Here is a 56,507-nt window from a genome sequence, read left to right on the forward strand (position 1 = left end):
CGGGAGGGACATGACGGCTATATTTCCCGCTATCTGAATACCGGCGAACAGCGGGTCATCGGTATCGGCCGCGTGGTGGTGGGCGAGCGCAAGGACGGCACCACCTTTCCCATGGAACTGTCGGTCGGCGAGATGCGCTCGGCCTCCCGGCGCTTCTTCACCGGCTTCATCCGCGACCTGACCGAGCGGCAGCAGACCGAGGCCCGCCTGCAGGAGCTGCAGGCCGAGCTGGTGCACATCTCCCGCCTCACGGCCATGGGTGAGATGGCCTCCACCCTGGCCCACGAGCTGAACCAGCCGCTCTCCGCCATCGCCAATTACATCAAGGGCTCGCGGCGGCTGCTGGACGGCGGCGCGGTGCGCATCGAGATGCTCCAGGGGGCGCTGGAGAAGGCGGGCGAACAAGCCCTGCGCGCCGGCCAGATCATCCGCCGCCTGCGCGATTTCGTCTCCCGCGGGGAGAGCGAGCGGCGGCTGGAAAGCCTCTCCAAGATGGTGGAGGAGGCCAGCGCCCTCGCTTTGGTGGGGGCCAAGGAGCATGGGATCCAGGTCCGCTTCCACTATGATCCCAAATGCGACGTGGTGCTGGCGGACAAGGTGCAGGTTCAGCAGGTGCTTCTGAACTTGATGCGCAACGCCCTCGAAGCAATGATGGACGGACCCCGGCGGCAGCTTCTCGTGCAGTCCGAGCCGGTGGAGGACGACATGGTGATGGTGAGCGTCATAGACACGGGCTCGGGCATCTCTCCAGAGGTCAGCCACCAGCTGTTCACGCCCTTCATCACCACCAAGCGGCACGGCATGGGGGTGGGCCTGTCCATCTCGCGCACCATCATCGAAGCCCATGGCGGGCGCATCTGGGCGGAGCCCAATCCGCAAGGAGGCTCCATCTTCCGTTTCACCCTGCGGGCCGTCAGCGACGAGGCGCCCGCCGATGTCTGAGAGCGCCGTGATCCACGTCATCGACGACGACGAGGCCGTACGCGAGTCGCTGGCCTTCCTGCTCGCCACCGCCGGCCACGAGGTGCATGAGCACCCCTCCGCGCGCGCCTTCGTGGAAGCCGGCCTGCCGACCTCCGACCCCAGCGCGTCCTGCATCATCACCGATGTGCGCATGCCGGACATGACCGGAATCGAGCTGCTCCAGCACCTGAAGGAGAAGGGCTCGAGCGTGCCGGTGATCGTGGTGACCGGGCATGGCGACGTGCCGCTGGCGGTGGAGGCCATGAAGCTCGGCGCCGCCGACTTCCTGGAAAAGCCGTTCGACGACGTCGCCATCCTCGACACCGTGAAGGCGGCCCTCGCGCGGATGCGCAAGGCGCACCAGCACGACGCCATGCGCGAAGAGGTGGGCGAGCGCATCGCCGCCCTCTCCCAGCGCGAGCGGCAGGTGCTGGAATGCCTGGTGGCCGGCCAGGCCAACAAGATGATCGCCTATGACCTCGGCATCAGCCCCCGCACGGTCGAGGTCTACCGCGCCAATGTCATGACCAAGATGAAGGCCCAGAGCCTTTCAGAGCTGGTGCGCATGGCGCTCCTCGCCGGTATCACCCCGAACGCGGCGTAAAGCGGGCTTGATCTAACTCAAGGCTGCACGGGGCGCGGTTCGGCTACTTTTGTCGCACACCGACCACGTGGACCCACGACCGGGTCGTGGGAGGCCGACAATGAATCCAGGATGCAAGGTGAGGTCCGTGTCGGAACGCGAGGCTCAGATTCGTGCCGAGGGTCCGCTGGCGGCCGCCCTGCCGCTGTCGCGCATGATGAGCGCCGCCAGGCTCCCGCAGCCTGCCGCGGCGAGCCGTGCCGTACAGCCCTTCGCCGTGACGGTGCCCGAACCCGCCTCCGACGCCACCCGTGTGACGAGCGCGCCCTGGGTGGTCCATATCGTGGATGACGACGCGGCCGTGTGCGGCTCCCTGAAGTTCACCTTCGAGCTCGACGGCTTCGACGTGCGTACCTATGCCGGCTTCCAGGAGCTGATGGCGGCGGACCTCCCGCGCCACGGTTGCATGATCGTCGACTACAACCTTCCAGAGATCAACGGTCTCGAGCTGCTGCGCGAGCTGGACCGGCGCAATGTCCATCTCCCGTCCTTCCTCATCACCAGCAATCCCAGCCCCAATGTCCGCCAGCGGGCGGACGCGCAGGGCGTCGCCATCATCGAGAAGCCGCTGCTGGGCAACCAGCTCAGCGAAGCGGTGCGCGACAGCTTCGTGCGCGCTTTGCCCTGCTGATCGCAGGCGGAACCGCCCGATGCACCGGCGCCGGCTCATGCCCTCAGCCGGCATGGCGTGGCAGTCGCCCGCCGGAGCGACAGACCCCTGACCTGGGCCGCTGGAGAGCACAAATGTCGCATCCGCGCGAAGGTTTTCCGCGCGCGTAGACTTGAGGCAGCTTGGAACAGGACCCACGGCTGCGTTGTGTAGAGGAGTGGGGGCGTGAATTTTTCAATCAAGACGACGTTGGTCGTCCTTTTTTCGCTTGTCGGGGCCATTCTCGCCGTACTTAGCCTTGCCTCCCTCATCACAGCCTATCGCACCAACCGAAGCGCCGACAAAGCCGTGGCCTATGTCCAGGCGGATCAGGGACTGTTCACGGCTTCGGCTGCTTATCGCCTCGAACGGGCGGAAGCCACCACCGTGCTGCCCCTGGCCGCCGACCGCGCGCCCCCATTCATCGCCAAGATGAACGAGCGCCGCGCGCGCGTCGACCAGGCGACGAGCGATGCCCTCGCCCGTCTTGACGCGCTTGGCGAACCCGCCGCGATCACGGTCGCCGCGCGCCTGCGCTCGGCCCTCGGCGCCATCGCTCGGCAGCGCACCGCCATCGACACCGCGCTCCAGCTTCCCGTCGAATCCCGCGACGCCGGGCTCAGCGGCCGGGTGGTCCAGGAATCGAACGCCATCCTGCAGGATCTCGACCAGATCACAGGCACGGTGGAGCGCGAGATCAGCACCCTTGCTCCAACCCTGCTGCGCTTCATCGTGGTCCGTCGTGGAGCGGGCGTCCTGCGCGCCGCGGCCGGTGAGGCCTCGCTGATCGTCAGTGGCAGCCTGCGCGCCAAGAAGGCCTTCACCCCCGCCAACAGCCTCAAGGTGGCCCAGCTGGAGGGGCAGGTTCAGATTGCCTGGGATGACGTGACCTTCATGGCCGGAGCCGCCGACATGCCGGCCGAGCTGCAGGCGGCGGTGGCCAAGGCATCGGACGTGTTTTTCTCCGGTGAGGTCAGCACTTTGCGGCAACGCCTCGTCACGGAGCTGTCGTCGGGCGTCACGCCGGATTTCGAAACGGAAAGCTGGCGGTCCAAGTCCATTCCCGCCTTGGAAACCCTGACCGGAGTGGGGCAATCCGCCATCGAGAACCTGGCCGCGACCGCCAGCCGCGCCGCGTCATCCGCCTGGTATCAGCTGCTGCTCTATGCCGGCCTGCTGGTGGTGGCGCTGGCGGTCAGCGCGATCGGGCTCGCCGTGGTGGTACGCAGGGTGGCTCAGCCCATCGACCGGCTCACCACCGCCATGACGCAGCTGGCTTCCGGCGATCTTTCCGCCCATGTCCCCAATACGCGCCGTCATGACGAGATCGGCGGCATGGCGAAGGCGCTCCACGTCTTCAAGGAGCAGATGGCCCGCAACACCACGCTGGAGGCCGAGGCCCGCGCGGCTCACCAACAGGCCGAGGTCGCGCATCATGAGGCGGTGCTGAAGCTTGCCGGCGAGTTCGAGGGTGCCGTGGGGGCCATTATCGGCGGCGTGGTGTCCTCCTCCGCGCAGCTTCACACCACGGCCCACGCCATGGAGGAAGTGGCGCGGCGCACGTCGGAGCAGTCCGCCGCTGTGGCCGCCGCCTCCGAGGAGGCCTCGTCCAATGTGGTGATGGTGGCCTCGTCCACCGAGGAACTGGGCGCGTCCGTGGATGAAATCGCCCGCCAGGTCCAGCAATCCGCCCTGATGTCCCAGGCGGCTGTCGACGAGGCGGAGAAGACCGGCCGGGTGATCCAGGAGCTGGCACAGGCGGCCACCCGCATCGGCGACGTGGTAAGTCTCATTTCCAGCATTGCCGCGCAAACCAACCTGCTCGCGCTCAATGCCACCATCGAGGCGGCCCGCGCCGGTGACGCCGGCAAGGGGTTCGCCGTGGTCGCCTCGGAAGTCAAGGATCTGGCCACCCAGACGGCGAAGGCGACGGAGGAAATCGAGAGCCAGATCAGCTCCATCCAGACCAGCACCAAGCATGCGGTGCAGGTCATCGAAAGCGTCGGCGTCCAGATCAGGAAGATGAGCGACACCGCCGCCAGCATCTCCGCCGCCGTGGAGCAGCAGGACGTGGCGACCCGCGAGATCGCGCGCAACGTGGAACAGGCGGCCGCCGGCACCAATTCGGTGAGCGAACATATCACCAAGGTGGCGCAGACCGCCGACGAAACCGGCGAATCGGCCGGCCTCGTTCTCACCGCCGCCGCAGAGCTCTCCGACCAGGCAAACCGCCTTGAAACGGAAATGCAGCGGTTCCTGAAAACGGTGCGGGTGTGACGCGCCACGTCACCCGATGCCGCGCGACGGGCAAAACCGCCGTCGGCCTGGAAACCTGAGTTTTCACAACCTGGGGCACATGCTCCAGGTTGTGCCTGCGCCAGTCTGCCTCCGGGAAATGGATCCAGTTCGGCTGCCTTTCCCACCCGAGGACTCGACAAGGCGTGCGTGCCGGGTTTGATCGCGTGTCACCATGGACGCCGGACCACCTCCGCGCGTCGCGGAAACCGGAAGGCCAAACATGACCACCCGCAATCTCGACGCCCTGTTCCATCCCGCCGCCATCGCCCTGGTGGGCGCCAGCAACAAGCCCGGCACCATCGGCGCCGTGATTGCCCAGAATCTGTTCGAGGCGGGCTTTCCCGGCCCCATCCTGACGGTCAACTCCAAGGAGCGCGTGCTGCGCTCCTCGCTCAACTATGCCCATGTGGGCGACCTGCCCATTCCGGTCGATCTCGCCGTTGTCACGGCAGAGCCGGATCAGGTGCCGCAGATCATCGCCGACCTGGGTGCCAAGGGCTGCCGGGCGGCGGTGGTGACGGCTTCCGCCTTCGGTGAGGGCGCCAAGCTCGAGGGCACGGAGGTGCTCCAGCGCATGCTGGACGCGGCGAAGCCGCATCTGCTGCGCATTCTCGGCCCCAACTGCATCGGCTTCATTTCCACCGGCGCGCGCATCAACGCCAGCGTCGCCCACCTGATGCCGGCGAAGGGCGACGTGGCCTTCGTCACCCAGTCGCGCACCATGGCCAATGCGGTGCTCGACTGGGCCAGCGCGCGGGGCATCGGCTTTTCCCATGTGATCTCGCTGGGCGACAAGGGCGACATCGATTTCGGCGATCTGCTCGACTATCTCGCCTTGGACAACACCACCCGCGCCATCCTGCTCTATGTCGAAAACATCACGGATGCGCGCAAGTTCATGTCCGCCGGGCGTATCGCGGCGCGTGCCAAGCCGGTGGTGGTCATCAAGGCGGGCCGCAGCGCGGCGGGCGCGAAGGCTGCCCTGTCGCACACCGGTTCGCTGGCGGGCGCGGACCTCGTCTACGACGCCGCCTTCCGCCGCGCCGGTATGCTGCGCGTGCCGGAACTGCGCGAGGTGTTCGAAGCCATCACCACCCTGTCGTCCGGCATCCGCCTTCATGGCGACCGCATCGCCATCCTCACCAATGGCGGCGGGGCTGGCGTGCTGGCGGTGGACGCGCTGGAGGACACGGGCGGCGAGCTCGCGGCCCTCGATGTGGAAACCCACGCCAAGCTGGCGCCGATGCTGCCCTCCGGCTGCGCGCCGGCAAACCCGGTCAACATCCTGGCCAATGCGCCGCCCAAGCGTTACGCCGAAACCCTCAAGGCGCTGCTCTCGGACAAGGGCTCGGACGGCGTTCTGGTTCTGAACTGCCCCACCGCCGTGGCCGACGCCAAGGGCTCCGCCGACGCGGTGATGGAGGTTCTGGAAACCCGCCCGCGGGCGCCGGTGCTCACCTGCTGGCTGGGCGAGAGCGCGGCCGGCGAGGTGCGGCGCAAATTCGCCGCCCGCCGCATTCCCACCTATGAGACGCCCGACGAGGCGGTGCGCGCCTTCGGCCATCTGGTGGCCTACCAGCGCAACCAGACCCTCTTGATGGAAACCCCGCCGGCCCGCACCTTCGAGGAACCCGACCGCGCCGAGGCCCAGCGCATCGTGGAAGCGGCCCTGGCCGCCGGACGCAAGGCGCTGGGCGAGTTCGAGGCGAAGGCCGTGCTCGCCGCCTATGACATTCCGGTGGTGGAAACCCGCATCGCGGCCACGCCGGAAGAGGCCGGCCGCATTGCCGCGGAGATGGGCCTGCCCGTGGTGGTGAAGGTGTTCTCCCACGACATCACCCACAAGTCCGACGTGGGCGGCGTGAGACTCGACCTGCACAACGCCACGGCGGTGGAGAATGCCTGCCGCGAGATCATCGCCTCGGTGGCGGAGAAGCTGCCGACCGCCAAGGTGGACGGCTTCACCGTGCAGCAGATGGTGCATCGGCCCCACGCCCAGGAGCTCATTGCCGGCATCGCCAATGATCCCACCTTCGGTCCCGTCGTCCTGTTCGGCCAGGGCGGCACGGCGGTGGAGGTGATCGGCGACTGGGCGGTGGCGCTGCCGCCGCTCAACGGCGTGCTGGCGCGCGAGATGATCTCGCGCACCCGCGTCGCCAAGCTGCTGGCCGGCTATCGCGACCACCCCCCGGCGGACATGGACGCCATCGCCTCCACCCTCATCAAGATCGGCGAGCTGCTGGCGGACCTGCCGCAGATCGCGGAGCTCGACATCAACCCGCTGCTGGCGGACGAAAACGGGGTGATCGCCCTCGACGCCCGCATCGTGGTGAGCGAGGCGACCCAGGACGGCACCAAGCGCTTCGCCATCCGCCCCTATCCGCCCGAGCATGTGAAGCAGATCCCGCTCACCGACGGGCACTTCGTGATCCTGCGCCCCATCCGCCCCGAGGATGAGCCGGGGCTGGTGGACGTGGTGCGCCGGTCCGATCCGCAGGACGTGCGCATGCGCTTCCTGGGCTCGGTGAAGGACTTCCCTCACCTCATGGCCGCCCGCCTGTCGCAGATCGACTATGACCGCGAGATGGCCTTCGTGGCGGTGGAGGACGGCGGCGACATCTGCGGCGTGGTGCGCATCATCGCCGATCCGGACAATGACGAGGCCGAATACGCCATCATGGTGCGCTCGGACATGAAGGGCAAAGGCCTTGGCTATCGGCTCATGACCGAAATCCTGGAGCACGCCCGCAGCCGCGGCCTGAAGCGCGTGTTCGGAGACGTGATGCGCGAGAACGGACCGATGCTCCACATGGCGGAGGATCTCGGCTTCAAGGTCGCCCCCAGCAGCGAGGACCCCTCCGTGATGCGGGTGGTGATCACCCTGTGATGACGCCGATACCTGCACAAGCTTGACGCCACCGCGGGTGGGGCCCATTATTCGGGCTTGCATAGGGAATGGGCGCGACACACCATGTGCTTCAACGGGTGGCGCCGCGCCGTGCGCGCCTGGGCGGAAGCGACTATTCCTGAAACGTGTCTGCCGCTGTTTCTTGAGAAATCTGGGAGCTCGGCGACCCAATCACCGGCGTTCGCGAGATGGCGACTGAGATCTTAGACGAGGCGGCGAGTGGCCCGTGGCGGTCGGAATATCTGGCCCTGCACGATCCGCTCACCGCGCTTCCGAACCGCCTGCTGATGCTCGAATTCCTGACCGGCGCCCTCGGCGCGGCCCAGGACGAATCGCGCATGGTCGCGGTGATCACGCTCGACATCGACAATTTCCGCCAGATCAATGACAGCTTCGGGCGGGGCACCGGCGACAAGGTCCTTGTCGAGATGTCCCAGCGCCTTCGCCGCTGCGTGCGAGACCACGATCTGGTCGCGCGGGTCGGGGCCGACGAATTCGTGCTGGTCGCCACCGGCCTCAGCGATGCCAAGACCGCCGAGCGCATGTGCGGCCGCCTGCAGAACGCCCTTTCAGCTCCGGTGACCGTGGAGAAAAACACGATCTACCCCCAGGCCACGCTGGGCATCGCGCTGGCACCGGCCGACGGCGACGAGGCGGACGCGCTGGTGCATCGCGCCGGGCTTGCCTTGGAGCGGGCCAAGGCCATCGGGCCGGGCGTGTTCTATTTCTTCACCGCCGAGATGAATGACGACGCGAGCGTCCAGCGCTCGCTGGAAGGCGATCTGCGGCGGGCCATCGTCTCCGACCAGTTCGTGCTGCTGTTCCAGCCCCGCTGGAGCGCGGACACCCTGCGCATCATCGGCGTCGAGGCGCTGATCCGCTGGGACCATCCCCAGCTCGGCCGCCTGGTGCCGGACGATTTCGTGCCGCTGGCCGAAAAGAGCGGGCTCGTCGTGCCCATGGGCGAATGGGTGCTGCGCAAGGCGTGCGACACCATCGCGCGGCTGCCGGGGCTCAACATCTCGGTCAACGTCTCCGTGGTGCAGTTCCGGGGCGGGGAGCTGGTGGGGACGGTGGACTCCATCCTCAAGGCCACCGACCTGCCGCCACACCGGCTGGAGCTCGAGATCACCGAGAGCGTACTCATCGAGAACACGGACAAGGCCCTTGAAATGCTGGTGCAGCTCAAGGAACTGGGCGTGCGCCTGTCCATGGACGATTTCGGCACCGGCTATTCGTCGCTGGGCTATCTGCGCAGCTTCCCCTTCGATGCGCTGAAGATCGACCGCAGCTTCGTCGGCGACCTGGACCAGAGCAAGGGCGCGCTCGCCATCGTGCAGGCCATTCTCGGCCTCGGCCGGGCGCTGGGCATGCAGGTGGTGGCGGAAGGGGTGGAGACCGAAAGCCAGCTCGCCTGCCTGAAGGCGGACCGCTGCGACGAGGTGCAGGGCTATTATCTCGGCCGCCCCATGACCGAAGAGGCGCTGGTGGCTTTCGTCGCCCACCATGGCCGCGCCAACGCCTGAGGGCGCCTCACTGTCCGTAAAGGAGACGCCCCCGGCTCAGCCGAGCCAGGGCGCCATGCGGTCCAGCCCGATGAGGGCATCGGCATCCACCCGCGGTCGCACCACCGCGGCGTCGTCACCCTTCACCAGCACTTCGGGCACCAGCGCGCGGGTGTTGTATGTGGAAGCCTGCACGGCGCCATAGGCGCCCGCCGTCATCACCGCCAGCAGATCACCGGCCTTCACATCGGGCATCTCCCGGTCGAGGGCCAGGAAATCACCGGTTTCGCACACCGGGCCGACCACGTCCGCCACGATCAGGGGCGTATCGGCGGCGGGCTCGGCCACCGGCAGGATGTCGTGGTGGGCCTCGTAGAGCGTGGGGCGGATGAGGTCATTCATGGCCGCATCCACGATGACGAAGGTCTTGCCTTCGCCGTGCTTCACATAAATCACGCGGGTGACGAGGATGCCCGCATTGGCCACCACCATGCGGCCCATCTCGAACACCAGCGGCAGATTGAGCCCGCCCAAGGCGCGGCGCACCACCGCGGCATATTCCGTCGGCGGGGGCGGCACCGGGTCACTGGCCGCATAGGGTACGCCGAGACCGCCGCCGAGATCGAGATGATGCAGCCGGTGGCCGGCGGCGATCAGGTCGCGGGCGAGATCGGCCAGCAGGGCCACGGCGTTTTCCACCGGCCCCATGTCCGTGATCTGGCTGCCGATATGCATGTCGACGCCGGTGACGGCCAGACCCGGCAGGCGCGCCACCAGATCATAGACCTCCCGCGCCCGCGAGATCGGGATACCGAACTTGGTGGCCGAGCGACCGGTGGAGATCTTCTTATGGGTCTTGGCGTCCACGTCCGGATTGACGCGGATGGACACCGGTGCCGTGCGCCCGAGCGCGGTCGCGACCTCCGAGAGCACATGCAGCTCGGGTTCGCTCTCCACATTGAAGCAGAGGATGCCGGCGGCGATGGCCTCCGCCATTTCCTCGCGGGTCTTGCCGACGCCGGAAAAGACGATGCGCTCGCCGGGCACCCCGGCCGCCAGCGCCCGCCGGAGTTCGCCCACGGAGACGATATCCGCGCCGGCGCCGAGCCGGGCCAGGGTGGAGATCACCGACTGGTTGGAATTGGCCTTGAGCGCGTAGCACAAGAGCGCCTCGCGGTCGGCGAAGGCGTCCATGAACACCTTGTAGTGCCGCTCCAGCGTGGCGGTGGAATAGCAGTAAAACGGGGTGCGAACCTCGGACGCGAGCGTCACGAGGTCCACGCCCTCAGCGTGGAGTCGCCCGTTGCGGTAGTCGAAATGGCGCATGGAACTGTCTTCGGATTGCGCGGCGCCGATCAAGACGGCGCCGCCGGCGGCTCACAGAAGGCCGTCGAGAATGAAGGGGCGGTCGGGCCGCACGACGCCTTGAAGGCTGTCGGGCTTTGCGCCTGCGTTGTTCTGCTGGCTCTTTTCCCAGGCCGCATGGGGCGTGGCCGTATTGGCCATATCGGAGGCCGACAGCGCGGAGTGGAAACCCGCGACCGAAGAGGAGGGCGGCGGCACAACCACCGCCGGCGTCTGGGCCTGGACGTGAGGCTGCGGGGCGCCGGGCGGCGGCTCCAACGGACCCTTCACGCCACACGCCGCCAGGGCGAAGGCGGCGACGAGCGCCAGGGGCAAGGTGAGGCGAAACATGAAGCTCTGAGCCATCCGGTCTATTCGCGGCCAATATAGCCTGAGCCGCGCCAAAGGCGAGCCCCTTCCAATGCCTGTGCGCGTGGCCGGCCTCACACACCGGACGGCGTGGCGCGCAGGACACGGACCACGCCCCGCCCGCCTTGGTTTTGCCACCGCCCATCCACGGTGCCGCCAGCATTCTCGCCGCGCCTTGAATGTAGTCGGAGAATTCATTGTCGTAACTTTGCGGCACGGCATAAGGTTCGCCCGCGTCCTGAGTTGGCGGCGGCGCGCCGGGCATCCGGCGGCCGCGAGAACCACAGGCGCCTGCCCCGAATTCCGGTGTCATTCCATGGATGTCTCGTCCTCCCCCGCCGCTGGCGCCGGGCCAAGGGCCGTGCGTCTCGCGCTGCTGGCGCTTGCGCTCGCCTCTTTCGGCATCGGCACGACCGAATATGTCATTGTCGGCCTGCTGCCGAATGTTGCCACCGACCTTTCGGTAAGCATCCCGCAAGCCGGCTTACTGGTGACGGGCTATGCGCTGAGCGTGACCTTCGGCTCGCCCTTCCTCGCCATCGCCACCGCGCGGATGAACCGGCGCCATGCGCTGATGCTGCTGATGGGGGTGTTCATCGCCGGCAACCTGCTGTGCGCCCTGGCCCCTGATTTCTGGCTGCTGATGGGCGCGCGCATCGTCACCGCTTTGTGCCATGGCGCCTTCTTCGGGCTGGGCGCGGTGGTGGCGGCCGAGCTTTCGCCGCCGAGCCGCAAGGCGCAGGCCATCGCCATGATGTTCGCCGGCCTCACCATCGCCAATGTGCTGGGCGTGCCGCTCGGCACCGCCATGGGCGAGGTCTTCTCCTGGCGCGACACCTTCCTGGCGGTGGTCGGCATCGGCGTCCTGGCGGCGATCGCCCTCGCCGTCTGGCTGCCGCGCGAGCTGCCGGCGCCGCGCCTGGAGCTGAAGCGCGAGGCGAAGGCCATCGGCAGCGTCCAGGTAATGCTGGCCATGCTCATTTCCATCGTGGCCTCGTCCAGCCTGTTCAGCGTGTTCACCTACATCGCGCCCATCCTCACCGGGCATACCGGCGTCTCCGCCCATGGGGTCACGCTGATGCTGCTGGTGTTCGGCGTCGGCCTCACGGCGGGTAATTTCGGCGGGGGCTGGCTGGCCGATCGCAGCCTGATGCCGACTGTCATTGGCGTGACGGCGGTGGAAGTGGTGCTGCTGGCCCTGTTTCCGCTCACCAGCGCCCATCCGCTGCCGGCGGCCATCACCTTGTTCGTGTGGGGCGCGCTCGCATTCGCGCTGGTGGCGCCGCTGCAGATGCAGGTGGTGAAGGAAGCGGCAGGCGCGCCCAACCTGGCCTCCACCATCAATCAGGGGGCGTTCAACCTGGGCAATGCCATCGGCGCCGGCCTGGGCGGCTTCGGGCTCTCCATCGGCCTCGGCTATATGGAGCTGCCCTGGATGGGGGCGACCCTTGCGGCCATCGCCATGCTGCTCGCCATCATCTCCCACCGGCTGGAGCAGCCGGCCGAGGCGGCGGTGGAGCAGGATTCCGGGCCCCTTACGCCGGCGATCTGACCCCATCGGCCGCTATCGGACCGGGCGTGTTCGCTCCAACGCCGCACGGTTTGGCCAAAGGCCCCTGCCGAAAGCTCAGGGGCCTTTTTGCCATCCGCCGGAGCCCCTGCCCTCACTGGCGGCTGGCGCTCGCGGCCGCGCCGCCGGCTAGCTCCACGATCTCGTTGGTGATCTCCTCCTGCCGCAACTGGCGGGAGCGGGCGACAAGAGTTTCCAACGTCTTGTCCACATTGGCGCGGGCCGCGATCATGGCCCGCATGCGCGCCTCGTTCTCCGCGGCGAAGGAGAGCATGACCGCCTCCGCCACCTCGGTGAACACATATTCTTCCACAAGGCGCGCCAGCAGCAGGTCCGGCGGCAGGTTGGTCAGCGGCGGCACCGCGTGCCGGGCCAAAGGGAAGCGCGCGAAATCGAACGGCACCAAGCGCTTTTCCGCCACCTGGGCGGCGCCGTCCCCGGGCAATGCGTGCAGCAGGCTCACTTCCGGCCCACCCTCCAGCCGGGCATAGAGCGCGTCCACCACGCGGCTGGCCAAAGCGGGCGCCTGGTCGGGATGGGCGATCATGGGCGCGGACCAGTCGTAGGAAAGGCCCTTCTCCTCCGCCACCAACAGGCCCCGATCGCCCACGATGAAGAGGGTGAAGGGCCGGTCCGCCGCCCGCGCACGCACCCGTTCGGCCGCATCCAGCACATGGGCGCTGAAGGCCCCCGCGAACCCCTGTTCCGCGCACAAGGCGATGACGAGCCGCCCGTGGTGCCCGCCTTCCGGATGCGCCGGCGCCCCCTGCCCCGGTGGCAGAAAAGCCAGAGCGTGGCCGATGCCCTCGCCGATGGTGCGCGCATAGGCGCGGATGCCGTCGAGCTGGGCCCGTGCCTCCCGCGCGCGGGCGGCGGCGATGCCGCGCATGGCGCTGATGACGGCGGACAATTGATGCACCGTGCGGATGCGCTGGGTGACATCGATCAGCCGCTCTGTCACGACGGCAGCCCCCCGGCCAGATCCTCCGCCAGACCCCGCACCAAATCGGTCAGCTTCTTCCGCGTCTCGTCCTTGAGCTGGCCCGTCTGCGCGAGCTCCGCCACCTCAGGCCCGCCATTCTGGTCGAGATGGACCGGCAGGCGCGCGCGCAGCAGGGGGATGAGCTCCGGCGGGTGCGCGTCGAACACGCCATCGGCCAGCGCCGCCAGCAAGGCCACCTGATCCACCAGCCGCAGATTGGCGAAGCGCGGCTGGGTGAGCAGAGCGCGGATGCGCTCGCCACGGGTGATTTGCGCCTTCACCCGCGTGTCGGAGATGCCACCGAAACGGGTGAACATCTCCAGCTCCAGGAACTGGGAATAATCGAGCCGCAGCCGCCCCGAAACATCGCGCAGCGCCCGTTTCTGCGCCTTGCCGCCCACGCGGGAGACCGAGAGGCCCACATCCACCGCCGGGCGCTGATTGGCCGCGAACAGGCGCGAATCGAGCACGATCTGGCCATCGGTGATGGAGATGAGATTGGTGGGAATATAAGCGGAGAGATTGCCCGCATCCGTCTCGGCCACCGGCAGCGCGGTGAGCGAGCCGCCGCCCAGCTCAGGCGAAAGCTTGGCCGCCCGCTCCAGCATGCGGGCATGCACATAGAAGATGTCGCCGGGATAGGCCTCGCGCCCCGGCGGCTCGCGGGTGAGGAGGGCAAGCTCGCGATGGGTGGCGGCGTGACGGGTGAGATCGTCCACCACGATCAGCGCATGGCCGCCTTTGTCGCGGAAATATTCGGCCATGGTGAAGCCGGCGAAGGGCGCGATCCATTGCAGCCCCGGTGCGGCCGAGGCTTCCGCCACCACGAAGATGCAGCGCTCGGGCGCGCCATGGGCCTTGATGGCCTCGATCACCCGCTCCACGGCGCTGGCGCGCTGGCCCACCGCCACGTAGACGCTGATGATGTCCGAACTCTTCTGGTTGATGATGGCATCCACCGCCACCGCCGTCTTGCCGGTGGCGCGATCGCCGATGATCAGCTCGCGCTGGCCGCGCCCCAACGCGAACAGGGAATCCACCACCAGAACGCCCGTTTCCACCGGCGCGCTCACGAGGTCGCGCTCGATGATGGCGGGCGCGGGCCGTTCGATGGGGTGGAGCGCCTGCGCGGCAATGGGCGGGCCGCCGTCCAGCGGACGCCCCAGCGGGTCCACCACGCGGCCGAGCAGCCCCTCGCCCACCGGCACCCGCACGACCTCGCCGGAACCCGTGACCTTGGAGCCGGCGGCGATGGCGGCCGCATCGTCCAGCAGCACGGCGCCGATGGCGTCGGCGTCCAGGGTCAAGGCGTAGCCCAGGCGGCCGCCCTCGAATTTCAGGATCTCATCGAGCCGCACGTCGGGCAAACCGGAGACGCGGGCAATGCCGTCCGCCACCTCCTCCACCCGCCCGATGGCCTCGGCTTCCACGGAAAGGTCGGCGCGGGCGACGGCTTGGCGGCCCCGGGCGAGCCAGTCGGCGGGGGCCGCGTCCGAAGTGGGCGCATCATGCTCCATGGCGCGTGAGCTCCTTCAGGATGCGATCGAGATCGGCGCGGAAGGTGTTGCGCACCACCGCATGGGGCGCATCCAGTTCCAGGCCCGCGATCAGCTCCGGCACCACCTCCACCGCCAGCGTCACCGGCCGGCCGAGCACGGCAGTGAGCTTCGTGCGGCAGGCGTCCGCCTCCGCCTCGGTGAGGGCGCGGGGGGCCTTGAGGGCGAGCGGGCCTTCCGCCGCTGCGAGGGTGGTGCGCGAGGCCTCGGGCAGCGCCGCCACGCCGTCCGCCAGATCGCCGATGAAGGGGGAAACCTGCGCCTCCGCCGGCACGCGGGTGAGCAGGCGGGCGGCGATGTCCACCGCCAGATGGCTGGCGCGGTCCGCATCCTCCCGCTCGGCGGTGGCGCGGGCGGCGGAAATCTCGGCTTCCGCGCCCTTGCGCAGCGCCTCAACCTCCGCCCGGGCGGCAGCGAGCAGGGCCTTTTTCTGCGCTTCCGCATCGGTGGCGGCGGCGTCCAGCTTGTCCTTGCGCGCGGCGGCGATGGCGGCGGCCGCCGCCTTGGCCTTGGCCTGTTCGGCCTCGGCGGCGGTGCGGGCGGCGCGGGCGGCGTCGAGGTCGCGGGTGGCCGCCGCCTGCCGCTCCGCCATCATGGCCACAACGGGGCGAAACAGGAAGCGCGAGAGAATGAACAGCAGGACCAGGACGTTGATCGCCTGCAGCGCGAGCGTCCACCAGTCGATGGTCATGGGCCGCTACTTCACGAACGGATTGGCGAACAGCACCAAGAGCGCGATGACCAGGCAGTAGATGGCCATGGTCTCGATCATGGCGAGGCCCACGAACAGCGTGCGCGAGAGGGTGCCGGCGGATTCGGGCTGGCGGGCGATGGCGTCCATGGCGGCCGCCACCGCGCGCCCTTCGCCCAGCGCCGGGCCGATGGCGCCGAACGACACGGCCATGGCGGCCGCAGCGATGGAGACCACTTGGATGAGATTGTCCATGGCGTCTAGCGCTCCTTCTCAAAGAGAGCCCCGGCGGGAAGCCGGCGCCGCAAGGGTTTCGCGAAAATGGCGGGAGGAAAGGCAGGGGAGGGCGGAGGGCTCACGACGCCTCCGTCTTCTGAGGCGGCGAGGGGGCTTGAGGGGCGGGGGCCTCGCCCTCGCTGACCGCCGCGCCGATGAAGACGGTGGCGAGCACCGCGAAGATATAGGCCTGCACCGCCCCGGTGAGCAGGTCGAGCGCCATCAGGGGAATGGGCACCAGCAGCCCCGCCAAAGACAAGATGATGCCGATGACGAACACCCCGCTCATGATATTGCCGAACAGGCGCACCACCAGGGAGAAGGTGCGCGTGATCTGCTCCACCACATTGAGCGGGATCATCACCCAGGTGGGCTCGGCGAAGGTCTTCAGATAACCCGCCAATCCCCGCGCCTTGATGCCGTAGCCGATGGTCGCCACGAACACGATGAGGGCGAGCGCCGCGTCGGTCTCCACATGGGCCGTGGGCGGCTCCAGGCCGGGGATGAGCGACACCCAGTTGGCCGTGAGCACGAACAGGAAGATGCCGCCGATGAGCGCCCGATAGGGCGCGGGGTCCACCTGCATGGTGTCGCGGATCTGACTGTCGATTGTGGACACCACCGCCTCCAGCAGCGCCTGTCCGCGCCCGGGCACCAGCTTGAGATGGCGTGTGGCGAGATAGGCGCCGCCGCCGAGGGCCAGAAGGATGCCCCAGGTGACCACCACCGGCTCGGTCACCGGCACGGGCCCCAGATGGAACAATGGCTCGATGGCGAGGGGCGATTGCATCAGGCCATCCTTCCCAGCCGCCGCACCACCAGGGTGCGGGCGATCAGCAGCCCCACCGCCCCCATCAGCAGCGGCAGCGCGCCGAACAGGGCCAAGGCCGCCAGCGCCACCAGCAGCAGCGCGAAGCGCACCACCTGGAGCAATATGGCGAGCAGTGCCCGTCCACCTTCCAGATAAAGACGCGTGTTCCACCACAGCGAGGCGAAATAGGCCCCGCCGGCGATGAGCCCCACGCCGAGACCGACCGCCGCGCCCGACACCGGGCCGAGCTCAGGCACAGCCGGCAGCAGGTTCGACACGAAGGCGGAAAGCGGCATGCTCATTGGTCCTTCCCCACGGCCCGGTGCATCCACCGCCAGGCCGACCACAGGCCGAACGCCGCCCCGAGCATGAGCAGCGCGGCGGCGAAAGTGATGCCGGAATGGAACACCCCATCGAGCCAGCGCCCCACCACCATGCCGATGAGGGTGGGCACCACGATGGTCCAGCCCAGAATGCCCATCTGCCCCAGGCGCGCACCGAGGGAAGGCTCGGGATTCTCCCGCCCCCGCCGCGCCCGGTCCGCCGCCTGGCGCGCCGCCGCGGCCAGCCGGTCTTCCGCGTGGCCTTGCGCTCCGTCTTGCGCGCCGCGCCCGTCTTCCGGGGCGTCCAGGGGTTCGAGCCCGACCATCACGACACCTCGTCCGTATTGGTGCCGTCGGCTTCCGCGCCCACGGCGCCAAAGGTGCCGGGCCGCTCGGGCCGCAGGAAGCGCATGAGCTGTCGCACCGCATTGGCATGAAGGCGCATCTGCTCCACGCGGGCCTTGCGCTCGGTGTCGGTCTCCGCCGCGCGCAGGCGCTCCACCTCGCTTTCCAGGGTGGCGAGGTCGTCGCCCAGGGTGCCCTGCCGGCAGGCCACCGCCACCTTGGCGCCGCCTTCCACCGTGAGCAGGCCGCCGCCCTGGGCGCAATAATGGGTCACATCGTCCGGCGTGCGCCAGCGCACCACCGAGGCGGGCAGGACGGTGAGGAAATCCGTGTGGCCGGGCAGGATGCCGAAGCTGCCGCTCTCATCCTCCGCCCGCACGGCGGCGACCTCCAGGCCCTGCACAAGGACCTTGGTGGGGGTGGTGACGGTGAGCGTCAACGTGCGGCTCACGCTGCGCCTCCCGCCGCACTGGAGGCGGGCTTGCGGGCGGCTTCCTCCTTGGCGCGGGCCTCCTCCAGGTCGCCCACCATGTAGAGCGAGCTTTCGCGCCAGTCGTCGCAATCGCCCGCCAGGATGGCCTTGCAGCCAGCCACCGTCGCCTTCACCGGGACCGAGCGGCCGGGCACCCCGGTGAAGGCTTCCGTCACCGCGAAAGGCTGGGTGAGGAAGCGCTGCAGCTTGCGCGCGCGCTCCACGATGCGGCGATCCTCCGCCCCCAATTCCTCCATGCCCAGCAGGGAGATGACATCCTGCAGCTCGCGATAGTGCTCGATGGTCCGGCGCACGTCGATGGCGACCTTGGCGTGCTCCTCGCCGACGATCAGCGGATCGAGCAGAATGGAGGACGAGGCGATGGGGTCCACCGCCGGATACATGCCCTCCGCCGCCATGGCGCGGGAGAGCACCACGGTGGAATCCACATGGGCGGCAATGGTGGTCACCGCCGGATCGGTGAAATCGTCCGCCGGCACATAGACCGCCTCGATGGCCGTGACGGCGGCGCCGCCCACGGAGGCGATGCGCTCTTCCAGCGCCGCCACTTCGCTCGCGAGCGTGGGCTGGTAGCCGACGCGCGAGGGCAGGCGGCCCAGCAGACCCGACACCTCCGCACCCGCCTGGACGAAGCGGAATACGTTGTCCATCAGCAGCAGCACGTTCTGGTGCTTCTCATCGCGGAAATATTCGGCGATGGTCAGCGCCGTCATGGGCACCCGCCAGCGGGCGCCGGGCGGCTCGTTCATCTGGCCATAGACCAGGACAGTGCGTTCCAGCACGCCGGAATTGGTCATGTCGAGCAGCATCTCATGCCCCTCGCGGGAACGCTCGCCGATGCCGGCGAACACCGAGATGCCCTGATAGCTCGCCACCATGGCGTGGATCAGCTCCATCACCAGCACGGTCTTGCCGACGCCGGCGCCGCCGAACATGGCCGCCTTGCCACCCTGGGCGAGGGGGGCCAGCAGGTCCAGCACCTTGATGCCGGTGGCGAAGATCTCGGTGGCGCCGCTCTGGTCGGCGAAGGCGGGCGGGGCGGCATGAATGGGCCGGCGCGGCCCATCGGCGGGCAAAGGCGCGCCCTTATCGCCCACATTGCCGGCCACATCCAGGAGACGGCCGAGCACGTGGTCTCCCACCGGCACCGAGAGCGGGCCGCCGACCCGCGCCACCACATCCCCGCGCTTGAGGCCCGAGGTGGGCTGGAGCGCGATGGCGCGCACGGTTTCGAGATCGAGGTGGCTCTGCACCTCTGCAAGCACCCGGCCGCGCTGGGGATCCTCCACCCACAGCGCATCCTCCACGGGTGGCAGCGTGCCGGCGGTGAAGCGGACATCGATCACCGCGCCACGCAGGGCGACGACGCGCCCGCTGCCTTCCGTCTGGCCTTCGGCGCCAGATGCCATTTCAGGTACCATGGTCCGGCCTTTATACATGTCGATTGGCACGGTCGGCGGCGAGAATGCCAGACCCGCCGCCCCCGCGCCACACCCCAGGCGCCGCCCGTCGCCATCCCGCGGCGGAAAGGCCGCGCGGTCTTTGGCTACCAAGGCGCGGCCGCGACCGAATGGCGCGGGGGCGGCGCGCAGCCATCCAAACCGGCGGGGGAGGGCGATCGAGGCGGCGATTGACAGCCCCATTCCACGGCCGCTTGATGGCATCGCGCCACGTTCGCGGCGCCGCTTCCCCACCTGTTCCGGAGCCTTCGCCCATGAGCGGCTCGTCCCCCGTTACCATCTGGCACAACCCGTCCTGCGGCACCTCGCGCAACACGCTGGCCTTGCTGCGCGAGGCAGGCATTGAGCCGACCATCGTGCAATATCTGAAAACGCCGCCCACCCGCGCGGAGCTGGCCGCGGCCATCACCGCGGCGGGCGTTTGCGTGCGCGACGTGGTGCGCCGCAAGGGCGCTCTCTACACCGAGCTGGGCCTCGACGACCCCTCCCTCTCGGACGATGCGCTGCTCGATGCCCTGATCGCCCATCCGGCCCTGATCGAGCGACCGTTCGTATTCACCGAAAAGGGCGTGCGCCTGTGCCGGCCCATGGAGCGCGTGCGGGAAATCCTGCCCTGAGCGCGGGGAAATTCCCCCGTCGCTTCAGCACTTTTTTCCGATTGCCTGTTTCATTGCCGGCCGAGCCCGTCGCAGCATCATGGGGAAGCGCATGTCCGACGCAACGTCCGGCGTAACGTCCGAGGCCACCTCGACCACCGCATCGGCCTCGGCGCCCGCCAGCGCCTCGAACAGCTCCTGGCTGGCGAACCTGCCGCTGCAATGGAAGTTCGGCGGGGTGGTCATCATCCTGCTGGTGTTCTTCCTGGTGGTGCTCGGCGCCAACAGCCTGACGCTGAAGGTGGCCAACGACCTGCAGGCCCAGTCCGACATGCTGGTGCGAGAGGTCACCCTTGCCAATACGGCGACGCGCGCGGTCAACCGGCGCCGGCTGGAAGTGGTGCACGCCGCGTTCAGCGCGCCGGCCACCCTCGCCAAGCGCCTGGAAGGCGCGGACGATGCCGTCTCCGACGCCATCGAGGCGCTCCAGCAGGCCACCGCCGACACCCCAGAAATGCGCGCGGCCGCCGATCGGGCGGGGCAGATCAACGAGCGCTGGTCGGAGAACTCCGCCGCGCCCCTCGTCGCCCTCACCGAGCGCGGCGACACCTCGGCGGATGCCGAGAATTTCGCCCTGCGGCGCTTCCTGGAGGCCGAGCAGGGCGCGAACGGCAGCTTCGTCCTGCTGCGCACCCTGGAGCAGATCGATTCCTTTGCCGCCGCGCGCCTGGAAGGGGCGCGCAACCAGCTCGAGCGTGTCGAGAACATGCTGAAGTTCATCGATGCCATCGCGCTCATCATGACGCTTGCGGCAGGCATCGGTGCCTTGTTCATCACCTCGCGCCTCATCAGCCGGCCGCTGCGGCAGCTCGCCTCCCACATGGAGCAGATCGCCAATCGCGATTTGAGCATCAAGATTCCATTCGCCGACCGGCGCGACGAGGTCGGCACCATCGCCCGCGCCCTGAAGGTGTTCAAGGCCATGGCGGTGGACACTCACGAGAGCGACTGGGTGAAGACCGGCGTCGCCGCGGTGTCCGAGAAGCTGCAGCAGGCGGAAGACCTTTCCACCTTCGCCAACGATCTCCTGGAGGAGCTGGCGCCGCGGCTCAATGCCGGGGTGGGGGTGTTCTACGCCTTCGACGACGCCAGCCGGACGCTGAACCTCACCGGCACCTATGCCTATGAGGCGCGGCGCCACCTGTCCACCAGCTACAAGCTGGGCGAGGGGCTGGTGGGCCAGTGCGCCCGTGAGCGCCGGCCGATCGTGCTCTCCCCGGTGCCCGGCGACTATGTCCGCATCCATTCCGGCACCGGCGAGGCCCCGCCGCTGGCGGTGGCGGCGGTGCCCGTCATCAACAAGGATCGGCTACTGGGCGTCATCGAGTTCGCGAGCTTCGAGCCCATCGCCGGCGCCCGCCAGCGCCTGCTGAAGGACACGGCGCCCGTCATCGCCCTGTCCCTCGACAACCTCTCGCGCGCCATCCGCACCCTGGAGCTGCTGGAGCAGACCCAGCGCCAGACCACCGAGCTGCGGGTGGCGGAGGAGGAGCTGCGCACCCAGCAGGAGGAGCTGCGCGCCACCAACGAGCAGCTTCAGCAGCAGTCGCAGAAGCTGGCCGCCTCCGAGGAAGAACTGCGGGTGCAGGCCGAGGAGCTCCAGCGCACCAATGACGGGCTGCGCCGCAATTCCGAGGAGCTGACCGAGCAGAAGGCGGCGCTGGAGACCCTCAACCAGGAGGCCGAGGCCCGGGCCGACGAGCTGGCCCGCGCCAACCAGTACAAGTCCCAGTTCCTGGCCAACATGTCCCACGAGCTGCGCACGCCGCTCAACAGCCTGCTCATCCTCGCCCACGATTTGTCCGAGAACCACAACAAGCACCTCGACGCCGACGAGGTGGAAGCCGCCGGCATCATCCATTCTTCCGGCACCAACCTGCTGCGCCTCATCAACGACATCCTCGACCTCTCGAAGGTGGAGGCGGGCAAGATGGACGTGGTGCACGAGCCGGTGAGCATCGGCGCCGTCGCCACCCGCATGGAGCGCAACTTCCGCCATGTGGCGCAGGAAAAGGGCCTCGACTTCACCGTCACCGTGCAGCCCGACGCGCCGGCCCATATCCTGACCGACGACGGCAAGCTGGAGCAGATCACCAACAACCTTCTGGCAAATGCCTTCAAGTTCACCAGCGAGGGCGGCGTCAGCGTCACCTTCGCCCCCGGCGCCGGGGACAAGCTGGTGGTGAGCGTGACCGACACCGGCATCGGCATTCCCGAGGACAAGAAGGAAAGCATCTTCCAGGCCTTCGAGCAGGTGGACGCGTCCACCCGCCGGCAGTTCGGCGGCACCGGCCTCGGCCTCGCCATCACCCAGCGGCTGGCCGGCCTGCTGGGCGGCGACGTGACGGTGGAAAGCCAGCTCGGCCAGGGCTCCACCTTCCGCGTCACCCTGCCCGTCGGCGAGGTGGACCACGCCGATGTGGCGGGCCCCGCCCCGGTCCCCGCCCCGGCCCGCCCGCCGGTGATGCCCGCGCCCCGGCCGCGGCCCGCCCTGGTGGTGGAGGATGATCGCGAAGCGCTGAAGGAGGGCGGCACCACCATCCTGGTGGTGGAGGACGACCCCGCCTTCGCCCGCACGCTGGTGAACCTGGTCCGACGCAAGGGCTATCAGGTGCTCGCCGCCATGGACGGCGAGAGCGGGCTGGACCTCGCCCGCCGCTACCGGCCCACCGGCATCCTGCTGGACGTGATGCTGCCCGGCATGGACGGCTGGACCGTCATCGAGCGGCTGAAGGCGGACGCTTCCACCCGCCACATTCCGGTGCACTTCGTCTCCGCCCTCGACGAGGCCAAGCGCGGGCGCGACCTCGGCGCGGTGGGCTTCCTTACCAAGCCGGTGAGCGCGGAAGACCTCAGCGGCGCCCTCGCCACCCTCACTCATTTCTCCCTCGACCAGCCGCGCTCGGTGCTGGTGGTGGACGACGATGCGGGCGCGCGCCTGGCCGTGCGCAAGCTCATCGGCGGCGAGCATGTGCAGATCCTGGAGGCCGGCAGCGGCGAGGAGGCGCTGGAACTCATCGGCCGCGAGAACGTGGATTGCGTGGTGCTGGATCTCGGCCTGCCCGGCATGTCCGGCTTCGAGCTTCTGGAGCGCATCGCCGCCAGCGGCCGGCAGGTGCCGGTGGTGGTCTATTCCGGCCGCGACCTCACCCCCGAGGAAAGCCTGAAGCTGCGCGCCTTCACCGACAGCATCGTCATCAAGGGCGCGCGCTCTCCCGAGCGGCTCATGGACGAGGTGAGCCTGTTCCTGCACTCGGTGCGGCAGGAGGCGAAGGCCCTCGGCGACGACCCGGACGGCGACCTGAAGGGCCGCCGGCTGCTGCTGGTCGACGACGACATGCGCAACATCTACGCCCTCGCCAAGGTGCTGCGCGGCAAGGGCATCGAGGTGACACTGGCCCAGGACGGCGCCAAGGCGGTCAGCCAGCTGGACACTCACCCGGATCTCGAGATCGTGCTCATGGACATCATGATGCCGGTGATGGACGGCTACGAGGCCATGGAGGAGATCCGCAAGCGGCCGCAATTCGCCAAGCTGCCCATCATCGCCCTCACCGCCAAGGCCATGAAGGATGACCGCGAGAAGTGCCTGGCCGCCGGCGCCAGCGACTATCTCTCCAAGCCCATCGACGTGCCGAAGCTGCTTTCCATGATCCGCGCCTGGCTGCCGCCCCGATGACCGACCCCAACGATCTTCTGGCCCTGGAAGAGCTGGAGCTCGACCTGTTCGTGACGGCGCTGGACCGGCGCTACGGCTACGACTTCTCGGGCTATAGCCGCGCCTCGCTCACGCGCCGCGTGCGCAATCTTCAGACGCAGTTCCGCGCGCCCACCATCAGCGCGCTCACGGACCTGCTGCTGCATCACCCCGATCGCGTCGCCGACGCCATCTCCAACCTGTCGGTGCCGGTATCGGAGTTCTTTCGCGATCCGCACGTATTCCGAGCCTTGAAGGAGAAGGTGTTTCCCATCCTCTCCTCATACCCGGCCATCAACATCTGGCAGGCGGGCTGCGCCCACGGGCAGGAGGTGTACTCGCTCGCCATCCTGCTCATGGAAGCCGGGCTGTATGAGCGCGCGCGCATCTACGCCACCGACATTTCGGCCGACGCCCTGGCACGGGCGCGGGAGGGCATCTTTCCCCTCCAGGACGCGCGCGATGCCTCCCGCCGCTACCTGGACAGCGGCGGCGCGCTCAGCTTCTCCGACTATTACCACGCGCGCTACGACTTCCTGAAACTGGACGAGCGGCTGATTTCCCACGTCACCTTCGCCGAGCACAATCTCGTCACCGACGCGGTGTTCTGCGAAGCGCACCTCATCTTGTGCCGCAACGTGCTCATCTATTTCTCCAACCCGCTGCAGGACCGGGTGCTGGGCATGTTCGCCGACAGCCTGGTGCGCGGCGGCTTCCTGTGCATCGGCACCCGCGAGAACCTGCAGTTCAGCGCCGCGCGCGAGAAGTTCCAGGTTCTCGACCTTGATGCCCAGCTCTACCGGCGCAAGAGCGGAGGCTGACGCTATGGGAGGAGCGGTCGTGATCGGCGCTTCCGCCGGGGGGCCCAGCGCCCTCCAGCGCCTGCTGGCGTGTCTCGATGGCGATCTTCCCGCGGCGGTGGTGGTGGTGAATCACGTGGGTCCGCAGGGGCCTGATCTGCTCCATGAGATGCTGGCGCAGCGCTCGCGGCTGCCGGTGCAACTGGCGCAGGAACGCACCCCCGTGAGCGCGGGACACGTGCATGTGGCACCCGCCGGCTATCACCTGCTGATCGAGCCCGATCGGCACTTTTCCCTTTCAGTGGACCCGAAAGTGTGCTTCTCCCGACCTTCGATCGACGTCCTGTTCGAAACGGCAGCGCGGGCGTACCAGAAAAGCCTTATTGGTGTCGTTTTCACCGGAGCTAGCAGCGACGGTGCGGAGGGTCTTGCGCAGATCCGTCAGTTGGGAGGCCTCGCCTTGGTACAAGCTCCGGAAGATGCCGAAGTGGCGACGATGCCGCGGGCGGCCCTGGAGCGCGCTGGCGCGGACCTGTGCGGCCCCATCGAGGAGCTCGCGGGGTTCATCAACAAGGCCTGCCGGTCATGAACGAGACATCCGGCGTCGAAGCCCGTCCCAAGATCCTGGTGGTGGATGATGTCGCCGCCAATCTCGCCGGCATGCGCCGCCTGCTGGCGGCTGTCGATGCGGACATCTACGAGGCGAAATCCGGCAACGAGGCGCTCGCTTTGTGCCTCGACCACCGCTTCGCTCTGATCCTGCTCGACGTGCAGATGCCGGACATGGACGGGTTCGAGGTGGCCTCCCTCCTCAACAACGATCCGGCCACGTGTGACATCCCCATCGTGTTCGTGACCGCCGCCTATCTCGACGACATCAACCGCCTGAAGGGCTACACCTTCGGCGCGGTGGACTACATCGCCAAGCCCATCAATGATGCCGTCCTGCTCTCCAAGGTCACGGTGTTCCTGGAACTGCACACCTCCAAGATGCGCCTGAAGGCCGCCATGGAGGAGCTGGAGAAGCGCAATCGCCAGCTCGAAGTGGAGATAGAGGAACGCCGGCGGGTGGAAAAGCAGGTGCGCCACATGGCCACCCACGATTCCCTCACCGGCCTCGGCAACCGCATCCTGTTCATGGAGCACCTCTCCCGCGCCTTCGCCCAGGCTGAGCAGGCCGGGCGCGCATTCGCGCTGCTGTACATCGACATTGACGGCTTCAAGCAGGTGAATGACCGCCACGGCCACGCCGCGGGGGACGAGCTGCTGTGCACCATTGCCCAGCGCCTGCGCACCAACCTGCGGCACGAGGATTTCGCCGTGCGGCTGTCGGGCGACGAGTTCGCCGTGATCATGGTGGACCTGCCGGACGAGCGCGTGGCTCTCGCCCAGGGCGAGCGGCTGTGCACGGCGCTGCGCGAGCCCTATGAGCTGAGCCAGGCCACTCCGCCCGCCTCCGTCACCGTCGGCGCCAGCATCGGCATCGCCCTCTATCCCCTGCATGCCAACAATGCCGCCGCCCTGATGCGGCGCGCGGATACGGCCATGTATGAGGTGAAGAAGAGCGGCAAGGGCAGCGTACGCCTCGCCGCGCCGGAACCGGCCGAGCCGCAGGGCCTGGCCGCCAATGCCTGAGGCCCGGCCGCCGCGCGCGGGCCAGCCGGCCGCCCCGAAGCGGCCCTCCAAGCCCCGCGCAATGCGATCTCCGTGGAAGCCGCGTCCATGACACAGCCCAGCGAGCGGACCAAGCCCGGCGAGGGCGCTGACCCCGCCGCCGTCCACGCCATCCAGGCGGACCTCATCGCCGTTCTGGTGGCGGTATCGTCGGGCGCGCCGCGGGTGATGACGCTGGATCGCGGGCGGGCCCTGCCTTCCGGCCCGTTCGAGCTCGGCCATCGCTCACTGCAATCGGGCCTGCGCGCGTGGGTGGAACAGCAGACCCACCATCCGCTCGGCTATGTGGAGCAGCTCTACACCTTCGCCGACAAGGATCGGGGCGGGGAGAGCGGGGCGCGCACCATTTCCATCAGCTATCTCGGCCTCACCCGCGAGCTTTCGGACGGGGAGGGCGGCTGGCGCAGCTGGTACGACTACTTCCCCTGGGAGGACCACCGCGCCGGGCTTCCGCCCGTTATCGGCCAGGTCATTGCTCCCGCCCTCGCGGACTGGAGCGGGGAGGCGCCGGGCGCGGCGGCCCGCGACGCCCGCCACCAGCGCGCCGCCACCGCCTTCGGGCTCGACGAGCAGCCCTGGAATGAGGAGCTGACCCTGCAGCGTTACGAGCTGCTGTACGAGGCCGGTCTGGTGCCCGAGGGTCGCAACGGCCGGGGCGTCGACCCCCAAGGGCTGGTCCAAGAGCTGGTACCCGGCAGCGCCATGATCGGTGATCATCGCCGGATCCTCGCCACTGGCATCGCCCGGCTGCGGGCCAAGATCAAATATCGCCCGGTGGTCTTCGAGCTGATGCCCGACACCTTCACTCTGCTGCAATTGCAACGTTGCGTTGAAGCACTTGCCGGACGCACCGTTCACAAGCAGAATTTTCGCCGGCTCATGGAGCAGCAGGAGCTGGTTGAGGAAACCGGCGAAATGACCTCCGAAAGCATTGGCCGGCCTGCGAAACTCTTCCGCTTCCGCCACGCCGTGCTGGCCGAGCGCGCCTTCGCGGGAACAAAACTCCCCCTCGCCCGCACTTGACAGGGCTTATGCTCAGGGTAAGCATATAGCCAATATATGCTCAAACTGAGTATAGCCATATGACCAATGTCACCCGTGTCGACATGCCCTCGGTGGGCACCGCGACCCAGCGCAACTCCCATCTCTACGAGCGGGTGAAGCGCATCATTCATCCCGCCGAATGGGAGCTGCTTTCGGATGATGTGGAGGCGATCCAGCATCTGAAGATCGAGCGCAACGCGGTCATCCTCGCCCACAATTACCAGACCCCCGAAATCTACCACTGCGTGGCGGATATCGTGGGCGACAGCCTCACCCTCGCCCGCGAGGCGGCCACCACGGACGCCGACGTGATCGTGCTGGCGGGCGTGTATTTCATGGCCGAGACGGCCAAGCTCCTCAATCCCGACAAGACGGTGCTGATCCCCGATCCCACCGCCGGCTGCTCGCTCGCCGAATCCATCACCCCGGAAGGCGTGCGGCAGATGCGCCGGGAGCATCCCGGCCTGCCGGTCATCGCCTATGTGAACACCTCGGCGGCGGTGAAGGCGGAAGTGGACATCTGCTGCACTTCGGGCAATGCCAGGAAGGTGGTCAATTCCTTCGGCGTGCCGAAGGTCATCATGCTGCCCGACCAGTATCTGGCGGCGAACGTGGCCAATGAGACCGGCATCGAAATCGTGTCCTGGCCCGGCCAATGTGAGGTGCACGAGCGCTTCACCGCCGCCGACGTGGCGGAGCTGCGGGAGGCCCATCCCGGCGTGACGGTGCTGGTGCATCCCGAATGCCCGCCGGAGGTGGTGAAGGTGGCGGATTTCGCCGGCTCCACCGCCGCCATGGCCGATTATGTGGGCGAGAAGCGGCCGAGCAGCGTCGTTCTGCTGACCGAATGCTCCATGAGCGACAATGTCTCCCTGCAATATCCCGATCTGGAGTTCGTGCGGCCCTGCAATCTGTGCCCGCACATGAAGAAGATCACCATCGCCAACATTCGCACCGCGCTGGAGGAGAACCTGCACGTGGTGGAAATCGACCCCGACGTGGCGGCCCGCGCCCGCCGCTCGGTGGAACGGATGCTGGAGCTGTGACCGCCGTCACCGGCTCCCTCGCCGGCCTCGATGACCGGCCCGTCATCATCGGCGGCGGGGTGGCAGGGCTCTCGGCGGCCCTATTCCTGGCGCCGCGCCCGGTGGTTCTCCTCACCCGCGCCCTGCTGGGCGACGACGGATCGAGCCCCCTGGCCCAGGGTGGCATGGCCGCCAGCATGGGCGAAGATGACGACGCCGAGTTGCATCTCGCCGATACCCTGGCCGCCGGCGACGGCCTGTGCGACGCCGACATGGCGCGCCGCATCCTCTCAGCCGCTCCTGCGGCCATCTCCGATCTGGCCGCCATCGGCACGCGCTTCGACCGCGACCGGGGCGGGCGCCTCGCCCTTGGCCTGGAGGCGGCCCACAGCCGCCGCCGCATCGTCCACGCCCACGGCGACGCCACCGGGCGGGAACTGGTGCGCGCCCTGGCCGCCGCCGTGCGCGCCTGTCCCTCCGTCACGGTGGTGGAGGGGGTGGAGGTCCGCCGGCTGGTGACGGCGGACGGGGCCATTGCCGGCGTGCTGGTGGCGGGCGGCCATGGCGGCGCCCTGCTGCGCACCCGCCAGGTGGTGCTGGCCACCGGGGGCGTGGGTGCCCTGTTCGAGCACACCACCAATCCCGATTCCTCCTTTGGCCTGGGCCTGGCGCTGGCCGCGCGGGCAGGGGCCGAGCTGGCGGACCTGGAATTCGTGCAGTTCCACCCCACCGCTTTGGCTGGCGGGGCGCGGCCGCTCTCCCTGGTCAGCGAAGCCGTGCGCGGGGAGGGGGCCCTTCTCGTCACCGCCGACGGCACCCGCTTCCTCGCCCATGTGCCCGGCGCCGAGCTGGCCCCGCGCGATGTGGTGGCGCGGGCGGTGTGGGCGGAGCTGATGGCGGGGCGCGAGGTGTTCCTGGATGCGCGCGCAGCCCTTGGCGCGGGCTTCGCCGCGCGGTTTCCGGCCATTGCCGGCCTCTGCGCCGCCGCCGGCGTGGATCCCGCGCGCCAGCCCATCCCCATCCGCCCGGCCGCGCACTACCACATGGGCGGTATCGCGGTGGATGCGGACGGGCGCAGCACCGTCGAAGGGCTGTGGGCCTGCGGCGAGGTGGCGTCCACCGGGCTCCACGGCGCCAACCGGCTTGCCAGCAACTCCCTGGTGGAAGGCGCGGTCTGCGGCCGCTGGGTGGCCGAGAGCATCGCCGGCGCCCCGCCGGCCCCGCCGGCCCGGCGCCTTCCCGCGGAAATGCCGCCGGCGCCAGATGCCGCCCCGGCGCGGGCCGTGGTGTCGCGCCATCTCGGCGTGCTGCGCGATGCCGAGGGACTGAAGGCCGCCATCGCCGCCCTGGCGCCCCTCGCCCGCGCGGCCGGGCCCGCCGCCGATCCCGCCCTTGCCGGCCTCATGATGGCGGTGTGCGCCCTCGGCCGCGAGGAAAGCCGGGGGGCGCACAGCCGCACTGATTTTCCCGCCACGACGGCGCGGGCGCTGCGCTCCCGCATCACGCTCGAACAGGCCCATGCGGCGGCTGAGACACTCACCGCGTCTCCCGCCGCCCGCGCCGGCCTTCATTGACGGACATTGCCATGGATATCGCCCCGCTTCCGCCTCTCCTCGTCGAGCCCATCGTCCGCGCCGCCCTGGTGGAGGATCTCGGCCGGGCCGGCGACCTCACCACCGATGCCGTGGTGCCCGCCGGCTACCACACGCGCATGGATCTGGTGGCCCGTCAGGCCGGCGTGGTGGCGGGGCTCGATTGCGCGCGTCTCGCCTTCGCTTTGATGGATGACGCCATTTCCTTCGAGCCGCAGCTGGCCGATGGGGCGCCGGTGGAGCCGGGCATGCTCATCGCCCGCGTGGCGGGCCCCGGGCGTGGCATTCTCACGGCCGAGCGCGTGGCCCTCAACCTCATGTGCCGCCTCTCCGGCATCGCCAGCGCCACCGCCACGCTGGTGGAGGCGGTGCGCGGGCACAAGGCGCACATCGTGTGCACCCGCAAGACCACGCCGGGCCTGCGCACGCTGGAGAAGTACGCGGTGCGGGCGGGCGGCGGCTCCAACCACCGCTTCGGGCTCGATGACGCGGTGCTGGTGAAGGACAATCACATTGCCATCGCCGGCTCGGTCACCGAGGCGGTGCGGCGCGTGAAGGCCCATGCGGGCCACATGGTGAAGATCGAGGTGGAGGTGGACACCCTCGACCAGCTCCACGAGCTGATGTCGCTCGGCGCCGATGCCGTCCTCCTCGACAACATGTCGCCTTTGACCCTGAAGGAAGCGGTGGAGCTGGTGGACGGGCGGATGATCACCGAGGCATCCGGCCGCGTTTCACGTGAAACGGCCCCCGCCATCGCCGCCGCCGGGGTGGACCTGATCTCCGTGGGCTGGCTTACCCACAGCGCCCCCATCCTCGACATCGGTCTCGACGCCGCGCAATAGGGCCCTTTCCAAAGCCCTCGCGGGGCTGGCCCCTCAGCTCTTCGCCAGCTCTCCGAGGGCCGTGCGCAGGGTGATGGGGTCCACCTCGCCCAGACGCGCCTCCACCTCGGCGTTCACCTGCCGCCACACCTCGCTCGCCTCCGCCAGCAGCTCCTGGCCGCTGGAGGTGAGCGCGATGCGGCGCACCCGACGGTCGCTCCCGTCCGCCACCACCGCCGCCAGCCCGCGCCGCACCAGCGGCTTCAGGTTCGACGTGATGGTCGTGCGGTCCATGCCCATGGCCTCCGCAAGACGTGTCACCGTGAAAGGCTCGGACCGGCTGAGCGTCGCGAGCAGCGAGAACTGCCAATTGGTGAGGCCGAGAGGACGGAACGCCTCGTCGAACGAGCGGCCCACGATGCGGCTCGCGCGCTGGACGGCAAGGCAAAGGCAGGTTTCCCCCACCGTATGCGCGAGATCGGCGGGTCGAACATCGGAAGAGGCAGCAGCGGGCATGGGCTCATGAGGCTCGGTGTCGCTTGAACCTGCAAGATTAAAGCGGCCCGCCGAACAAACGAAGCGAAACCGTTGCTGCGCTGCATCCAGACCCGGCCCGCGAAAGACGTTTAGAGCGCCTCCAATGTATTGCCAGGGCCGCTGTTTCGTAACTTTCCGGATTGTCCCGCAGGTGCGAAGCGCGCTTCATGCCTGAAAATGCGTCTGAATGGCCCATAGGGACCACAGGCAGTGCCGTGCGGGCAAAGCTCCGCGCGCACCGGCAAGGAGCAAGACAGTGACTTTTCCGTTCGCCGGCCCCAGCGGCGGCCATGGTCGCGGCGCCCGCGACGAACGCATCCAGCGGCCTCGCCCCCGCCTGTTCCTTGCGGCGGCCGCCGGCCTCGCTCTGTTGGCGACCCCGCCGCAAGGCGCGCACGCCGAGGATGGCCCGGACCTCGCGACACCGCAAAAGCTGGGCGAGGCGCTGTTCTTCGACACCAACCTGTCGAAGAACCGCACGCAGTCCTGCTCTTCCTGCCATTCGCCCGACCATGCCTTCATCGACCCGCGCCAGACCCCGGCGGTCGGCGGCGCCGTCTCCCTGGGCGATGACGGCACCTCCCTCGGCGATCGCAACGCGCCCACGGCCGCGTATGCCAGGTTCAGCCCGTCCTTCGGCAAATCCCCGAAGCCCGGCCTTTATCACGGTGGCCAGTTCCTCGACGGCCGCGCCGCCGATCTCGCCGAGCAGGCCGGCGGCCCGCCCCTCAATCCGCTGGAAATGGGCATGCCCGACAAAGCAAGCGTGGTGGCCCGGCTGAAGGAGAACCCTGCTTATGTGAGCGCGTTCGACACGCTCTACGGCAAGGGCGTGCTCGACAAACCGGAGCGGGGCTATGCGGCCATGACCAAAGCCATCGCGGCCTTCGAGGAAACCCCGCTTTTTGCTCCGTTCGACTCCAAATATGACCGCTATCTGCGCGGCGAGGTGAAGCTGACGGACCAGGAAGAACTGGGGCGGGTGCTGTTCTTCTCCAACCAGTTCACCAATTGCAGCCTGTGCCACCAGCTCAACGCGCAGGGCGGCCAGGCGGGCGAGACTTTCTCAAATTACGAGTTCCACAATATCGGCGTGCCGCGCAACGACGAGGCCCGCGCCGCCGCTGGCCTGAAGCCCGACAGCCGAGACCTGGGCCTGGCCCAGAATCCGCGCCTGAAGGGAAAGGACAAGAAAACACAGGCGGGCCGCTTCAAGGTGCCGACCCTGCGCAACGTGGCGGTGACCGGCCCCTACATGCACAATGGGGTGTTCAAGGACCTGCGCACGGTGATCCTCTTCTACAACACCTACAACACGCAGAATCCGGCCCGCCACATCAACCCGGAAACCGGCAAGCCCTTTGCTCCGCCTGAAGTTGCGCAGAACATCTCCATGAAGGAACTGGAGACGGGCCCGGCCCTGGACGACAAACGAATCGACGCTTTGGTGGCCTTCCTGAAGACCCTCACCGACAAGCGCTACGAAAACCTGCAGAACTGACGGGGGCGGCAAGCGGGGACGCACGGGGCAGGAACTCCGTGGCCACCGACGGCGTGCGTTCAGCGCACAGCCCGCGCGCATAGCCATGCGCACGGCGCAGCGTGGTGGGCATTGTCATCCAATTCATCCTAATCCAAATAAATTGGATGCAAACTAATGACTCGAGCCGCCGCCGTTTCGGCATTCAGCTGGTGGGCCTTGCGCGCCGCTGGCGCCGGGCGCTGGACCTGCGTCTGGCCGCCATCGGCCTCAGCGACGCCACCTGGGCACCTCTCGTGCATCTTTCAGAACGGGGCGATGGCCTCTGCCAGAAAGAACTGGCGCTGGCGGTGGGTATCGATGATTCGACCCTGGTCCGCCTCATCGACCTGCTGGCGGAACACGGCCTGGTGGAACGCCGTGTCAGCGCGCGAGACCGCCGGCTGAAGCTGCTGCACCTCACGCCCGCCGGCAGGGCCGCGGTGGCCGATATCCGCATCAAGCTGGCGCATATCGAAGATTGGCTGCTCGAGGATCTCACCGACGCTGAGATTGACGCGCTGATGTCCGCCTTCGCCCGCATCGAGGGGCGCATCCAGGCCTCCGCTTCCAGCACGGAAATCGAACCGTGATGTCCGCTCCAGGCTTCCTCACCCGGCTCGGGTTCGACGGGCCGCGGCTCGCCTTCACCTTCCGCACCGCAATCGCCTCCGCGCTGGCGCTGGCCGTGGCCGCGCTGCTACACATCGACAATCCCCAGTGGGCGGCCATGACGGTGTGGGTGGTGGCCCAGCCCACGCGTGGCCAGCTGCTGGAGAAGGGCGCCTTCCGCATCATCGGTACCCTCACGGGGGCGCTGGTGGGCGTGGGCCTCATCCTGGGCTGCGCCGACACGCCCACTTTGCTGGTGGTGGGGCTCGCCGCATGGATCGGCCTGTGCGCCGGGGCCGGCAACCTCATCGGCGGCTTCACGGGCTATGGCACCATTCTGGCCGGCTATTCCGCCGCCATGGTGGCGCTGGTGGACTTCAGCCACCCGGACCACATCTATGGCCTCGCGCTCGACCGCGTTCTGACCATCTGCGTGGGTGTGGCGGTGTCGTTCGCCGTGGGCTGGCTCTTCACGCCCGCCAGCGCCGAATCCGATCTGTTCGGCCGCGCCCGCCGGCTCACGGCACGGGTGCTGCGACATCTCGCGCAGGGCCTCGACACCGCCGACATGTCGCCCTTCTTCACCGAAGAACGGGCCATCATCTCGGAAATGGCCGCCATTGACGATGCGCTGGACCCCCACGCCGCCGGGTCTGCGCGCAGCCGCCGCGTCGTGCGCCACATCCGCACCCTGATGGCGGCCCTGCTCGGCGCGCTGGTTCTGGCGCGTGGCCGGGCCGGCACCTCCCCCACGCCCCTGCAGCGCGAGGAAGGGATCGCCGCCCTGCGCGCCGCCGCCGATGCCCTCGATGCCTCCACGCCCGATACGGTGCCCCTCGCGCACCTGCCGCCGCGCCTGGCTCGGGACCGCGACGACACCGGCCTCGCCCAAGTGGCGGAGACCCTGGCACGCGCCTACCAGACCCTTCAGGCCCCGCAGCTCCCCGCGCTGGAGGAAGACGCGGACGACTTGCCGCAGCTTCTGCTCCACCGCGACGTGGTGGGCGCCCGCGCCGCCACCCTGCGCGCGGCCGGCGCCGTGCTGGTGGTGGGCGCCCTGTGGCTGGCCACGGGTTGGACCTATGGCCCGTTCATGCTGATGGGCGCAGCCATCATGACCTCGCTATTCTCCACCTTCGACAATCCGGCTCTCACCATGCGCTTCGTGCTCGGCGGCTCGGTGGCGGGCGGGCTCGCGGCGCTGGCCGCGCGCTGGCTGGTGCTGCCCCACGCCGGCGATCTGGTGCAGGTGATCGCGCTCACCGTGCCCTTCATCCTCATCGGCGCCCTGGTGATGGCCCACCGCAGGACGATGCTCGCCGGCATGGACTACAACATGTCGTTGCTGCTGCTGCTCCAGCCCGCCTTCCCCCTCCACGGAACGGTGGTGGGCATGGCGCAGATGGTGTTCGCCATGCTGCTTGGACCGCTCATCGCAATGCTCGCCTTCCGCCTGGCTTTCCCCATGGATGCACGGCGGCGGCGCGCCATGCTGGTGGGCATGATGGTGAATGAGCTGAAGGCCATGGCCCGCGCGCCGCTGGACGCCGCGGCGGTGGCGCGCTGGCGGGCACGGCTCTACCACCGGCTGCTGCGGCTGGTGCGCTGGACAGAGAAATCCGGAGACCGGGATTTCGCCGCCGTGGATGGGGGCCTCGCCGCCCTCGCTTTGGGCACCGCCATCCGCACCCTGCATGCCGCATCGCGCGAACCGGATGTTCCCGATAGCCTCGCCCGGGCGCTGCACGCAGCGCTCGCCAGCTTCCGCCTGTTGCCGCAAGACCCTGGCCGCGTCGCCGATGCACTGGAGCGAGCCGCGAGCCGCCTCGCCCGCAACGGCCGTGACGGCGCCGATACGCTGCGCCGCGCGGATGCCGCCCTGCGCGCCAATGCCGGCTTCTTTCTCGATCCAAACGCCGCAGCTGCGCGCGCCCTTATGCGCAGGGCGCCAGCGTGAAACGGTTCCGAGAAAAACGGGCACGCGCCGCAGGGGAGCACGCAAAAACGAAAGCACAAACCGCTTCCCCGGCTCCGTGAAACACGGGAGCGGTCTCGCGCCTGCGCCGTGTCACATCTGCGTGCGGGCCCGGATCGCCGCCGAAAGCGTACCCTCGTCGAGATAGTCCAGCTCGCCGCCCACCGGCACGCCTTGCGCGAGGCGTGTCACGCGCACCGGAAGGTCTCGCAGAAGATCGGTGATGTAATGGGCGGTCGTCTGCCCATCCACCGTTGCGCCGAGTGCAAGAATGACCTCGGCGATCTTCTCATCATGGACGCGCGCCACCAGCTTCGCGAGATTGAGATCTTCCGGGCCGATGCCATCGAGCGGCGACAGCACGCCGCCCAGCACGTGATAGCGTGCGCTGAGCACCGCCGCGCGCTCCATCGCCCACAGATCCCCCACATCCGCCACCACCACCAGCACCCGACCGTCTCGCACCGGGTCCGTGCACACGGTGCAGGGGTCGCAAACATCGACATTGCCGCAGACCCGGCATTCCACGACCTTGTCGAGCACATCGCTCAGCGCGCGCTGAAGCGGCACCATCAGGCCTTCGCGCTTCTTGATGAGCTGCAGTACCGCGCGTCGGGCTGAACGGGGGCCAAGGCCGGGCAGCCGCGCCAGGAGCTGGATGAGACGTTCGATTTCCGGTCCGGCGACAGCGCGTGGCATGGCCTTCTTCATCTCCTGAGCAAGAGCTGAGGGCGCGTGTAAACCTTTGCGGCGCCCGCGCCAACCGACCCGCTGCGAAGCCCCCCGCCGCGAAGCCCCCCGGGCATCTATGGCAAGTCATCGGCTCCCGCCGACCCGCGCACCAGCCTGTGGTTATTCTACCCCTTAAGGCGTATCGCCATTTTCGCGCTCGGCACCGAGGGGTCCACCTTTTGGATATTCATCCCCCGGACGCGAACATTTACATCATTCCAGCGGAAAGCACGCGCCGCATCGCTGCGCATCCTGCTTTCACCTTGAATGCCGAATGATCACCAATCTTCGCGGACCTCACTCCGCTGCGATCCTGAGCCGGCAGAGCTCCTTTTCTTCGCTTTTCAGGCAACGGCATGTTGATGCCACGCAGCCGTTGAAGACGGCACCGCGCTGCCTTCGCTGAAGGCGTTATTCCCCGCACTCTACGAAAGTGCGCCACGCGAAATCTTCGCCGCACGGCCGCCCCGCAGCCGGCCAAGGCATCCACCCCGAATTCGCAGTGCAAGAATGAGCGGGTTCATCGCGCGCTACAGCCATCGGTTGTTGTCAGGACTTGTCGAGCCACCGGCATTCCGCATTTTGATAACGAATCATGACCATAACCGGCGCTCCTGAACGCCTTTCATCTCCCAGCGGCATCCCCTGGCTGTTTCATCTTCAAACCCGCATAGATGCTTGGTTTCGAAGTTTTTTGAAACACCCGATTGTAGCGAGATTACGCCCGGGTATAGAATATTTGCAAAGCTTCGACTTTACAGATATTTCTACAACATCAGTGCTGTCCAAACGGACAGCCGTAGCGTGCAAGCAGAAAGGGATGCCCCGTGAGCGACTCCTCCTCCAATCCGCAGTCGCCGAGCCACATCGACTTCACCGCCGACATCGTTGCCGCCTATGTGAGCAACAATAGCGTGGCCGCAGCAGATCTTCCGGCGCTCATCGAGTCCGTTCATCGCGCTCTGGGCCAGCTCGGCGCTCCCGTGGCCCCGCCGGTGGAAGAGCAGAAACCCGCTGTTCCGGTCAAGAAGTCCGTGACTCCGGAATACATCGTCTGCCTCGAGGACGGTAAGAAGTTCAAGTCGTTGAAGCGTCACCTGCGCACCAGCTACGGCATGACTCCCGACGCCTACCGCGAAAAGTGGGGTCTCCCGAAGGATTATCCCATGGTCGCCCCGGCCTATGCTGCCGCGCGCTCAGAGCTCGCAAAGAATATGGGCCTCGGCCAAAGCCGGAAGAAGGCCCCGGTGGCCCCTGCGAAGAAGCCCACCCGCCGGCGCGCCGCTACGGCCTGATCCTTCACTCACGGCGGCTATTTCTACGCTGGCGTGACGAAGATCTTTTTTGCCGACAATCCGGTGCGAGAGTGACAGCCCAACTGGGCACCTTCGCACCGGAGCTGCTGCCTCGTCGTTCACGACCGATGACGACAGACCCCGAAAGATATCCGCGCCATTGAGACGTGCGGCCAGCCGGCCGCAGTGCCGTTGCCAATTCCTCCGCATCCAAGAGGCGCGTTCTCCTGCCGACCTCGCAGGTTCGCTGTACAAGTCAGCGTGGATTTCCCGTCAAGCCAGCGGCATGACGATCCCAGGACTTGTGGCGGCTGTCGCCCCCACGCCAGCCAGGTTTCCGCTTCAAGAGCACGAACACTTCCGGCCGGAAATAGACCCGCGTCACGTGGAGGAACTCAAACGAGCCTCGACTAGGGTCGGTCTGTCTCCACACGGCTTTCACCGATCAATACATACGAGGGCATGCCCTACGCGTCCCCCGGCGCGCCCTTGGGATGCGCATATCTTCTTTCGCTTTCCGGCCTAGCCACGCTCTCGTTCATTGACCCACCGTCACTGGAGAACAGGGCCGCTGGCGCTCACCTGTTCAATCAACGCCAAGCCGGCGGCACAGGTCGTCCAATTGGTCCAGGTTGGAGAACCGAATCCGCAGCTCGCCGCCTTCGCCCCGGCTTTCCAACGAGACATTCAAGCCCAGGCCATCACACAGCCGACGCTCAAGTGCGCGAACATCCGCCGACTTCTCACTCTCCCTCGAGGCCTTGGAGGGACCAGCGGAAACGGGCGGACGGGCCTTCACCAGCGCTTCCACGTCGCGCACGTTCAGCCCTTTTTCGACAACCTGACGCGCGATCTGAGCCGGGTCCTCATGGCCGACCAGCGCGCGCGCATGGCCCGCCGTCAGGCGCCCATCCTCCAGATAGATCTTCACCTCATCAGGCAGCTTCAGAAGCCGGAGCGTATTTGCGATATGGCTGCGGCTCTTACCAATTACCTTTGCAAGATCGCTTTGCGTATAAGCGAATTCAGCCATCAAAGACTCGTAGCCCTGCGCTTCCTCCACCGGGTTCAGATCGGCGCGCTGAACATTCTCGATAATTGCAATTTCGAGAGCTTCCCGATCGGTCAGCTCCAGCACGATCACCGGGACTTCGTGCAATGCCGCCCTTTGCGCCGCGCGCCACCGCCGCTCGCCCGCGACGATCTCGTATGCGCTGAGCCCCGCCAGAGGTCGAACCACGATCGGCTGAATAATCCCCTTTTCACGGATTGATGCCGTCAGGTCTTCCAATCCTTCCTCGAGAAAGGCGCGCCGAGGATTGCGCGGATTGGCCCGCACCTGCTCGATGGGCAGCCGGCGCGGTGGGGCAGCCGGGGCCGGAGCGACCGGCACCGCCTGCGGCTCTGGGTCGTTCATCTCGCCGATCAGCGCGGCAAGGCCTCGGCCAAGCCGAGAGCGCGGTTCATCCGCCATAGCAGCGTTTTCCCCTGTCTTCACGATCACATTCACGCCGCTGCTCGCGCCGCTCGCTCGCGCTGGATCACCTCCGACGCCAACTTCAAATAGGCCTGGGAGCCCGCGCACTTCAGGTCGTAAAGCAGCGCCGGCTTACCGTAGGACGGCGCCTCTGAAATCCGCACATTCCGCGGGATGACGGTATCATATACCTTCTCCCCCATGAACGCCCGGACGTCCTGCACCACCTGATCGGAAAGGTTGTTTCGCCCGTCATACATGGTGAGAACGATCCCGTGGATCACGAGATTCGGATTAAGTCCGGCCCGAACCTGATCCACTGTGGTCATCAGCTGAGACAGCCCTTCCAACGCGAAGAACTCGCACTGCAGGGGAACGACAATGGCATCCGACGCCGCCATGGCATTCACCGTGAGCAGTGACAAGGACGGCGGACAGTCCACGAGAACATAGCTGTAGCGCGGTGCCGAGGGGTCCTCAGCCAGGGCCTGCAGAGCGTTCCGCAGCCGGAACGCCCGATCCCGCGCCGACGCGATCTCAAGCTCAAGACCCGACAGGTCGAGTGTGGACGGGGCCACATGGAGGGCCGGCACTCCGGTTTCCATGATGGTGTCGCGAAAGGACGCTTCCCCTACGAGGACATCATAGGTGGACCTTTGCCGCGCGCGGCGGTCAATGCCAAGGCCCGTGGAAGCATTACCCTGCGGATCCAGATCCACCACCAGAACCTTCTCGCCGATGGCGGCGAGGGCCGTCCCGAGATTGATCGCAGTCGTGGTTTTGCCCACACCCCCCTTTTGATTGGCGAGCGCAAGCACGCGAGCCCGGGGAGGGGAAGAGGACGAAGGGGAAGAAGCGCCAAGATCGCTCATGGGTCGACGATCCTCGATCAAATCGAATCAGATATCAGCAGCGGCAGACCGAATCAGCGGTTCTGCGTGTCCGGCCGAGCGGCGGCGGAAAAGCCTGTTTCGCCCGCTTCAGCCTTAGGTTTCGCACCCTTCACCACCACGATTCTCCCATCGGGATCCGTGTGGCTGGGAGCGAGCTCGACCTCGAGTGTCCAGCCTTTGGCCGCGTCGGTCAATTCGCGCGTTGCATCCTTCCCCTTCAGAAAGACGCCAAGCGCGCCGGCTGCAAGGAAGGGAGCGGCAAGGTCCAGAAGTTTAGGCAGGGGTGCAAGGGCGCGGGCCGAGACAACATCGCAACCCGCGGCGAGCCCAGAGGCCACCTTTTCGATGCGCTGCGCGTGAACCTCGACCGGCAAGCGCGCGAGGCGGCTGGCTTCGCGCAGAAATGCCGCCTTTCTCGTATCGCTCTCAACAAGGTGCACCTGCGCACCCTCACGGTCCGCCAGGACAGCGGCGACAACAAGGCCCGGAAAGCCGCCGCCGGATCCAAGATCCACCCAAATGCGTGCGGTGGGCGGAGCGAGCTCGACCACCTGGAGGGAGTCGGCAATATGCCGGCGCCAGACTTGGGGCAGGGTGGCAGGGGCGACGAGATTGATCGTCCTTTGCCACTTGGTCAGCAGCTCGACGAGAAGCGCGAGTCGCTCGAATGTTTCACGTGAAACAGACTCTCGCACGCGCCGTTGCTGCGCCAAGTCGTCCATGCCGACGTCCTTCTCCCGCGCCAAGCCCTTGCACCTTTCCGTGTGGAACGATTCAGCCGAGATCCTTCACGGCTGCCTTTGCAGAAGACCCCACCCCACGTCTGGCATGTGTCGCCAGCAAGGCGAGCGCCGCCGGAGTCATACCCTCAATACGTCCGGCCTGACCAACTGTGCCGGGGCGCACGCGCGCGAGCTTCTGCTTCAGCTCATTGGATAGGCCTGGCAGCGTGTCATACGCAAGCTCCTCCGGCAGCCGCAGCCCTTCGTCACGTCGCAACACCGCAATATCTGCCGCCTGCCGATCCAGATAGACAGCGTATTTCGCGTCCACCTCAATCTGTTCCGCGATCCCGACATCAAGGCCGCGAAGCTCCGGCCAGATCCCCGCAAGGCGCTTCATGTCCACGTCCGGATACGCCAGAAGGTCGAACGCCGTGCGCCGCAGACCGTCCTTGTTCAGGTTCAGGCCTTGGCGCGCGGCCTCGTTCGGCGTGAGGCTCAGCGATCGTGTGAGATGGAGCCCCTCCGCCAGCCGGGCCTGCCGCGCCGCAAACACGCGCGACCGCTCTTGGCCAACCAGCCCCAGTCGCTCGCCAAAAGCCGTCAGCCTCTGATCCGCGTTGTCGGTCCGCAGCGTCAGCCGATATTCCGCGCGCGAGGTGAACATGCGGTATGGCTCGCTGACACCCCGCGTTACGAGATCATCCACCATCACACCCAGATAGGCCGTCGCCCGGTCCACCTGGATGCCATCCTGGCCGCCCGCGCGCCGCGCGGCATTCAGCCCCGCCAGAAGGCCCTGCGCCGCCGCTTCCTCATATCCGGTCGTACCGTTGATCTGGCCCGCCAGAAAAAGCCCTTTCACCCCCCGCGTCTCGAGGGTGGACGCCAGCTCGCGCGGATCAACATGGTCGTATTCGATCGCGTAGCCAGGGCGCAGCACGCGGACCTGCTCCAGCCCCGGGATCGTCCTCAGAAATGCGTGCTGCACGTCCTCCGGAAGCGAGGTCGAGAGCCCGTTGGGATAAACCGTATCGTCATCCAGTCCCTCCGGCTCCAGGAAGATCTGGTGCCCATCACGGTCGCCGAACCGGACGATCTTGTCCTCAATGGACGGACAGTAACGCGGGCCGGTGCTTTCAATGCGGCCGGAATACATGGCGGATCGAGACAGGTTCGCACGGATCAGCTCATGGGTGTGCGCCGTCGTCCGGGTGATGCCACACTGAACCTGCGGATTTGGAAGCACAGTGGTGAGGGCGGAAAAGGGCTCAGGCGGGTCATCGCCCGCCTGCATTTCGAGGCTTGCCCAATCGACGGTACGCCCGTCGAGCCGTGCCGGCGTGCCGGTCTTCAGACGGCCCAGAGTCAAGCCCAGGCGGGTTAGGGCAGGGGAGAGGCCGAGGGCCGGCTTTTCGCCGATGCGCCCAGCTGGGAAGCTGACATCGCCCATATGGATAAGGCCGTTGAGGAAGGTGCCCGTCGTGAGCACCGCCGCTCCCGTCGTCAGGCGCCGCCCATCCGCGAGCCGCACGGCCACCAGCTGCCCAGCCTGCACCTCAAGATCGTCCGCCTCTCCTTCCAGGATCACCAGACCAGAGGTTTCCCGCAGCGCCTGTTGCATCGCGCGGGCGTACAGCTTCCGGTCCGCCTGCGCCCGGGGGCCCCGCACGGCCGGTCCCTTCCGGCGATTAAGCACCCGGAACTGAATGCCGCCGGCATCCGCCACGCGCCCCATGAGGCCGTCCAGCGCATCGATCTCCCGCACCAGATGGCCCTTGCCGAGCCCACCAATCGCGGGGTTGCACGACATTGCACCGACAGTCCGCGCATCGTGGGTTACAAGCGCAGTCCGCGCGCCGGCCCGTGCTGCGGCGGCCGCTGCTTCGCAGCCGGCGTGGCCGCCGCCGACCACCACCACGTCAAACGTGCTCCCGGCCTCACCAGGCAAGAGAGCGCAGGGCTCGGATTTGTTCATCATGAGTCTTGGAAACGCCGTTGGCAGCTGCGCGTCAAGCGGTCGCTTGATCAAATCCGCATTTGGCGGGGCGTGATGTTTCACGTGAAACAGCCCATGGTCGGCGCCCACGCACTGCTACTTCCCAATACAGAAGGTGGAGAAGATGTGCTCCAGAACGTCCTCAACGTCGATACGCCCGATGGTGCGATCCAGCGCTCGTGCGGCCAATCGCAATTCCTCCGCCTGAAGTTCGTCGCTGACCCAAGGGTTTTCCACCACCGCCCTCAGATAGCCGAGCGCCAAATCCAGGGCACGGCGTTGCCGCTCCCGCGTAATCAATGCCGGCTCGCCTCCAACCAGCGCTTCGAGCAAGCCACAGACGACACCCAACAGAGCTTCGAGGCCGGCTTCCTCATTGGTCGACAGCGCAATCCACCCCGAAGGGCACACGCCCCCAAGATCCATCTTGCTCCGAACCAGAACCGCGTGACCCAGCCCTGGTGGAGGGGGCGCCCCATCATCCGAAAGCCAGAGCACGAGCTGAGCTTCCTCCGCTCGGGCGAGAGCGCGTCGCACGCCTTCGCTCTCCACCTGATCGGCGGTCTCACGCAGGCCCGCCGTATCGAGCAGCAGCACCGATTGGCCGGAAAGCTCCAGATGCACTTCCAGCACATCCCGGGTCGTCCCGGCGATGGGCGAAACGATCGCGACATCCCGTCCCGCCAGCCGATTCAGCAAGCTTGATTTTCCCGCATTCGGCGGCCCGGCGATGGCGATGGTGACCCCATCGCGAACCCGCTCACCCCGCTGCGAATCCCTCAAGGCCGCTTCCATATCCGCGACCACGGGCGCCAGGGCTTGTCGTACATCGTCCTTCAAGCGGTCTTCGACATCGCCCTCATCGGCGAAGTCGAGCCCCGTTTCCGTCATGGCCAGCGCCCAGAGCAGAGCGCCACGCCAGTTTTCCACCCGCCGCGACAAAGCCCCGGAAGCCTGAGCCAGAGCCTGCCGGCGTTGCGCCTCGCTTTCAGCCGCGATGAGGTCGACCAAGCCCTCCACCTCGGATAGGTCCAGCTTGCCGTTTGCATGCGCCCGCCGCGTGAACTCTCCAGCCTCCGCCGGCCGCAAACCTGGCACCGCGGACAACGCCGAAAGAACAGCCGCCACCACCGCACGACCGCCATGCAGATGCAGCTCCGCAATGTCCTCCCCCGTCGCGCTCGCCGGAGCAGGGAAGAAGAGCTGCAAGCCGCGGTCCAACACTTCGCCTCGGCGGGGGTCGCGCAGAGCGCCATAGCGTGCCTGTCGCGCCGCCGGCACTTCGCCACATAGAGCCAGCAGAGCATTCCGCGCAGCAGGACCGGAGATGCGCACCACTGCGACCCCGGAAGGAAGCCGGCCGGACGACAGGGCAAAGATCGAATCGGCCGCCATGGTCCCTCGCTCCAGTTTCAAGAAACACCGAGTAACAGTGCAAAGGGTCGTGCAGCCAGCCGGGATCCGTCGATCGTTCTCGGATCCTGTCCCGCAATGACAACCCTCCGAACCGATCTTCGTCCCGATGACCGCGAACTTGCGTGGCCGCCATGCCGTGACGCTGGGACAACCGCTGAGATCGGCAATGACGGCGGAATGCCCTTCAATTTCCTGATCCGCAGCGGCGATTTTAGGCCATATACCCTCAAATCGAATAAGACCGTCACAGACGGCAATCCTAGTCTCCGCGACGCAGACATCGAATTCGTTGCGACCTTGCCGCCAGAGGCGTTCCTATTCGATCGACTTTTTCGGGTAATGTCAGAAAAACACCCCTATTAGATGCGCCTCCGGTTGTGCTGAGGTGTTTCAGCTCTGCCCGATCTCGCCGTCGCCACCGGGCGCGTATTTGAGCCAGAGTGCCTTCTCCCCCAGCGCCGCGACGAACGCCGCATGCGCTTCGGCTTCGTCCGCGCTCACCCGGGGCGGCAGTGCGGTGGGTCGCGGGCGGGCGGCCTTAGCCTCCACCACCAATCGTGGCGCCTCGCTCTCTTCCTGCACCAGGCCGATAAGACTTGCCTGCCGGCCACCGAGCAACTCGCTATAGACCTCGGCAAGAAGCTCCGCATCGAGCAGCGCCCCGTGCTTCACCCGGCGGGAGCTGTCGATGCCGTAGCGGTTCATCAGGTCGTCGAGCCTGTTGCTCGTACCCGGGTGCTTGCGCCGCGCCAGCGCGAGCGTATCTACAACCCGATCACGCAAAATCGCCGGTCGACCGAGCCGCGCGAGCTCCGCATTCAGAAAGCCGATATCGAACGCGGCATTGTGGATGACCAGCGTGTCGTCGGCGATGAATTCCAGGAACTCGTCCGCCACGGCGGCAAACACCGGCTTGTCCGACAGGAACTCGCTGGAGAGGCCATGCACGTTGAAGGCCTCCTGCGGCATGTCCCGTTCGGGATTGATGTAGACGTGATAGACCGTGCCGGTGAGGATGCGGTTGACCATCTCCACGCAGCCGATTTCCACCAGCCGGTCACCCCCGTTGGCCTCAAGGCCCGTGGTTTCGGTGTCGAGCACGATCTCCCGCATGGTGGTCTTCCTTCGTCAGATCTGCGGCCGACGTCGCCCGGGTCCGCTCAAGGCGCGTATGATGCCCGCCACCTGGTGGCGTGCCGCCTCGAAGCCGCGTCCCGTATCGATGATGAAATGAGCCCGCCGGCGCTTCTCCGCATCGGGCATCTGCTTTGCCAGGATGGCCTCGAACTTTTCCATCGTCATCCCAGGCCGGTCCAGCACACGGCCCCGCTGCACCTCCGGTGGCGCACTCACCACCGCCACCGCATGGGTTCGCCCCACGGCGCCCGTCTCAAACAGAAGAGGAATGTCGAGGACACAAAGCCGCGCGCCACTCTCCCGCGCCCGATCCAGAAACGCCTTCTCCTGCGCCCACACCAAAGGGTGAACGATGGCTTCCAGTCGCGCCATGGCCTGCGGATCGTTCAGAACCCGCCCCGCCAGCGCCGCGCGATCGATGATTCCATCTCGAACCACACCGGGAAACGCGGCCTCGACAGCCTCCACCGCTTCGCCCCGATAGAGACTGTGCACGGCGGCGTCCGCATCATGCACCGGCGCGCCAAGGCTGCGGAACATGGAAGCAGTCGCGGATTTGCCCATGCCGATGGAACCCGTAAGCCCGAGAATCCACATGGCGTCACGCCTCCAACTGGCCCTTCGCCTTCAGGTCCGCCACCAGCACGTCCCGCAAGCCGGACGTGACCTGCGGCCGCACGCCGAACCAGCGCTCAAAGCCGGGAACGCCCTGGTGCAGCAGCATTCCCAGCCCATCCACGGTGCGCAGGCCCCGCGCCTCGGCCGCCTGCAGAAACGGCGTTTTCAAGGGAACGTAGACGATATCCGTCACCACCGCGTCAGCCCGCAGGGGCCGAAGATCAAGATCCAGCGGATCGGAGCCTTTCATGCCGAGGGAGGTGCAATTCACCACCAGATCCGCGTCGGCGAGCGCTCCCCCCACATCGCAAAGCGCCAGCGGCCGCACCCGTCCGCCATAGGGCGCTGCCACCGCCTCCGCCCGCGACAGGGTACGATTGGCGAGCATGATCCGCTCGAAACCGCGACTGACCAACGCGTGGACAACGGCACGGGAGGCGCCGCCGGCCCCAACGACCACCACGCTTCCCCGCCGCCCATCCCATCCCGGCGCACCGGCATCGAGATTGGCCAGAAAGCCATAGCCATCCGTATTGGCGCCATGGAGCCGCCCGCCTTCAAGCCACAGCGTGTTCGCCGCGCCCAGGGCAGCCGCGCTCTCGTCCGCCTCGTCGAGAACAGAGAATGCCGTCTCCTTGTTCGGCAGCGTCACGTTGCAGCCCACATAGCCGCGTTCGCCCAGGCTGCGATAAAAGGCCGCGGCCTCCGCCGGCTGAACCTCTTCGCGGCCGTAGGTGCCATCAATCTTGTAATGGGCCAACCAATAGCCGTGCAGCAAAGGCGAACGGGAATGGGCGATGGGAAACCCGGTAACGCACGCACGAATGGTCACGGCAACATGCCCCGCTCGCGGAAGAAGGGCAGCAGTTGCAGCAGCGGCAGCCCCAGAATGGTGAAGTGGTCGCCCTCCACCTTGGTGAAGAGATGAACCCCCACCGATTCAAGCTGGTAGGCCCCCACCGAGGTCAGCACCCTCTGTCCCGCTGCCGCCAGATAGGTATCCAGCATGTCCTGCGTGAGGGTGCGCATGGTGAGATAAGCGTTCACCACCGTCTCGAACGCCAGCTCTCCATCGATCACCACCGTCACCGCCGAATGCAGCGCATGGGTCTTGCCGGACAGGCTCATGAGCTGGGCCCGGGCGGCCTCCACCGTCTGCGGCTTGTGAAAAATCTCACTGCCAAGAGCCAGGGTCTGGTCGGCGCCCAGCACCACGCGTCCCGGCGCCGCCACCGCGCCAGCCGCGGCCTTCGCCCGCGCCAGCATCAACGCGATGCGGCTGGGATCAAGCTCCCGCGCCTCGGCCTGGAGCGCACGCTCATTGACGTCGATGGACACGGTTTCCACCGGCATTCCGGCATGCACCAGAAGGCTCAGGCGGGTGGCGCTTTTCGAGGCCAGCACCAGCGACTGCTCGCCGCGCCACAGGGTCTTGTTTTCCATTATCTCAGGTCTCGGCGATGGCTCTGCGGCGACGCTCATTGAACAGCGCCAGGATGGTGGCCGCCGTTTCCTCGATGGATCGGCGGGTGACGTCGATGAGGGGCCAGCCGTTGCGCGCGCACAAGCGGCGGCAGAAGGCGATTTCCTCCGAAACTGCCTGCCGGTCCGTATAGGAGGTACCGGTGTCCGCCGCATTCAGCCCCAGAAGGCGGTTCTGGCGGATCTCGACGATGCGCTCCGGGCTCGCCACCAGGCCCACCAGAAGCGGCTTCTTCAACAGCTCCATCCCCGGCGGCAGCGGAACATTCGGCACCAGCGGGATATTGGCGGTCTTGATGCCGCGATTGGCGAGATAGATGGAGGTCGGAGTCTTCGAAGTGCGCGACACGCCCAGAAGGACGACATCCGCATTCTCTAGATCGTCGGTCATCTGCCCGTCATCGTGCATGACGGTGAAATTCAGCGCGTCAATGCGCTTGAAATAGCCCGCATCAAGAGAGTGCTGCCCGCCGATGCGCGGCGTCGGCTCGCCGCCGAGATAGGATTGGAACAGCCGAACGATGGGCGCCATGACCGACAGATAGGGCACGCCCAGGTCCTGGCAGCTCTGCTTGAGCTTGGAGCGGATCTCATTGTCGACCAGCGTGTAGAGCACGATGCCCGGATTGGCCTCGATCTCGCTCAGCACCCGGTCCAGCTGCTTCATGGAGCGGATCAGCGGATAAACATGCTCGATGGCGAGCACGTTCGCATACTGGGCGCAGGCCGCGCGGCCCACGGTGATGAGGGTCTCGCCCGTCGCGTCGGACACCAGATGCAGGTGAAAATAGCTTTCGCTCGGAGCTCTCGTGGGCGTCACTTTATCCACCACCGCTGTGGAAGGCTGTTGAAGAAGGCACGCTCCCTTCGCCGACGCAAGATCGGCCTGGGGAAAGGGGGCATCGCCATCCACATTTCGACTCGAAAGGAGAGATTCAGAACCCCTCCTGTGGGCCAATGTGAATATCCCATGCCACCTCCCGCGTTAATCCTTTGTTAACCGGCCTCCGCCGGCCCTCGCGGGTGCGGCAAATGCGGTATCTGAATCGGGATGGCGTGTGGATTGGTTGTCGATGGCGCTGCGACTGGTTAATCAACCGTAAAGACTCTAAAGACTCTCTCTTTAAATAAGACTCTCATTGATTGTAGGCATGGGATGAGCCGCTCTCCGGCGACGCGATCGCCCTTTCTCGCCGTCCTGGACGGAACTCCGCTGAACCCGCCCCCGCTCTGGATGATGCGACAGGCCGGCCGCTACCTTCCCGAATACCGCGAGGTGCGGGCCATAGCCGGGGACTTCCTCACCCTGTGCTACACGCCCAAGCTCGCCGCCGAGGTGACGCTCCAGCCCATCCGCCGCTACGGTTTCGACGCGGCCATCATCTTTTCGGACATTCTGGTGGTGCCCCACGCGCTCGGCGTCGGCCTCACCTTCACCGCCGGAGAGGGGCCCCGCCTGGAGCCGGTGGACAATGCCGCGCGTATTACCGCCTTGCCCGATCGGCTCGACCCCGCGCGGACCGAGCCGGTTTACGAAGCGGTGGCCGCGGTGCGCGCCGAGCTTCCGCCGGAAGTGGCGCTGATCGGCTTCTGCGGCGCGCCATGGACGGTGGCCACCTACATGGTGGCGGGGCAGGGCACTGCCGACCAGGCGCCGGCCCGGCTATTGGCGCTGCGCGAGCCGGCGGTGTTCCAGGCGCTCATGGACCGGCTGGTGGAAGCTTCCATCACCCACCTGTCGGCGCAGGTGCGCGCGGGTGCCGACGCGGTGCAGATTTTCGACACCTGGTCCGGCGTGCTCGATCCCCTCTCCTTCGAGCTGTGGTGCGTGGAGCCGCTGAAGCGCATCGTTGAAGGGCTGAAGGCGGAGCACCCCCATGTACGGGTCATCGCCTTCCCCAAGGGCGCCAGCATGGAAGCCCTGGAACGCCTTGCCCAGGTGGGCATCACTGCCGTGGGGCTCGACTGGACCGCGGATCGCTCCGCCGCCCGCGCTCGGCTCGGCGCCCGCGTGGCACTGCAAGGCAATCTGGACCCGCTGCGCCTGATCGCCGGCGGCGCGGCCCTGGAGGATGAAGTCCGGCGGATCCGCGCGGATTTTGCCGGCTGCCGTCACATCTTCAATCTCGGCCACGGCATCCGCCCCGAAACCCCGCTCGCCCATGTGGACGCGCTGGTGGCCGCGGTGCGCGCGGCGTCCTGAAGCGCTTCCAAGCGGCGCGGGAGCCGGTTTGCGTGAAGGACACGCGCCGGAACAAACGGATTGATCGCTTCTGCGTTTCCATGAACGGCTGAAGCGGTCTCAGTCGGCCAAGCAATCGAGGAGCAGCCATGCTCTATCTGTGGATCAAGGCCTTGCACATCATGGCCGTCATCGCCTGGATGGCGGCGCTGCTCTACATGCCGCGCCTGTTCGTCTATCACGCCATGGCCCCGAAGGGTTCGGCCCAGTCCGAGACCTTCAAGGTCATGGAACGGCGGCTTTTGAAAGCCATCTCCACCCCCGCCATGGTGGTCACCTGGCTGGCCGGCTTGTTTTTGGCTTATGAGGGGGGCTGGTATACGGACGGCTGGTTCCACGCCAAGCTGGCATTGGTGCTGGCCATGTCGGCGGTGCACGGCTTCCAGGCCCGCTGGGTGCGCGACTTCGCCGCCGATGCGAACCAGCGGCCGGCGAAATTCTACCGCATCGCCAACGAAGTGCCGACGCTGCTGATGATCGGCATCGTCATCCTTGTGGTGGTTAAGCCGTTTTGATGATGCTTTATCCGAAGGAGGGACTTGCACACCGCGCGTGGTGTGCCTATCCTCCCGGTACTTTCCTCAACGCAGGCAAACGCGCTGGCTGAGGCTTGGGTCCTGGGTTCATCCATCGTGGCTCAAGCGCGCGCGTCAGGCGGAAGCCCTCGCTCCGGCGACTCCTGAAGACCTGCGATTCCCCGTTTCCTTCCTCACATGTCTGGCTCGCGGGCCCTCGCGAACCGACTCATCAAGACCTTAATCGAGGCTTTCCCATATGCGGGAAGTAAAACTTCAAGACCTGAAATCCAAAACGCCTGTCGAGCTGCTCGCCTTTGCCGAGGAGAACGAGGTGGAGAATGCGAGCACCCTGCGCAAGCAGGAGCTGCTGTTCGCCATCCTGAAGCAGCTGGCATTGAGCGAAACCGAGATCATCGGCGAAGGCGTGGTGGAGGTGCTGCAGGACGGCTTCGGCTTCCTGCGTTCTCCGGAAGCCAATTACCTGCCGGGTCCGGACGACATTTACGTCTCCCCCTCGCAGATCCGCCGCTTCGGCCTGCGCACGGGCGACACGGTGGAAGGGCAGATCCGCTCTCCCAAGGAGGGCGAGCGCTATTTCGCGCTGCTCAAGGTCAATACGATCAATTTCGAAGACCCTGAGAAGACCCGCCACAAGATCAATTTCGACAATCTCACGCCACTTTATCCCGACGAGCGGCTGAAGCTCGAGCACGAGGATACCGGCGGCGGCAAGAAGGACTTCTCGCCGCGCATCATCGATGTGGTGGCGCCCATCGGTAAGGGCCAGCGCGGCCTCATCGTGGCGCCGCCGCGCACCGGCAAGACGGTGCTGCTGCAGAACATCGCCAAGTCCATCACCGCCAACCATCCCGAATGCTACCTCATCGTGCTGCTCATCGACGAGCGGCCGGAGGAAGTGACGGACATGCAGCGCTCGGTGAAGGGCGAGGTGATCTCCTCCACCTTCGACGAGCCCGCCGCCCGCCATGTACAGGTGGCGGAAATGGTCATCGAGAAGGCCAAGCGGCTGGTGGAGCATGGCCGCGATGTGGTGATCCTGCTGGATTCCATCACCCGCCTGGGCCGCGCCTACAACACGGTCGTGCCGTCCTCGGGCAAGGTGCTCACCGGCGGCGTGGACGCCAACGCCCTCCAGCGCCCCAAGCGCTTCTTCGGCGCCGCGCGCAATATCGAGGAAGGCGGCTCCCTCACCATCATCGCAACGGCGCTCATCGAGACCGGGTCGCGCATGGATGAGGTGATCTTCGAAGAGTTCAAGGGCACCGGCAATTCCGAGGTCATCCTCGACCGCAAGGTGTCCGACAAGCGCGTGTTCCCGGCCATCGACATCACCCGGTCCGGCACCCGCAAGGAAGAGCTGCTGGTTCCCAGCGACACGCTCAAGAAGATGTATGTGCTGCGCCGCATCCTGAACCCCATGGGCACCGTGGACGCTATCGAGTTCCTGCTCGACAAGCTGCGGCAGACGAAGACCAACCAGGACTTCTTCGACTCTATGAACACCTGAGGATTAAGACCTCAGATGAACACCTGGCCGTCCGGCACGGACGCGCCGGGCTGTCGCGAACCAAGGCCGGCCTCGGGATTGTCAACTCCGGACATCCCCCGAGGCCGGCCTTTCGCATTGCGGGGGGAAGACCTATCTTCATCCTCAGAAGCCGGCGTTGCCGGCCCCCCGTTTTTTCAGGATCAGGCCATGTTCATTCAGACTGAAGCCACCCCCAATCCCGCCACCCTCAAGTTCCTGCCCGGCCGCCCGGTTTTGGGCGAGGGCGTGCTTGACGTGCGCAGCGCGGAAGATGCCGGCATGTCGCCGCTGGCGCAGCGCCTGTTCGAGGTGCGAGGCGTGGATGGCGTGATGCTGGGCCCGGATTTCGTGACGGTGACCAAGACGCAGGGCGATTGGCGGCAGATGAAGCCGGCCATTCTCGGCGCCATCATGGAGCACTTCATGTCTGGCGCGCCCATCGTGGCGGAGGGCGTGGCCCTTGACGCCAACGACCACGGCGATGAGTTCTACGACCGCGCCGACGAGGAAATCGTCGCCACCATCAAGGAGCTGCTGGATACGCGCGTGCGCCCGGCAGTGGCCAATGACGGCGGGGATATCACCTTCCGCGGCTTCAAGGATGGCGTGGTGTACCTCAACATGAAGGGCTCGTGCTCCGGCTGCCCGTCGTCCACCGCCACGCTGAAGAACGGCGTGGAAAATTTGCTGAAGCACTTCGTGCCGGAAATCCGCGAAGTGCAGGCGGCCTGAGCGGGCGCGCCGGTATCCTGTTCGCGTCGGAGGGAGCCGGGTGTTGCCGTCCGGCTCCGAAATTAACCTTTTGGCAAGGTGAGCGGGGCGGGTCCCCTTCCGTTTGCGCCGGATTCAGGCAATCGTGGCGGCAAGAGGGGCTTTTGCGTTCATGTTCGTCCTGGCCATAGATACAGCGCTTTCAGCGTGTTCCGCAGCGGTGCTCGACGCCGAGAGCGACAGCATCGTGGCCGGTGATTCGCTGCTCATGGAACGCGGGCACGCCGAGCACCTCATTCCTCTGGTGGAACGGGTGATGGGTGATGCCGGGCTCGATTTCGAGCATCTCGGCCGCATCGCGGTCACCGTAGGTCCGGGCAGCTTCACCGGATTGCGCGTCGGCCTTTCGGCCGCCCGGGGCTTCGGGCTCACCGTGAACCGCCCGGTGGTGGGCGTGACGACCCTTGCCGCGCTCGCCGCGCCGTTCCTGGCCATGGATGATGCCGTGCCGGTGGTGAGCGCCATTGATGCCAAGCATGGCCACGTGTTCCTGCAGATGTTCGGGGTTGGCGGACGAACCCTTATCGCACCCAAGGTGACTTCGGTGCGCGAGGCGGCGCGGGCGGTGGCCATCGGTCCGGCCCGGCTGGTGGGTTCTGGCGCCGCGGTTCTGGCCGAGGCGTGGCCCGCGGGGGAAGCTGCCCCGGTTTCGGTGGATGAGGTGCCCGCTCCCGATGTGGCCTGGGTGGCGCGCCTTGGCGTGGCGGCGAACCCGGAGGCGGCGGAAGCCAAACCCCTCTATTTGCGGCCGCCGGATGCCAAGCCGCAGGACAAAGCCCGCATCGCGCGCCGATAATGTCCCTGATCGACTATTTCTTCCCCGCAACTCCGCCTTCGCTGCGCGCCGCCACGGTGGACGACGCAGCGGACCTCGCGACGCTCCATGGCTCCTGCTTCGCCCAGGGCTGGGCACAGCAGGAGTTCGAGCGCCTGCTGTCGGAGCAGGCCGCCCGCGCCCATGTGGCGAGCGCCGGCGGTCGCGGCGCACTGCTGGGTTTCGTGCTCTCCCATGTGGTGGTGCCCGAAGCGGAGGTTCTCTCCATCGCGGTGACGAGTGACGCCCGCAATCGGGGCCTTGGGCGCGAGCTTTTGGGCTACCACCTCGCGCGCCTCGCCGCGGAAGGCGTGACGACCTCCTTCCTTGAGGTTGAGGAAGGCAACGAGCCCGCGCTAAAACTCTATGCGCGGACGGGTTATCAACAGGTCGGCCGCCGCAAGGGCTATTATCGGGGAACCGACGCCCTGTTGTTGCGGCGCGACTTCTGACGGCTTCGGTCGCAGGCGCATCGCGACGGGCGACACCCTCTTGCGGCAAAGCGTTCGCAGGGCGATAAGGCGTTCATGTCGCGCCGACATCCCGGAGGTGCCGCTTGAGCGGAAAAATCAGTGTCATCGAGGAAGCGTGCCTGGCCAAAGGCATGCGGATGACCGAGCAGCGTCGCGTGATCGCGCGGGTTCTCTCCGGCGCGGAAGATCATCCGGACGTGGAAGAGCTGCATCGGCGCGCCTCGGCCATCGACGACAACATCTCCATCTCCACCGTCTATCGGACGGTGAAGATGCTGGAGGATGCCGGCATCATCGAGCGGCACGACTTCGGCGATGGCCGTGCTCGTTACGAGCAGATGCCCGACGAGCATCACGACCACCTCATCGACATGAAAACCGGCAAGGTGATCGAATTCCGCTCGGAGGAAATCGAGAAGCTGCAGGAAGAAATTGCCCGCAAGCTGGGCTTCAAGCTGCGGGGCCATCGGCTAGAGCTTTATGCCGTGCCGCTGGATGACGACAAATAGAGCGCTTTCGCGCGAAGCGGGGTGTGGATCGCACGGGAAAAACGCGCACTTGACCAAGTTGGAGCAGGGCCCTGCTGCAGTGAAGTCGGGGCTGCTCTCGTGAGTTTTCAGGCAAGCCGAATTGCGGCTTTTGCACCGGGCATTGCAGCGTGATGAAGCGCTGAAACGCCTCTTTCCAGGCGATTCACGCACGCTTCAGGCTGCACCGGCGCGGCGAGGCGAAAATGATGGAACGCAGGCGGGGCCCTTCCGCCGTTGTGCCGCAGGCACTGCCCGAGCTCGATCCACCCGCCCGGGCGCGCCGGAAACGCGAAGGTGTGCCGGATCTCGGCCCGGAATGCCCGATCGCCACGCGGCTGCTGGATGGCCTGCGCATGGGCGCGGTGATGGCCGGCATCGGGGTCGTGACCGCCATTGGCATTCCGCTGCAGTGGCTGTCGCTGCGCCTGGGCCTGCCGAGCCGGCGCGTCATTCCCATGCTCTACCACCGCATGGTGCTGCGGGCCCTCGGCGTGCGGGTCAAGGTGAAGGGCGCCGCGGATCCGCACCGGCCCCTTCTGATCCTGTCCAACCATACGTCCTGGCTCGATATCTCGGTGATCGGGTCGCTGACACCGCTGTTCTTTGTGGCCAAGAGCGAGGTGGCCAGCTGGCCGCTCATCGGGCTGCTGGCCAAGTTCCAACGCACCGTGTTTGTCGACCGGCAGAAGCGACACGCCACCGGTGACGTCAATCGGGAGATCGCCGAGCGGCTGGTGGATGGCGATCCGGTGGTGCTGTTCGCCGAGGGCACGTCCGGCGATGGAAACCGCGTGCTGCCCTTCCGCACCGCGCTGGTGGGGGCGGTGCGCGACGTGTTCGCGACCCATGACGAAGTGGTGGTTCAGCCGCTGGTGGTCGCGTACACGCGGCTGCAGGGGCTGCCTTTGGGGCGCAGCCGGCGTCACCTCGCCACCTGGTTCGGGGATATGGATCTGGCGCCCCATCTGCTCGAGGTGCTCCGCCAGGGGGCCCTCGACGTGGAGGTGACCTTTACGGAGCCGCTGCGGCTCGACGCGAGCCACGACCGCAAGAGCGTGACCCGCGGGGCCGAAGAACAGGTGCGCCGCCAGCTGGCAATGACCCTTGCCGGCCGGGATATATAGACGGCAAAATAAAATCATTTCCTTTGGAAAATGGGGAGCGGCCTTGACCATTCTAGCGGCAGTTGGCCTTGGCTATTGCGCCCGCCACCTCGTCACCACGCGTGGCGCGGCGTTTTCCGATGTCATCGCGACAGCCCGTGGACCGGAAGGCATGGCGCGGATGCCGCGCGATGTGCAGGCCTTCCAGTTTGACGGCGAGACCCTTTCTCCGCAACTGGCGGAAGCGCTCGCGACCGCTGATGTGCTCATCGCCTCGGCGCCGCCCGATGCAGCTGGCGATCCGATGCTCCGCCTGGCTGCCGAAGTGCTGGGCAGCGGCCGCCTGCGGCAGGTGATTTATCTTACCACCCTTGGCGTCTATGGCGACCATGGCGGCGCCTGGGTCGACGAGGCCACGCCCCCGCGCGCGGGCACGGGCCGTCTCGAGCGCCGCCTGCAGGCGGAAGCGGCATGGTTCGAGTTCGGCCGCCGGTACGGCAAGGCCGTGGCGGTGCTGCGTCTCGCGGGCATCTATGGCCCCGGTCGCAATGTGCTTGCGCAGCTCGCGGCCGGAGAGGCGAAAATCATCGCGCGCGCCGGCCAGGTCTTCAACCGCATCCATGTGGAGGACATCAGCCGCGCGATTGAGGCGGTGATGGCGCAAAACTTCACCGGCGTGCTGAACGTGGCGGACGACCTGCCCACCGCGCCCGGTGAACCGGTGATCTATGGCGCGAAGCTGCTGGGGTGCGAGCCACCGCCGATCGTGCCGTTCGAGGAGGCTGCCCGCACCATGTCGCCCATGGCGCTCAGCTTCTGGGGTGCGAGCAAGAGGGTGTCCAATCGGCGGCTGAAGGACGAGCTGGGCGTGGAGCTTGCCTTCCCCACCTATCGCGAAGGGCTCGACGCGCTGGCCGCCGCCGGCGAAGGCCGCGCCGTCTAGGGGCACCTCTGAGGGACGTACGGACCGGTTCGGTGCCTCGATGGAAACCGAAACGGCCTAGATGCGCTCAAACGTCAAATAGCTGGGAATGCGCCCATCCTGGAGGGCTTTCGCCTCGTAGCGGGTGCCGGGCCAGTCGGCATAGGGCTGGGTCCAGTCGGCCGCGGTGCGGGCGGTCCAGCGGAAGGCGCCGTGGGCGCGCACCGTGGCCAGCGTCCAGCCCACATAATCGGTGACGTCGGACGCGACCCGGAACAGGCCGCCCGGCCGGATCACGCGGGCAAGGCGATCGAGATTGTCCGGCCGCACGAAACGGCGCTTCCAATGCCGCTTCTTAGGCCAGGGGTCGGGATAGAAGAGATCGGCGCCCGCGAGCACGCCTGTGGGCAGGCGTTCCAGCAAGAGGGCGGCATCGGCATCGAACAGGCGAATATTGTCGCGCTCGCTCTTCTCCAGATCCACCAGCATGCGCGCCATGCCGTTGATGAACGGCTCGACGCCGAGAAAGCCGGTGCGCGGGCGGCGCGCCGCATGGTCGATGAGATGCTCGCCGCCGCCGAACCCGATCTCCAGCCACAGGTCCTCCGGAACGAAGGGAAACAGGGATGCGGGCCGATCCGCTTCCTCCAGGCTGAAGCGATAGCGGGGCAGC

At 67.1% G+C, this 56,507-nt stretch carries 53 protein-coding genes (2 of these 53 cut by a window edge); 29 read left to right on the forward strand and 24 right to left on the reverse strand.

Annotated features, from left to right (window positions below):
- The 6 genes from V5F26_RS03925 to V5F26_RS03950 all read left to right on the forward strand — a co-directional run.
- Positions 1-942, forward strand: partial view of a PAS domain-containing sensor histidine kinase gene (locus tag V5F26_RS03925; protein ID WP_234052854.1) — the 3' portion only. Its footprint begins 576 nt before the window's first position; the window shows 942 of its 1,518 coding nt (coding positions 577-1,518); the start codon falls outside the window, past its left edge; it ends in the stop codon at positions 940-942.
- Positions 935-1,567: a response regulator FixJ gene (fixJ, locus tag V5F26_RS03930; protein WP_394058391.1), complete on the forward strand. Its 633-nt coding sequence runs from the start codon at positions 935-937 to the stop codon at positions 1,565-1,567. The genes V5F26_RS03925 and fixJ overlap by 8 nt, the downstream gene beginning before the upstream one ends.
- Before the next feature lie 127 nt (positions 1,568-1,694).
- Positions 1,695-2,237: a response regulator gene (locus tag V5F26_RS03935; RefSeq protein WP_234052852.1), complete on the forward strand. Its 543-nt coding sequence runs from the start codon at positions 1,695-1,697 to the stop codon at positions 2,235-2,237.
- Between the two features lie 204 nt (positions 2,238-2,441).
- A complete protein-coding gene (locus tag V5F26_RS03940) occupies positions 2,442-4,532 on the forward strand; it encodes a methyl-accepting chemotaxis protein (protein WP_394947867.1) in 2,091 nt (696 codons plus the stop codon).
- A 241-nt stretch (positions 4,533-4,773) separates the two neighbouring features.
- Entirely contained in the window at positions 4,774-7,440 is a 2,667-nt protein-coding gene (locus V5F26_RS03945; RefSeq protein WP_394058386.1) for a bifunctional acetate--CoA ligase family protein/GNAT family N-acetyltransferase, read from the forward strand.
- A 209-nt stretch (positions 7,441-7,649) separates the two neighbouring features.
- Positions 7,650-8,987 (forward strand): putative bifunctional diguanylate cyclase/phosphodiesterase, encoded by a 1,338-nt coding sequence (locus V5F26_RS03950; protein ID WP_394058384.1) that lies wholly within the window; start codon positions 7,650-7,652, stop codon positions 8,985-8,987.
- Between the two features lie 36 nt (positions 8,988-9,023).
- On the opposite strand, the gene lysA is transcribed toward V5F26_RS03950, so the two are convergent.
- Together lysA and lptM are read right to left on the reverse strand one after the other, a co-directional pair.
- The gene (lysA, locus tag V5F26_RS03955; protein ID WP_394058382.1) at positions 9,024-10,292 is read right to left on the reverse strand and encodes a diaminopimelate decarboxylase; all 1,269 of its coding nucleotides are present in this window, start codon (positions 10,290-10,292) and stop codon (positions 9,024-9,026) included.
- A 51-nt stretch (positions 10,293-10,343) separates the two neighbouring features.
- Entirely contained in the window at positions 10,344-10,676 is a 333-nt protein-coding gene (gene lptM / locus V5F26_RS03960; RefSeq protein WP_394058380.1) for an LPS translocon maturation chaperone LptM, read from the reverse strand.
- Between the two features lie 319 nt (positions 10,677-10,995).
- Here lptM and V5F26_RS03965 point away from each other — a divergent pair, with 319 nt between their 5' ends.
- Positions 10,996-12,231, forward strand: a complete 1,236-nt coding sequence (locus tag V5F26_RS03965; protein ID WP_394947866.1) for an MFS transporter — start codon at positions 10,996-10,998, stop codon at positions 12,229-12,231.
- 112 nt (positions 12,232-12,343) lie between these two features.
- Here V5F26_RS03965 and V5F26_RS03970 read toward each other — a convergent pair whose 3' ends face one another.
- The 9 genes from V5F26_RS03970 to atpD form a co-directional block, all read right to left on the reverse strand.
- Complete coding sequence (locus V5F26_RS03970; protein WP_394947865.1) at positions 12,344-13,210, reverse strand: F0F1 ATP synthase subunit gamma; 867 nt, start codon at positions 13,208-13,210, stop codon at positions 12,344-12,346.
- Positions 13,207-14,748 (reverse strand): F0F1 ATP synthase subunit alpha, encoded by a 1,542-nt coding sequence (locus V5F26_RS03975; RefSeq protein WP_394947864.1) that lies wholly within the window; start codon positions 14,746-14,748, stop codon positions 13,207-13,209. The genes V5F26_RS03970 and V5F26_RS03975 overlap by 4 nt, the downstream gene beginning before the upstream one ends.
- A complete protein-coding gene (locus V5F26_RS03980; protein ID WP_394947863.1) occupies positions 14,738-15,478 on the reverse strand; it encodes a F0F1 ATP synthase subunit B in 741 nt (246 codons plus the stop codon). Before V5F26_RS03980 ends, V5F26_RS03975 begins: the two co-directional genes overlap by 11 nt.
- Positions 15,479-15,484: 6 nt before the next feature.
- Positions 15,485-15,733, reverse strand: a complete 249-nt coding sequence (locus V5F26_RS03985; protein WP_234052842.1) for a F0F1 ATP synthase subunit C — start codon at positions 15,731-15,733, stop codon at positions 15,485-15,487.
- A gap of 100 nt (positions 15,734-15,833) precedes the next feature.
- Positions 15,834-16,544, reverse strand: coding sequence for a F0F1 ATP synthase subunit A (locus V5F26_RS03990; protein ID WP_394947862.1), 711 nt, complete (start codon positions 16,542-16,544; stop codon positions 15,834-15,836).
- Positions 16,544-16,867, reverse strand: a complete 324-nt coding sequence (locus tag V5F26_RS03995; protein WP_234052840.1) for an N-ATPase subunit AtpR — start codon at positions 16,865-16,867, stop codon at positions 16,544-16,546. Before V5F26_RS03995 ends, V5F26_RS03990 begins: the two co-directional genes overlap by 1 nt.
- Positions 16,864-17,214 (reverse strand): AtpZ/AtpI family protein, encoded by a 351-nt coding sequence (locus tag V5F26_RS04000; protein ID WP_394058369.1) that lies wholly within the window; start codon positions 17,212-17,214, stop codon positions 16,864-16,866. The genes V5F26_RS03995 and V5F26_RS04000 overlap by 4 nt, the downstream gene beginning before the upstream one ends.
- Positions 17,214-17,684, reverse strand: a complete 471-nt coding sequence (locus V5F26_RS04005; protein WP_394058368.1) for a F0F1 ATP synthase subunit epsilon — start codon at positions 17,682-17,684, stop codon at positions 17,214-17,216. The genes V5F26_RS04000 and V5F26_RS04005 overlap by 1 nt, the downstream gene beginning before the upstream one ends.
- A complete protein-coding gene (atpD, locus tag V5F26_RS04010) occupies positions 17,681-19,135 on the reverse strand; it encodes a F0F1 ATP synthase subunit beta (protein WP_394947861.1) in 1,455 nt (484 codons plus the stop codon). Before atpD ends, V5F26_RS04005 begins: the two co-directional genes overlap by 4 nt.
- A gap of 305 nt (positions 19,136-19,440) precedes the next feature.
- Here atpD and arsC point away from each other — a divergent pair, with 305 nt between their 5' ends.
- The 9 genes from arsC to nadC all read left to right on the forward strand — a co-directional run bounded on the left by arsC (position 19,441) and on the right by nadC (position 30,519).
- A complete protein-coding gene (arsC, locus tag V5F26_RS04015; RefSeq protein ID WP_234052836.1) occupies positions 19,441-19,803 on the forward strand; it encodes an arsenate reductase (glutaredoxin) in 363 nt (120 codons plus the stop codon).
- A 91-nt stretch (positions 19,804-19,894) separates the two neighbouring features.
- Positions 19,895-23,521, forward strand: a complete 3,627-nt coding sequence (locus tag V5F26_RS04020; RefSeq protein ID WP_394947860.1) for a response regulator — start codon at positions 19,895-19,897, stop codon at positions 23,519-23,521.
- On the forward strand, positions 23,518-24,360 hold the full coding sequence (locus V5F26_RS04025; RefSeq protein ID WP_234052834.1) for a CheR family methyltransferase: 843 nt from the start codon (positions 23,518-23,520) through the stop codon (positions 24,358-24,360). Before V5F26_RS04020 ends, V5F26_RS04025 begins: the two co-directional genes overlap by 4 nt.
- Before the next feature lie 19 nt (positions 24,361-24,379).
- Entirely contained in the window at positions 24,380-24,928 is a 549-nt protein-coding gene (locus tag V5F26_RS04030; RefSeq protein ID WP_394058361.1) for a chemotaxis protein CheB, read from the forward strand.
- Positions 24,925-25,974, forward strand: coding sequence for a two-component system response regulator (locus tag V5F26_RS04035; RefSeq protein WP_394058359.1), 1,050 nt, complete (start codon positions 24,925-24,927; stop codon positions 25,972-25,974). The genes V5F26_RS04030 and V5F26_RS04035 overlap by 4 nt, the downstream gene beginning before the upstream one ends.
- An 87-nt stretch (positions 25,975-26,061) precedes the next feature.
- On the forward strand, positions 26,062-27,036 hold the full coding sequence (locus V5F26_RS04040; RefSeq protein ID WP_394947859.1) for an NUDIX hydrolase: 975 nt from the start codon (positions 26,062-26,064) through the stop codon (positions 27,034-27,036).
- Between the two features lie 83 nt (positions 27,037-27,119).
- Complete coding sequence (gene nadA, locus V5F26_RS04045; RefSeq protein ID WP_509210557.1) at positions 27,120-28,103, forward strand: quinolinate synthase NadA; 984 nt, start codon at positions 27,120-27,122, stop codon at positions 28,101-28,103.
- Positions 28,100-29,656: an L-aspartate oxidase gene (locus V5F26_RS04050; protein WP_394947858.1), complete on the forward strand. Its 1,557-nt coding sequence runs from the start codon at positions 28,100-28,102 to the stop codon at positions 29,654-29,656. The genes nadA and V5F26_RS04050 overlap by 4 nt, the downstream gene beginning before the upstream one ends.
- Before the next feature lie 11 nt (positions 29,657-29,667).
- Positions 29,668-30,519, forward strand: coding sequence for a carboxylating nicotinate-nucleotide diphosphorylase (gene nadC / locus V5F26_RS04055; RefSeq protein ID WP_394947857.1), 852 nt, complete (start codon positions 29,668-29,670; stop codon positions 30,517-30,519).
- Positions 30,520-30,552: 33 nt separating this feature from the next.
- On the opposite strand, the gene V5F26_RS04060 is transcribed toward nadC, so the two are convergent.
- Positions 30,553-31,014 carry a MarR family winged helix-turn-helix transcriptional regulator gene (locus V5F26_RS04060; RefSeq protein ID WP_234052827.1) on the reverse strand — a complete coding sequence of 154 codons (462 nt, stop codon included), beginning with the start codon at positions 31,012-31,014 and terminating at the stop codon, positions 30,553-30,555.
- A gap of 337 nt (positions 31,015-31,351) precedes the next feature.
- Here V5F26_RS04060 and V5F26_RS04065 point away from each other — a divergent pair, with 337 nt between their 5' ends.
- From V5F26_RS04065 to V5F26_RS04075, 3 genes are all read left to right on the forward strand, one after another.
- On the forward strand, positions 31,352-32,536 hold the full coding sequence (locus V5F26_RS04065; RefSeq protein WP_394947885.1) for a cytochrome-c peroxidase: 1,185 nt from the start codon (positions 31,352-31,354) through the stop codon (positions 32,534-32,536).
- A 146-nt stretch (positions 32,537-32,682) separates the two neighbouring features.
- Positions 32,683-33,147: a MarR family winged helix-turn-helix transcriptional regulator gene (locus V5F26_RS04070; protein ID WP_234052826.1), complete on the forward strand. Its 465-nt coding sequence runs from the start codon at positions 32,683-32,685 to the stop codon at positions 33,145-33,147.
- Positions 33,147-35,123: an FUSC family protein gene (locus V5F26_RS04075; RefSeq protein WP_394947884.1), complete on the forward strand. Its 1,977-nt coding sequence runs from the start codon at positions 33,147-33,149 to the stop codon at positions 35,121-35,123. Before V5F26_RS04070 ends, V5F26_RS04075 begins: the two co-directional genes overlap by 1 nt.
- 111 nt (positions 35,124-35,234) lie before the next feature.
- Here the strand turns inward: V5F26_RS04075 and recR are convergent, their stop codons facing one another.
- Positions 35,235-35,840: a recombination mediator RecR gene (gene recR, locus V5F26_RS04080; RefSeq protein WP_234052825.1), complete on the reverse strand. Its 606-nt coding sequence runs from the start codon at positions 35,838-35,840 to the stop codon at positions 35,235-35,237.
- An 860-nt stretch (positions 35,841-36,700) separates the two neighbouring features.
- On the opposite strand from recR, the gene V5F26_RS04085 reads away from it, so the two are divergent.
- Positions 36,701-37,168 (forward strand): Ros/MucR family transcriptional regulator, encoded by a 468-nt coding sequence (locus V5F26_RS04085; RefSeq protein ID WP_234052824.1) that lies wholly within the window; start codon positions 36,701-36,703, stop codon positions 37,166-37,168.
- A 586-nt stretch (positions 37,169-37,754) separates the two neighbouring features.
- Here V5F26_RS04085 and V5F26_RS04090 read toward each other — a convergent pair.
- From V5F26_RS04090 to V5F26_RS04135, 10 genes are all read right to left on the reverse strand, one after another.
- Entirely contained in the window at positions 37,755-38,642 is an 888-nt protein-coding gene (locus tag V5F26_RS04090) for a ParB/RepB/Spo0J family partition protein (RefSeq protein ID WP_394947883.1), read from the reverse strand.
- A gap of 32 nt (positions 38,643-38,674) precedes the next feature.
- Positions 38,675-39,517 carry a ParA family protein gene (locus V5F26_RS04095; RefSeq protein WP_234052823.1) on the reverse strand — a complete coding sequence of 281 codons (843 nt, stop codon included), beginning with the start codon at positions 39,515-39,517 and terminating at the stop codon, positions 38,675-38,677.
- 53 nt (positions 39,518-39,570) lie between these two features.
- Positions 39,571-40,260: a 16S rRNA (guanine(527)-N(7))-methyltransferase RsmG gene (gene rsmG / locus V5F26_RS04100; protein ID WP_394947856.1), complete on the reverse strand. Its 690-nt coding sequence runs from the start codon at positions 40,258-40,260 to the stop codon at positions 39,571-39,573.
- Between the two features lie 52 nt (positions 40,261-40,312).
- The gene (gene mnmG, locus V5F26_RS04105; RefSeq protein WP_394947882.1) at positions 40,313-42,238 is read right to left on the reverse strand and encodes a tRNA uridine-5-carboxymethylaminomethyl(34) synthesis enzyme MnmG; all 1,926 of its coding nucleotides are present in this window, start codon (positions 42,236-42,238) and stop codon (positions 40,313-40,315) included.
- Positions 42,239-42,355: 117 nt separating this feature from the next.
- Positions 42,356-43,654 carry a tRNA uridine-5-carboxymethylaminomethyl(34) synthesis GTPase MnmE gene (mnmE, locus tag V5F26_RS04110; protein WP_394947855.1) on the reverse strand — a complete coding sequence of 433 codons (1,299 nt, stop codon included), beginning with the start codon at positions 43,652-43,654 and terminating at the stop codon, positions 42,356-42,358.
- 411 nt (positions 43,655-44,065) lie between these two features.
- Entirely contained in the window at positions 44,066-44,788 is a 723-nt protein-coding gene (gene dnaQ / locus V5F26_RS04115; RefSeq protein ID WP_394058351.1) for a DNA polymerase III subunit epsilon, read from the reverse strand.
- A 15-nt stretch (positions 44,789-44,803) separates the two neighbouring features.
- Positions 44,804-45,409 carry a dephospho-CoA kinase gene (gene coaE, locus V5F26_RS04120; protein WP_394947854.1) on the reverse strand — a complete coding sequence of 202 codons (606 nt, stop codon included), beginning with the start codon at positions 45,407-45,409 and terminating at the stop codon, positions 44,804-44,806.
- Positions 45,410-45,413: 4 nt separating this feature from the next.
- Entirely contained in the window at positions 45,414-46,262 is an 849-nt protein-coding gene (locus tag V5F26_RS04125) for a shikimate dehydrogenase (RefSeq protein WP_394947853.1), read from the reverse strand.
- On the reverse strand, positions 46,259-46,873 hold the full coding sequence (locus tag V5F26_RS04130) for a Maf family protein (RefSeq protein ID WP_234052817.1): 615 nt from the start codon (positions 46,871-46,873) through the stop codon (positions 46,259-46,261). Before V5F26_RS04130 ends, V5F26_RS04125 begins: the two co-directional genes overlap by 4 nt.
- A 4-nt stretch (positions 46,874-46,877) precedes the next feature.
- Positions 46,878-47,732: a pyruvate, water dikinase regulatory protein gene (locus V5F26_RS04135; RefSeq protein ID WP_234052816.1), complete on the reverse strand. Its 855-nt coding sequence runs from the start codon at positions 47,730-47,732 to the stop codon at positions 46,878-46,880.
- A gap of 336 nt (positions 47,733-48,068) precedes the next feature.
- On the opposite strand from V5F26_RS04135, the gene hemE reads away from it, so the two are divergent.
- The 9 genes from hemE (at position 48,069) to V5F26_RS04180 (ending at position 55,855) form a co-directional block, all read left to right on the forward strand.
- On the forward strand, positions 48,069-49,115 hold the full coding sequence (gene hemE / locus V5F26_RS04140; protein WP_394947852.1) for a uroporphyrinogen decarboxylase: 1,047 nt from the start codon (positions 48,069-48,071) through the stop codon (positions 49,113-49,115).
- A gap of 128 nt (positions 49,116-49,243) precedes the next feature.
- Positions 49,244-49,669: a protoporphyrinogen oxidase HemJ gene (gene hemJ / locus V5F26_RS04145; protein WP_234052814.1), complete on the forward strand. Its 426-nt coding sequence runs from the start codon at positions 49,244-49,246 to the stop codon at positions 49,667-49,669.
- 259 nt (positions 49,670-49,928) lie between these two features.
- Positions 49,929-51,200, forward strand: coding sequence for a transcription termination factor Rho (rho, locus tag V5F26_RS04150; RefSeq protein WP_234052813.1), 1,272 nt, complete (start codon positions 49,929-49,931; stop codon positions 51,198-51,200).
- A gap of 189 nt (positions 51,201-51,389) precedes the next feature.
- Positions 51,390-51,953 carry a NifU family protein gene (locus tag V5F26_RS04155; RefSeq protein ID WP_234052812.1) on the forward strand — a complete coding sequence of 188 codons (564 nt, stop codon included), beginning with the start codon at positions 51,390-51,392 and terminating at the stop codon, positions 51,951-51,953.
- A 151-nt stretch (positions 51,954-52,104) separates the two neighbouring features.
- Positions 52,105-52,788 carry a tRNA (adenosine(37)-N6)-threonylcarbamoyltransferase complex dimerization subunit type 1 TsaB gene (gene tsaB / locus V5F26_RS04160; protein WP_234052811.1) on the forward strand — a complete coding sequence of 228 codons (684 nt, stop codon included), beginning with the start codon at positions 52,105-52,107 and terminating at the stop codon, positions 52,786-52,788.
- Positions 52,788-53,258 (forward strand): GNAT family N-acetyltransferase, encoded by a 471-nt coding sequence (locus tag V5F26_RS04165; RefSeq protein ID WP_394947851.1) that lies wholly within the window; start codon positions 52,788-52,790, stop codon positions 53,256-53,258. The genes tsaB and V5F26_RS04165 overlap by 1 nt, the downstream gene beginning before the upstream one ends.
- 158 nt (positions 53,259-53,416) lie before the next feature.
- Entirely contained in the window at positions 53,417-53,788 is a 372-nt protein-coding gene (locus tag V5F26_RS04170) for a Fur family transcriptional regulator (RefSeq protein WP_394947850.1), read from the forward strand.
- A 224-nt stretch (positions 53,789-54,012) separates the two neighbouring features.
- On the forward strand, positions 54,013-54,933 hold the full coding sequence (gene olsA / locus V5F26_RS04175) for a lyso-ornithine lipid O-acyltransferase (protein WP_394947849.1): 921 nt from the start codon (positions 54,013-54,015) through the stop codon (positions 54,931-54,933).
- A 43-nt stretch (positions 54,934-54,976) separates the two neighbouring features.
- Positions 54,977-55,855: an NAD-dependent epimerase/dehydratase family protein gene (locus V5F26_RS04180; protein WP_394947848.1), complete on the forward strand. Its 879-nt coding sequence runs from the start codon at positions 54,977-54,979 to the stop codon at positions 55,853-55,855.
- Between the two features lie 57 nt (positions 55,856-55,912).
- Here the strand turns inward: V5F26_RS04180 and trmB are convergent, their stop codons facing one another.
- A protein-coding gene (gene trmB, locus V5F26_RS04185) for a tRNA (guanine(46)-N(7))-methyltransferase TrmB (RefSeq protein WP_394947847.1) crosses the window boundary here: on the reverse strand, positions 55,913-56,507 show its 3' portion. 116 nt of this gene lie beyond the right edge of the window; 595 of the gene's 711 nt are visible here — the last part of the coding sequence; the start codon falls outside the window, past its right edge; it ends in the stop codon at positions 55,913-55,915.

The sequence above is a fragment of the Xanthobacter variabilis genome (assembly GCF_043831965.2).
Classification (GTDB): domain Bacteria; phylum Pseudomonadota; class Alphaproteobacteria; order Rhizobiales; family Xanthobacteraceae; genus Xanthobacter.

What these genes read in the sequence shown, in the direction of transcription:
- lysA (WP_394058382.1), bottom strand. Translation starts at nt 10,292, where the DNA reads ATGCGCCATTTCGACTACCGCAACGGGCGACTCCACGCTGAGGGCGTG.
- V5F26_RS04025 (WP_234052834.1), top strand. Translation starts at nt 23,518, where the DNA reads ATGACCGACCCCAACGATCTTCTGGCCCTGGAAGAGCTGGAGCTCGAC.
- mnmE (WP_394947855.1), bottom strand. Translation starts at nt 43,654, where the DNA reads ATGGCGGCCGATTCGATCTTTGCCCTGTCGTCCGGCCGGCTTCCTTCC.
- V5F26_RS04155 (WP_234052812.1), top strand. Translation starts at nt 51,390, where the DNA reads ATGTTCATTCAGACTGAAGCCACCCCCAATCCCGCCACCCTCAAGTTC.
- arsC (WP_234052836.1), top strand. Translation starts at nt 19,441, where the DNA reads ATGAGCGGCTCGTCCCCCGTTACCATCTGGCACAACCCGTCCTGCGGC.
- V5F26_RS03980 (WP_394947863.1), bottom strand. Translation starts at nt 15,478, where the DNA reads ATGACCATCGACTGGTGGACGCTCGCGCTGCAGGCGATCAACGTCCTG.
- coaE (WP_394947854.1), bottom strand. Translation starts at nt 45,409, where the DNA reads ATGTGGATTCTCGGGCTTACGGGTTCCATCGGCATGGGCAAATCCGCG.
- nadC (WP_394947857.1), top strand. Translation starts at nt 29,668, where the DNA reads ATGGATATCGCCCCGCTTCCGCCTCTCCTCGTCGAGCCCATCGTCCGC.
- V5F26_RS03985 (WP_234052842.1), bottom strand. Translation starts at nt 15,733, where the DNA reads ATGGACAATCTCATCCAAGTGGTCTCCATCGCTGCGGCCGCCATGGCC.
- olsA (WP_394947849.1), top strand. Translation starts at nt 54,013, where the DNA reads ATGATGGAACGCAGGCGGGGCCCTTCCGCCGTTGTGCCGCAGGCACTG.
- V5F26_RS04070 (WP_234052826.1), top strand. Translation starts at nt 32,683, where the DNA reads ATGCAAACTAATGACTCGAGCCGCCGCCGTTTCGGCATTCAGCTGGTG.
- V5F26_RS04000 (WP_394058369.1), bottom strand. Translation starts at nt 17,214, where the DNA reads ATGGTCGGGCTCGAACCCCTGGACGCCCCGGAAGACGGGCGCGGCGCG.
- hemE (WP_394947852.1), top strand. Translation starts at nt 48,069, where the DNA reads ATGAGCCGCTCTCCGGCGACGCGATCGCCCTTTCTCGCCGTCCTGGAC.
- rsmG (WP_394947856.1), bottom strand. Translation starts at nt 40,260, where the DNA reads ATGGACGACTTGGCGCAGCAACGGCGCGTGCGAGAGTCTGTTTCACGT.
- V5F26_RS04130 (WP_234052817.1), bottom strand. Translation starts at nt 46,873, where the DNA reads ATGGAAAACAAGACCCTGTGGCGCGGCGAGCAGTCGCTGGTGCTGGCC.
- V5F26_RS04060 (WP_234052827.1), bottom strand. Translation starts at nt 31,014, where the DNA reads ATGCCCGCTGCTGCCTCTTCCGATGTTCGACCCGCCGATCTCGCGCAT.
- atpD (WP_394947861.1), bottom strand. Translation starts at nt 19,135, where the DNA reads ATGGCATCTGGCGCCGAAGGCCAGACGGAAGGCAGCGGGCGCGTCGTC.
- lptM (WP_394058380.1), bottom strand. Translation starts at nt 10,676, where the DNA reads ATGGCTCAGAGCTTCATGTTTCGCCTCACCTTGCCCCTGGCGCTCGTC.
- V5F26_RS03965 (WP_394947866.1), top strand. Translation starts at nt 10,996, where the DNA reads ATGGATGTCTCGTCCTCCCCCGCCGCTGGCGCCGGGCCAAGGGCCGTG.
- V5F26_RS03950 (WP_394058384.1), top strand. Translation starts at nt 7,650, where the DNA reads ATGGCGACTGAGATCTTAGACGAGGCGGCGAGTGGCCCGTGGCGGTCG.
- V5F26_RS03990 (WP_394947862.1), bottom strand. Translation starts at nt 16,544, where the DNA reads ATGCAATCGCCCCTCGCCATCGAGCCATTGTTCCATCTGGGGCCCGTG.
- V5F26_RS03975 (WP_394947864.1), bottom strand. Translation starts at nt 14,748, where the DNA reads ATGGAGCATGATGCGCCCACTTCGGACGCGGCCCCCGCCGACTGGCTC.
- nadA (WP_509210557.1), top strand. Translation starts at nt 27,120, where the DNA reads ATGCCCTCGGTGGGCACCGCGACCCAGCGCAACTCCCATCTCTACGAG.
- rho (WP_234052813.1), top strand. Translation starts at nt 49,929, where the DNA reads ATGCGGGAAGTAAAACTTCAAGACCTGAAATCCAAAACGCCTGTCGAG.
- V5F26_RS04035 (WP_394058359.1), top strand. Translation starts at nt 24,925, where the DNA reads ATGAACGAGACATCCGGCGTCGAAGCCCGTCCCAAGATCCTGGTGGTG.
- V5F26_RS03995 (WP_234052840.1), bottom strand. Translation starts at nt 16,867, where the DNA reads ATGAGCATGCCGCTTTCCGCCTTCGTGTCGAACCTGCTGCCGGCTGTG.
- V5F26_RS04020 (WP_394947860.1), top strand. Translation starts at nt 19,895, where the DNA reads ATGTCCGACGCAACGTCCGGCGTAACGTCCGAGGCCACCTCGACCACC.
- V5F26_RS04165 (WP_394947851.1), top strand. Translation starts at nt 52,788, where the DNA reads ATGTCCCTGATCGACTATTTCTTCCCCGCAACTCCGCCTTCGCTGCGC.
- tsaB (WP_234052811.1), top strand. Translation starts at nt 52,105, where the DNA reads ATGTTCGTCCTGGCCATAGATACAGCGCTTTCAGCGTGTTCCGCAGCG.
- V5F26_RS04090 (WP_394947883.1), bottom strand. Translation starts at nt 38,642, where the DNA reads ATGGCGGATGAACCGCGCTCTCGGCTTGGCCGAGGCCTTGCCGCGCTG.
- V5F26_RS04170 (WP_394947850.1), top strand. Translation starts at nt 53,417, where the DNA reads ATGACCGAGCAGCGTCGCGTGATCGCGCGGGTTCTCTCCGGCGCGGAA.
- dnaQ (WP_394058351.1), bottom strand. Translation starts at nt 44,788, where the DNA reads ATGCGGGAGATCGTGCTCGACACCGAAACCACGGGCCTTGAGGCCAAC.
- recR (WP_234052825.1), bottom strand. Translation starts at nt 35,840, where the DNA reads ATGCCACGCGCTGTCGCCGGACCGGAAATCGAACGTCTCATCCAGCTC.
- mnmG (WP_394947882.1), bottom strand. Translation starts at nt 42,238, where the DNA reads ATGAACAAATCCGAGCCCTGCGCTCTCTTGCCTGGTGAGGCCGGGAGC.
- V5F26_RS03945 (WP_394058386.1), top strand. Translation starts at nt 4,774, where the DNA reads ATGACCACCCGCAATCTCGACGCCCTGTTCCATCCCGCCGCCATCGCC.
- V5F26_RS04095 (WP_234052823.1), bottom strand. Translation starts at nt 39,517, where the DNA reads ATGAGCGATCTTGGCGCTTCTTCCCCTTCGTCCTCTTCCCCTCCCCGG.
- V5F26_RS04075 (WP_394947884.1), top strand. Translation starts at nt 33,147, where the DNA reads ATGTCCGCTCCAGGCTTCCTCACCCGGCTCGGGTTCGACGGGCCGCGG.
- V5F26_RS04040 (WP_394947859.1), top strand. Translation starts at nt 26,062, where the DNA reads ATGACACAGCCCAGCGAGCGGACCAAGCCCGGCGAGGGCGCTGACCCC.
- hemJ (WP_234052814.1), top strand. Translation starts at nt 49,244, where the DNA reads ATGCTCTATCTGTGGATCAAGGCCTTGCACATCATGGCCGTCATCGCC.
- fixJ (WP_394058391.1), top strand. Translation starts at nt 935, where the DNA reads ATGTCTGAGAGCGCCGTGATCCACGTCATCGACGACGACGAGGCCGTA.